Origin of the sequence: Bacillus solitudinis (assembly GCF_002797395.1) — a bacterium.
In the GTDB taxonomy this organism is placed as follows: domain Bacteria; phylum Bacillota; class Bacilli; order Bacillales; family Bacillaceae_D; genus Halalkalibacter_A; species Halalkalibacter_A solitudinis.
The window spans coordinates 3,701,693-3,759,363 of the sequence record NZ_KZ454943.1 but is presented as its reverse complement, the minus strand read 5'-3'; the positions used below and the strand labels follow the sequence as shown (position 1 = coordinate 3,759,363).

The following is a 57,671-nucleotide window of genomic DNA, read 5'->3' as shown; positions in this document are numbered from 1 at the left end:
GGGTTTCGAATCATCACAGAATCTACCATTCTTTGAGACCAGTTTAGTGTAGTTGTTTCCATCTTCTTTCAACCTTCTTTCTAGTTTTATTATATCTAACTTAGTAAAGTCCCTCATCTTAGTTGGTGAACAACCTAATTAAAGCGCATTCAAGGGTATCCACTGTCTACAAAACCTATTGTATCATCAACGGGAAGTCAGTTCAGCTGTGAAGCTGTCGTTCTTCAATGCTTCTAAGAGGCCACTAAGCAATGAGCGAAACCGTTGCCTTGTCTTAAGCTTGCTATGAGTGGGTTTCTCGTAGCAAGCGCAACGTGTCGAACCATTGCTTCTTCCTCGTATCTGCAAAAAGGGACTTTTTTCAGTGGCCTCCTTGATTACGCGTCGTTTTTTTCTTTTCTTATGCGACGCTGAAAGATAAGGTAGATAGGGAGTGGGATAATTACCCAACCTAAGCTCTTAACAAAGCTATTTAACGCTCGATTTCTGGTATTTTCTTTTCGTTGTTGAACCATATTATCGTATTGCTCGCGAAGTTCTTCATCAGTTTTCACTTCTATTTGTACCTCTTGAGATTCTTCATGTTTTGGTGGATAGATATACATATTTTTGTATTCTTCAAATGTTTCGACGTATGTGTTCGGTGAGACATAGTCTGCAATAGCCATAAATGCGAAAATACCACCGCCAATAACCATAATTAACGTAATAAATGCAACAGCGTAATGATAACCTAGTTTAAGCATATCCGCCCGTCCTCCTTCATTTGTTTTATTCGATACACCTTTAACAGCTAATACTCCTATGATAGCAAACACTACCGCTAATACAATTCCAAGTAAAATAATACTCACTTCTCTCCCCCCCTCCTCATTAAACGTACGTAGAAATCATTAAGTTACTAGTTCTCCAAGAGATTAACAAAAATATTCTATTTTATGATAAATGTTGTCTGACTATGACCTTCCTTCGTCTTCCTTACGTCAAGTATCGCAGGAATCGCCTGCTTTAGTTCATGGACATGTGAAATGACGCCGACTAGTCTACCGGACTTCTGAAGATCGATAAGAGTGTCAATTGCTTTATTTAACGTTTCTTCATCAAGGGAACCGAATCCTTCGTCAATGAACATCGTTTCAATTGAGATTCCACCTTGGTGAGATTGAATAACATCTACCATTCCAAGAGCGAGACTTAACGAAGCGTTAAACTTTTCCCCTCCTGATAACGATTTGACGTCACGGTTTTGTCCAGTGTAATTGTCGTACACATCAAGACTTAAACCACTTTGCTTTCCGCGTTTTTCAAGTCGTTCGCTACGAATTAGATGAAATTGTCCATTTGAGAGACGATGCAATCGTTGGTTTGCTTCTTGGACGATTTGCTCAAGGAATTCAATTTGCAGGTAGCGTTCAAATGAGACTTTTCTCTGATTGTCTCCTCTTACAACATCGTAAAGGTCTTTGTGGAGCAGGAATTTCGTTTCAGCATCACCTACTTTTTCACTTGCTATAAGAATATCTGAATGTGCACGCTTGGTGGTTGTCAGAAGATTTTCTGTTTGCATTAATTCTTTCCTTCGTTCTCCCAGCTGATTTTCTAATTCTACTAATTCTGATTGGAGAGTCAGTAAGTTCTCACGTTGTTTTTCTTTTAACTCCATTTCTAGTTCAGTTATTTGTTTACGAAGTGATGCTAGATTGGTTTTAAACGTGTCAATTTCTGTTTTTAATGCTTCACGGGTTACATCTGGTATTTTCGCTAACTTATACGCTTCTTTCGTTTCAAAATGGGCCTCTGTTAGTGCTGCATTAAATATATTCAGTGCTTTCTCTTGTTTTTTGGATGTCTTTTCAATTTGCTGGTTTAGATGTTCAATTGTTGTTTTGATCGTGAGATGGCGTTCTTTTACTACGTTAAGTTGCTCTTGAGCCGTCTTCCATTGGTGTTCTAATGTTTTTGTTAACTGTTCTGCAATTGTGATCTCATTGTTTAGCGTCTCAACGGTTTGGAGATGTTCAGGAATGATTTTAACCTTTTCTTCATAAAGCGCTTGTTCAGTTTTGTAATTTGAACGTATTTCGTTCCATTGCTTTTCATTTCGCTCCTTCTGGCTATCTACTTGTTCGATTATCAATTCAACATTCTCATATTTCCCTTTTAATTGTTCAAGGGCTTCTTGGTCTTGTTTCAACTGTTCGATTTCAACTTGAAGCTGTTGTTGAACTTCGATTTCTTTCTCACGATAGATACTAATTTCGTTCGATTCAATTGCGAATGTTTCTAGATCCTGTTCTTTCTCAGTCGCTTGTGAGATCACACTACTCAGGTCTGCTTGTAGTTTACGGAAAGCCTCTTCAACTTTAGCTAAATCGCTCCGTTTTTGGTCGAGCTGGTCTTTGGTTGGAATCTCTAGCTCAAGTTCTGCTTTACTAGGATGATCGTGGCTTCCACACACTGGACAAGCTTCACCGTCATGAAGATGCACAGCTAATAAACTTGCTTGTCCTTCAATCCAACGAGTTTCGATTAGATTGTACTCTGCTTTTGCATCACCAAAAGCCTGCTCTTTGGAAAATAATTGACTAGATAACTTTGACTTCTTATCAGTTAGTTCAACACACTCGTTTAGAAGTCTTAGTTTTGATTTCGTTTCTTGCCATGCTTCTGATTTCTCAGGTAACAATTTTACCTTTTGTTCAAGATCCCTCATTTGATTTTGAAGATTTATTTTTTCTAGTTTTGTCGCTTTCAGTTTAGTAACGTACTGCTCCGCATTCTTTTTCAATTCTGCTCCTTCTTTTGAAAGCCGGTCTATGATTTTCTTCTTCTCATCAAGGCCTTCGACATCAGCGATATAATCGTGAAGCTTCTTGACTTGAAAAGCTGCTTGTTCTCGCTCTTTCTCTTTTGCTTCTTCCGCTTCGTACACCTTTTGGGAAGATGCAAACTCTATCTTCGCATTTTCTCCTTCAGTGTTCGCTTTTTCAAGGGAATCGTTTAAAACTGTGAGTTCAGAAGAAATATCCAGATAATGACCTTCATATACACTAATTCGACTCGCTTTTTCAGCCTGTTGATACTTTTGTTCAAGTTCATTCATTCGAGGCTGCTGCTCATCCATTTCTAATTTCTGTTGTCTCTTTTCATCAAGCACATCAAAACGGTCATTTGCTGATTTGGCTAAATGATAATGAGTATTCTTTTCTTGGAAGGCTTGGAAATGGCCATCAATTAACTTTTTTTGTTTAATTTCTACTTCTATATAGTGTGTCATCTCTTCCGAAAGTGCTTCTAAAACTTGATGAGTATTGAAGTTTTCTTGTTCAAAAACATGAGTTAGTAAAGAATCCTCTCGTTTAGGCAACATGTTTTCAATGTTATTAATGATGATATCTCGTTCCTTTTTGATGTCCTCATATTTTTTCTGTGCTTCAATTCTTTTATCGTTTAGTCGTTCAGTCATTGATTTAAATAAACCGGTTTTAAATATTTTTCGTAAAATTTCCTCCTTGTTTTCTGTTTCAGAGGTTAATAGCTTACGAAACTCTCCTTGAGGTAGCATGACGATTTGGCTAAATTGTGCTTTTGTTAAACCAATAATGTCATGGATTTTTTGGTTTACGGTCGTTACATTCAGCCGGTCAACCAAAAGTACTTCTTTATTATCGATTATTTCATATAATTCATACTTATCTCCAGAAGGCGTTTTATTCTTTCCCTTAATATGGGCCATCTGTCTAAACACTCGGTATGTTCGACTACGAATTTCAAATATATAGTCTACCGATGTGTGGTCGTCTTCGGATGCAAATTGACTTCGAAGCATTCGAGGCTCGTTTCGATCTTCCCCACTAGCCTCACCATATAACGCAAAGCAAATCGCATCAAAAATTGATGTCTTACCAGCTCCTGTATTTCCAGAAATCACAAAAAGACGATGTTCTTTTAATTCATCAAAATCAATCATTTCTTTCTTTTTATATGGGCCAAACGCAGTGATGGTAATTTTCTTAGGTTTCATAAGCGTTCACCCTCCTTTTTTATCGTTTCCTGTAAAACTTCTATAAATAAGTCTTCTGTGTCATCTGAAATAGCATTGCCCTTTACTTCCTTATAAAAGGCTTTAAATAAGGTTAATTCATCCATCTTTGAGCGTGATATTGAACTTGCCCCTTCCTCATCTGACCAAGTGATTAGTTTTCTCTCAATATGCATCGCATTAGGATAAACAGAACGAACACGTTCCATTGGTGAAAGAACTGGAACTTCATCAAGCAGTCTGATAAATACATAATCTTCGTTTCGCTCATGCTTTTCAATTTCGTCAATTTTTCCTACTACTGTACGGATGTCGCGCAACGGTTCGAGGAATCGTTTTTCAATGGTGGTGTTCCCTTCTTTATCTAATTCAACAATATAGAAGCCCTTTTTGTGATGCTCCTCCGAAACAGAGTACTTTAATGGAGAACCTGCATAACGTATCTTTTCCTTAGAAACATAATGAGCTTGATGAAGATGACCAAGAGCCGTGTAGTGAAATGGTTCAAATACCTTCGCATTTACATGCTCAACTCCCCCTATTGATAAGGGACGCTCTGAATCACTCGTATTCTCTTTTGCCTCACCAGTAGGCGTGACAAACGCATGTCCAACAAAAACATGACGAGCATTCATATCCATTGACTTTGTAATTTGTTCAACGATCGAACTCATTGCTTCATTATGGCTTCGAATGCCTTCAAGCTGTAATTCATAGCGAACTTTACTCGGTTCAACAAAAGGAATTAAATGAAAATGTACATCACCATACTCATCACTTAAAACAACCGGTTCAAATACATTCGTAAATTGACCAACAATATGAAAGCCATTTGACCTCATCATTCTTCGACCAAAGTCTAAACGCTCTGGTCCATCATGGTTACCGCCAATTGCAAGTACAGGGGTTTTTAACTTTAATACAATGGTTTCTAACATCTCATCAAGTAAATCAACTGCATCTGTTGGTGGAATGGCACGGTCGTATAAATCGCCTGCAATAATGACCGCGTCTGGCTTTTCCTCTTCTATGGCTTCAATAAATTGAGTCAGTACATGTCTTTGGTCTTTAGTCATATAGACACCTTGAACGAGTTTGCCAAGATGCCAATCTGCTGTGTGAAAAAGTTTCAAAAGTAACACCGTCCCCATTTTAGCTATTTAATAATATAATATCACATAAAACGAACGTACGATCTTATTCTCCTTATTTTTAAACTGATTCCTTTTATTTATAAAAATTGTTAAGTTTTACCTTAATAATATTCGGTCTTTTCGAGAAAAATAGGGAAGAAATTTTAAAAAGGAGGAAAGAAAATGGGAAAAAAGATAAAAATGTTCATATTCCTAAGTCTATCGTTAACTCTTGTCGCCTGTAATTTTAACGACAATGCTTCTGACCGTAATAATGAGGGCAACAACACTGAAGGGCAACAATTTACACAAGGACAAATATCGAGTGACAGCACCGAAATATCAAGTGAACAATTTCCGCATACAAAGGCAGTTCAAGTAGGACATGCTAAATATATTGCTGATGTTGGCTCTGGAATGACTTCACAAACAACAAGAGAAGAAATAACACAATTATTACCCAAAGATGTTCAACAGTTAACACCAGAACTGATTTCACGGTTCATACCTGAAGGAACAGTACAACTTTCCCCAGAAGAAATAGCGAGAGTCATTCAAGAAGGTGCTCCGCCGGAACAAACGAACAGACGGGGCAACCAACAACCTAATACACCGCCTGCTCAACCAGAAGCACCAACCGCAGAGCCTAATACACCACCTGCTCAACCAGAAGCACCAACTGCAGAGCCTAATACACCACCTGCTCAACCAGAAGCACCAACTGCAGAGCCTAATACACCACCTGCTCAACCAGAAGCACCTCAAGACCAGCGTGAACGTGAACAGCAAAAAAGTCCTGAAAAAAAGAATAATCAGCCTGAACGTGCTGAAGGCCTTAGTGAAGTAGTGATGCAAGTGATTGAATTAACGAATGCTGAAAGAAGAAATAATGGCTTGTCAGACTTGCAAGCTGATACACAATTAAGCAATGTAGCTAAGGAAAAATCAAACGATATGCAAGCAAATAATTATTTTTCACATACAAGCCCCACATATGGATCTCCGTTCGATATGATGCGAGACTTTGACATATCTTATCAAGCTGCTGGTGAAAATATCGCCCAGGGACAGCAAACACCAGAGCAAGTCGTTCAAGCTTGGATGAATAGCGAAGGCCATCGAGCAAATATATTAAATAATAACTACACCCATATTGGTGTTGGATACAACCAAAATGGTCATTATTGGACACAAATGTTTATAAGAAAATAAAATATATAATTTCAAGGTAGTCTCCAAATATTTGGTTGCTACCTTTTTCATTTTTCCTTTTCTCACTCCAATTTTCCAAGTCCTTTATACCATGTCTGCTAACCTATAAAATGTTTAAAATTCTCTAAAAAGAGGAAGGTGCTAAATAGACGATAGGATTAAAGGAGGGGAACAGATGAGAAAAAGAACGTTGATATTTATACCTGTTTTCGCCGTAGGACTAGCTGTCTGGGGAAATGATTTATCACCGAAAGCAGAATCAGTGCTTGAAGGAGACGATAACTTATGGAGCATCGCCCAAAAGTATACGAACGTGACTGTTGAAGATATTATCGGGATAAATGATCAGTTAAATAATTTACAAATTGGAACTGAGGTAACAATTAACCAGGTTACGCATACGATTGAGCCTGGAGATACAATTTGGAGTCTTGCTCAAGAGTACGAGAGTACCACAGTTGAAGAGATTTTAAAATTGAATGACTTATTAAATCCGTACAATTTGCAGGTAGGAAATGAGATTACAATAAGCCAGGTGACCCACACCGTTCAACCTGACGAGACACTTTGGAGTATTGCGCAAGAATACGATGGTATTAATATTGAAGATATCTTGAATTTAAATATCGTATCTAATGCAAACAACTTACAAATTGGCCAGGAGATTAGCCTTGGGAATATAACCCACACCATTCGACCAGGTGACACACTTTGGAGTCTGTCAGAAAAGTATGAGGGCGTAACGTTAAAAAATATAGTAAATTTAAATCCAGGTTTAAATCCATACAATTTACAAATTGGACATGTAATTGGCCTTGGGAAAGTAACTCATATCGTTCAACCTGGCGATACACTTTGGAGTATTGCTCAAGAGTACAACGGTCTAAGTGTTGAAGAAATTTTGAATTTAAATGCCGATTTAAATTCATTCAATTTACAAATTGAAAATGAAGTGGATAATGAAGATGAAAATATCGTTGACGGGGCATTAAATCACTCTACTGCTAGGAATGTTATGACTGAATTTAAAAAATCATTTATGGATCTTGCTGACAATTCAAAAAAAGATGGTGAAATTACAAACCTTGATTCTAAAGAAGAATTAGTTTCTTATTTCACTGCGATTATGTCTGAAGAATTGGCTACTTGGTTTGCAGATACCTATTTTAGAGAAGAAAATAATATATTATATATTAAAGCTATGGATGCACCTACTTGGTTGCAAACGGACCAACCCTTTACTCTAGAAAAAGTAAATGATACAGAATATAAAGTAATCCAAGAACGAAACAATGCACTAATTGGCCACGTAAATATGATTTACATTTTAAGCCTAAAAGATGGCGAATGGATTGTGAAAAATATTGAAAGAGAAGAAATTGATAACTCCTAAATGCGATGACTATGTATATATAGCATCATAAATAAGAAAACGCACTAAACAAAAAAGAACCTACATCTATAAAGATGTAGGTTCTTTGTGCTAAAACCAAATCAATACTAGTTAACTATTTCTGTCTCAATAACGTTCGATAAGCCATGTTTTGTACCTTTGTACTACAATCGGTTTTATCCTCGTACTCCGGTGGTAATCATCTATCTACAGATAACAAGTACCTGTCTATCTCTCCGTTTCTATTCCTTCAAGATAGTTCCCCTACCAAATTTGGGTTTCTCGCTCGTGGGGTTTACCGCGTTCCACCTCTTTCGTTTCCAAAAGAGCTTCGTCACTGTGGCACTTTTCAGGGGTACTCAGCCATAGCATGATAGCCGTAGGTGTTTTTCCCCGCCGGCAATCCAGTTACCACCAGATTGCCCTAGCTTATTTTTTCGCTAGGCACGAACACTACGATCGTTGCAGATCGTGCGAGCATGGACTTTCCTCTACATCAAAAGATGCAGCAATTACCTGAACGTTATATCAGAAGTTATAAACTTAGTATACGCCTTAATTTAATTCTACGCAAGTGATAATATCTTCCAACAACTATATACTTTGTCTTACCTTCTTCCTAATAGTGAGACTAGACCTGACGGCGAGATAGTAGAGGCGTTTAGAGTTCTTTATCTAGCTAATGAAAAAGTTACAGCTGTTGACGAAAATAAAGGCAGAGATAGTTGCCTCTGCCTTTTATCTCTTATTCAATTTTAAATAATTAAGCTTATGAGCTTTCATTTAGTAGCTCTGAAATAGACACCCATTTTTTAGAGCGAGAGGAGCGTTCAACAGCTTCTAAGACAGCCTGGTTTTTAACACCGTCCTCAAAGTTAGGTGCAGGGCTAATACCTTTATCGATCCCTTTCAATAATTCCACCATTAAATTAGTAAATGTATGTTCATAGCCAATAATATGAGCGTCTGGCCAATATGCCGTTCCATATGGATGGACATCTTCCGTGCAATTAATTGTACGGTAACCTTGTAAACCCGCTTCATCTTCATGGAAATACACATCTAGATTATTCATATTTTCCGCATCCCAGCGAATCGACCCTTTTTCTCCATTAATTTCAAACCGGTTGCCATTTCGGTTTCCACCAGCAAAGCGGGTCGCTTCAAAGGTCCCAATAGCGCCATTTTCGAAGCGAGCAATGAAAACACTTGCATCATCAACCTCTACAGGGCCCTTAATATCACTTGATGCTGTTCCACTTAGACCAGAACTATTTTCGACAATCGGTCGTTGTTTAATAAAGGTTTCTAGTAACCCGCTTACCTCCTCAAACTCTCCAACTAAAAACCTGGCTAAATCAATAATATGAGCTGCTAAATCCCCGTGAGAACCAGAACCAGAAATATCTTTGCTCAATCGCCAGACTAACGGGAAATTAGGGTCCATAATCCAATCTTGTAAATACGTTGCCCGAATATGATATATCTTCCCTAACCGTCCCTCCTCGATTAATTGTTTGGCAAATTGGACGGCCGGAGCGAAGCGATAATTATGATTTATCATATGAATAACGTTGTTTCTCTGAACTGCTTCAAGCATACGTTTCGATTGGTCTAGTGTCATCGCAAGTGGTTTTTCACAATAAATATGCTTCCCCGCTTCAGCAGCTGCGATGGCAATTTCAGCATGGCGATTATTAGGCGTAACAATATCAATGAGGTCAATATCTGAGCGATTGATGAGTGTTCTCCAATCCGTTTCGTAACTGTTCCACCCCATTTTCTCTGCAGCTAGCTTCACACCTTCTTTATCTCGACCACATATGGCTTGCATGATGGGCTCCACGTTATTATCAAAATAAAAGGAGACATCACGATACGCGTGTGAATGCGCTTTTCCCATGAATTTGTATCCAACCATCCCGATTCTAACTTGCTTTTTATTTAAGCCCACCATAGATTTTTTGCACCTTCCTTTATCAATTTATCTTGTAAAAACTCAACCGCTTTCGTAAACCCTTCTTCGATACTCATTAAGCCATCTTCATGCTCAATGCTAATCGCACCATCATAGCCAACCGTCTGAAGCGCAGAAATGATTTCTTTCCAGGTTTCTTCACCATGACCATAACCAACAGTTCTGAACACCCATGACCGATTTGCGATATCTTTATAGCTTTTTGTATCAAGAACCCCATTTAATCCACTATTTTGCGAATCGACTCGTGTATCTTTCGCATGGAAATGATATAGAGCCTTTTCTTTTGCTAAAGCTTTGATGCAGGCAACAGAATCCATTCCTTGCCAAAAGTAATGACTCGGATCAAAGTTTGCGCCGATTTGCTCTCCGCATTCTGCTCTGAGACGTAATAATGTTTCTGTATTATAAACTACAAAACCAGGGTGTGGTTCAACAGCGACTCTAACATTATGATTCTTTAAAAATTGATTTTGTTCTTTCCAATACGGAATAACCTTTTTCTTCCATTGCCAGTCAACAACCTCTGAAAAGTCAGTTGGCCACGGGCAAGTTATCCAAACAGGGTGCAAGGAATGCTCTGATTCACCAGGACATCCAGAAAATGTAACAACATTTTTAATACCAAGCTTTGAAGCCAGACGAACAGTGTCCTCAAATATTTGATGATGTTGACTTGCCATTTCATGATTCGGATGCAATGGGTTCCCATGACAGCTTAATGCACTGATTTGAATACCCCGTGACTCAAAGGCTTGTTTGAACGTGTTCAACTTCTCTTCATCCGCTAATAGCTCCGCAGGTTTACAATGGGCATCTCCAATAAATCCCCCAGAACCAATTTCAACCGTATCAAGTCCTGATTCCTTAATATAATCTAGCGCCTCTTCTAAACTCTTCTCTGAAAACAATACCGCAAAAACTCCTAATTTCATCGCAAATCTCTCCTTATTCTCTTCTGAATTTTTGAATTATTATTTCTCAGACCCCGCAGTAATACCGCTTACAATATACTTTTGTAATAAAATAAATACGATAATAATTGGAGCTGCTGCTATAGTGGAAACTGCCATCAAGCCGTCCCACTGCGTTCCGTATTGCCCAATAAATTTCGTCAATCCCATCGTTAACGGACGAACCGTCTCATCTGTGGCAAGTGTTAATGCAAAGATTAAATCTCCCCATGCAAACAAGAAACTAAAGGTACCAACCGTTAACACTGTCGGCTTAGTTAGCGGAAGAACCACTCTTATAAAAGCGGAAAATCGATTACACCCATCAATGACCGCCGCATCTTCCAATCCTTTTGGAATGGAAAGAAAGAATGGGCGCATGATTAAAATGGCAAAAGGTAATGCTAGTGTTGTGTTACCAATAATTAATGCTGGAAAACTATTGAGTAGATTGAACTTACTAAACATAATAAACAGTGGCATGGCCATCATAATCCCAGGTAGCATCTGCGTTACTAACAAAATGAGTAAAAAGACTCCACTTCCTTTTAGCTTAAACCGTGCCATTGCATAGGCTGCGGGCAATCCTAAAAGGAGAGTAAAAATGGACGTGCCAATTGCTATAATAAATGAGTTTTTTAAATACACAAGGATGCTTTGATCTTCCACTAGATTTTTAATATACGCTTGAAATTGAATCGTTTCTGGAATTATCATTGGCGGTGATGAAAAGACATCCTGAAGTGGCTTGATTGATGTCGTTACCATCCAATAAATCGGAAATAAGAAAATCGTTGTAATCAATATTGCTATTAGAAACATGCCGTATTGCTTAAATGTGTAACGCTTCACATTGCATCCTCCTTCCTCGTGATAAACAAGTAAACGAGGGAAACACAAGTCAAAATCACTAAAATAATAGTCGCAACCGCTCCACTCAGCCCAAATTTGAAATTAACAAAGGCAAGTTCATACCCGAAAAACGGTAAAACCTGTGTTGCATTAATAGGTCCTCCACCAGTCATAATCAAGATAATGTCAAAAACTTTGAACGTATAAATGATTCCCAAAACTAACACGACCAAAATTGCCGGTCTCATCAATGGAATAGTAATTTTGTAGAATGATTGCAACCTTGAGGCCCCGTCGATCCGAGCTGCCTCATAGACATCATGAGGCAGAGCCTGCAATGCTGATAATAATAAAATCATATTAAAAGGTATCCCAATCCAAATATTGGTGATGATAATCGCTAGTAACGCTGTGCTTTCTTGCCCCAGCCAATTAATAGGTTCACTCAATACACCAATTTGAACGAGTAAATAGTTAATAACACCGTAATCAACATCATACAACCATTTAAATAACGTTCCTGTAATGACAAGAGGTGTCATCCACGCTAGAAGCATAATCGACCGAAAGAAGTTCCGGAATGGAAACTGTTGATTGAAAAATAACGCAAGCAAAAATCCTATCGACAACTGAAACACAATGCAGGAAATCGTATAAATAGTCGTATTTTTTAATGCGACATGAAAACGTTCATCCTGAAAAATCTGTGCGTAATTTTGAAATCCAACAAATGGTTTCTCACCATTCAAGTTCATAATCGTCACATCCTGGAAACTGACAAAAATGTTATAAAAAATTGGATATAACATAAAAATTACTACAAATAGGAACGCTGGAATCATAAATAAATATTTAGGCATATTTTTTTTGATTAATGCCGTTTTGGAGAAAGAAATTGCTTTAGGCTTTTTTGATACGTTGATATCCATTTCTATCGTTTCCTCCTTTTTCAGAAAGGGAAAGTCCCTTTCTAACCTTATGGCAATAAAGGATCGATTTTTGCAGCAGCATCCTTCATAACTGTTTCGACATCCTGTCCGGTCACGGCCCTTTGTATGGCTTCTTGGACAATTGTTGAGATCTCAGGATAGTTCGTTCCATAAGCACGTGGCTTTGCAGATTCTATCTGCTGCACAAACACTTGTAATTGTGGATCTTTATTCCACTCATACGCTTCATCACTTGCTACATCATCACGATTTGGTAATCTCCCCCCCATTTCGTGCATCGGCCCAAGGACATCTGGTTGCTGCGTCCACTTTAAGAATTCCCACGCTTCTTCCTTATGTTCGGATGTCGCTGTAATCGCCCAGTTCTCACCTCCAAGAATTGAAGCAGCTTGTTGCCCTTCTGGCATAAGCGCAACATCCCAATTAATATCTTGTGACGTTTCTCTGAGTGTTGGTAATTGCCAAGGACCATTAACCATCATCGCAGCCTTACCTGTTTGGAATTGAACAAGAACGTCCTGTTGATCCCAATTAACAATATTTTCAGACATCGAACCTTCTTTAATCATTTCCTGAATAAGCGACATCGCAGAGATGGCTTCCTCACTTCCAAAAGAATCTAAATCAGCACCAGATTGCCATAAATAAGGCAAAAATTGAAAGGTACCTTCCTCACTTTTTACTGCCGAAATCGCTAACCCTCTCCGTTCACTATTGGTTAATTTTAGAGCTGTTTCTCGTAACTCCTCCCATGTTGTTGGAACATTGGTAATCCCTGCTTCTTCAAACATATCTTTGTTATAAAAAAGCGCTAAGGCATTACTGTTGTTTGGAATACCATAGTGCTTTCCATCTAACACCGTTGAAGCGACTGGTCCATCATAATAGAGGTCAATTTCTCCCCATTCTTGAATTTCATCGGTTATATCTGCAAATACCCCTGCCTCTGCAAATGCTTGATGATCAGGATTATCCATAATAACAATGTCTGGAAGTTCGTTACCAGCAATACCTTGAAGAAGCTTTGTTTTCAATTCCGCAAAAGGAAAGTACGTCCGTTCAAACTTTACATTCGGATGGTCTTCAGAATATTGCTCTAATAAGGCGATTTGTTCTTGTTCTGGTGCCGAATCTGGATTCAAATAATCCCAAACTTCTATTGTTACAACTTCCTCACTCGAATTGTTTGTTTCACTTGATTGGTTCCCTTCACTTGCTCCCTCGCTATTACAACCAGCTAATACAACCAACGACCATACAAACAAACCATAAAAGGTTTTTTCGAAAGGTTTCATTTTCATACCTCCTGAATTTTGTTGTTCATTTTTCCTTCTAACTCTAACGCCACTTCTTTTCCTTGTTTAATAGATTCCAAGGCCGCACCGACCACAGCAAAGCTTTTTATATTGTCTTCAATATCCGTAACTGGCTTTCGATTTTCTTTCAACGCTTGAACCATTTCATAAAGAGAGTATTCACGATCGGTATAGTTCGTTGATGGTAGTTCTAGTGCCATTCTGTTAGCCTCATTTTTAGTTATAAAAGGTATATCATCGACTAATTCAACAATACCTTTACTTCCAACTAATCGAACTTCTCCATTCCAAGAAGTTTCCTTTCCGCGTGTTACCCAGCTTCCAAAATAGTTAATCAATACCTCATCAAATTTAATCATCGCGCTCGCAACAGCATTACCACCAAACCAACTCCATGAGGGTTTCATGCTTGTAGAATAAATAGAGGTTGCATCTCTACCTAATAGGTATCTAAGCAAATCAAAGTGATGAATACTCATATCCTCAATTAATATTTCATGATATTCGTCACGCCATCCACCAAACTTTGTTGCTCTTCTAAAGTTCCATTCTCCGTATTCAACTTCGCCAATTTCACCTTCTTGAATGCATTGTTTCATTGCTTTAATTTCAGGCCGCCACCGGTAATTTTGACTAATCATAATAAATTTGTCATATTTTTTTGATTGCTGATAAAGTTCTTTTGCTTCTTCAAAGTTTTGTGCAATTGGTTTTTCCATGAAGACATGCAACCCTGCTTCAAGCGCATCCAAAGCCAATCGCTTATGCGTTTGTGGTGGTGTAATTATAATAGCGACCTCTGCATCTACTTTCTCAAACGCTTCATGATGATCTTGAAACAATGGGATCGTGTCATCGTCCAAAAACCTTCTTGCTTCTTGAAGGTTATTTTCTTGCACATCGATAACAGCTACTAACTCAACATCTTCAAAATCTCTTAATATCTCAAGCCACGATTGGCCAAATCCACCAACACCTATTTGAATTACTTTTATCATTCTAAACCACTCCTGTTTGGTCAATTATTATCTCCTTATCAAACAATTAAAGCGCTGTCATTTCTATTCATTAAAATGATTAACGTACATCATTTTAGTGAATAATAGTTGAAATATCTTTTAATAGCGAAATGATTAACGTACATCATTTTTCTGTAAAATTTACTTGTATGACAAAGTTTATATTTATACATTGCATCCCCCCTTTTAAATTACATACACGATAGAACTTTAATGTTGAAAATAGTATTTTACATTTCCCTTTGTAACAATTTCAAGCTTAACAATATCTTCAATGGTATCAATAGCTTCCTCGAGCATAAGGTGGTTAAAAACTTTTCGAACCGTCAAAGAACCTTGATAAATCGGGTCCTGGCAAATCGAAGCTGTAATAACTTCTTTTTGAAGTAATTCATAAATAGATTCATTCATGTCATGTCCAATTACACGAGGTCTTTGATTTATATCAATCCTTTCTATTACATGACTGACTTCTGCAAGGTTTCCACTAGCGACATAAATTCCGTCCACTTGAATCATCTCTTTTTGTATTGTTTTTAACGATTGTTCTAAATTATTACTATCAATTTTTAAAGGTTCAATCATCTCTACGTCTTTTCTTTGTCCCATGTATTCTTTAAATCCTAATACCTTTTGTTGCATTTGAAATGTATTCATTATATCTGTTATTACAGCAAATCTTTTCTTTAAATGGGTAAAACTATATAATAGTTCGCCCGCCAATCGTCCTGAATCTAGATAGTCAGCACCAACGTAAAATAATCTTTTGCTAGATGGAGAATCATTATTAATCGTATAAATGGGAAATCCCTTTTCAATGCCTTCATTAATTATTTGAACAAATGGAGACGCATCATTAGCAGAAAAAACTAAGCCATCATATTTCTTAGATTGAATGATTTCCTTAACAATTTCGAGTTGCATAGATGTATCATATTTAAATGTTCGGATGATTTCAATCTCAAATCCATAGTGTCGAAGATCGGCAACGGTCCTTTGAATCCCCACCTCAATTTCTTCCCAAAAGTACTCCGGATAAATAGGAAATACAAATGCGACTAGAATTTGTTTCTTTCGCGATAGAAAACTCGCAGCCTGGTTTGGTTTATAATCTAATTCTTTTGCCTTTTCTAAAACTCTTCGTAACGTTTTTGGGCTCACTCCATTTCTTTTATTTAATGCTCGGTCAACAGTAGCTGGAGAAATGCCTAATTGTTCTGCAATCATTTTTGCTGTAATTTTCATTGTGAGTCACCATATTCTTAGTCAGTTTATATTTTGATGATTTGGAGTTCCTAGTTACTTTATATCTTATTCATTTGTTTCTGTCAAACATAATTTTTAAATATTTAGTTAATTGAGTATCGTACATCATAGTGCATTCAACTATTTTCTAGATTTATCTTTTTTATAATTTTTTTTAGCTCAAAAAAAACGACCGTCCCCATTTTAGGGAGGGTAGTTTTTTGAGCTTTCGAACTTCCAAACATTTTTAGAATTGTACAAGCTTCATTAATCGGTCGGGATAATTTGTCGTTACTCGTAAATTCGGATGATACCCTGTTAACCTTTCAATGATATAATCTTCATCCACCGTCCAGACCCCCATCTTAATTCCCTCGCACACCATCGTATCAACAAGTTCTTCTGTCACAAATGCGTAGTGCATAGAGATATTTGCTGCTCGAGTATAATGAATTTGCTCTAACAATAAGGTGGTGCGTCCGAGATATATCAAGCCCGTCTCAACGGACTCATCTAATTCCTTCACTTTTCGGACACTTTCATGATCAAAAGAAGAAACAGTTACTTGCGAATACATATTGTACTTCCTTATTAAATCAACTACCGATTGTTCAAGATTAGGATAATACTCTGCCATTTGTTTTAATTCAATAACCAACCTACATGTAGTACTTTTAAATAATTCGAGTACTTCTTCTAGCGATGGAATCGTCTCGAGTTCATACATCTCATCAAACCAGCTACCAGCGTTCAACTGTCGTAATTCTTTAAAAGTATAATCAGAAACAAAGCCTGTGCCGTTGGTCGTTCGTTCAAGTGTGTGATCATGGATGACAACAGGGATCCCATCTTTAGTAAGATGCACATCTAATTCAACTTCTTGAATCATTGGTTCCTCTATCGCTAATTTAAACGCTGCATAAGTGTTTTCAGGTGCTTTTCCGGACCATCCTCGATGTGCGATAATAATCATTTTAGAACATCTCCTCTATCCATTTTATTTTACACCCGTATAGACAAACGCACGGATGATTTGACGTTGCGAAAAGAAAAAGACAATTAGAATAGGGAGAACTAGAATCATATTCCCGGCCATCAAGATATGCCACGCTACGCCACCCTCTACTTGAAGTAATTTGGTCACCCCAATGGGCAAAGTCCTTGACGCATCCGAGGTGGTCATGACAAGCGGCCAAAAGTAATCATTCCAATGTGTAATATAGCTAAAAAGAGCAAAGGTAATCAATACTGGTTTTGCAATAGGAATCATAATTTTTAAGATAATCTTCCATTCAGTCGCATCATCAAGACGTGCTGCTTCAAGTAACTCCTCAGGGACTTGCTTAAACGATTGCCGTAACAGGAAAATCCCGAATGCACTAGATGCAAAAGGAAGAATTAGCGCCCAAAGCGAATCAAGTAATCCCCATGAACTCATTTGCAAATACACGGGTAAGAATATCAATTGGGCGGGAATCATCAGGGTGATCATCGTGAGGCCAAAGAAAAATTTATCACCTTTAAATTTAAAACGGGCAAACGCATAGGCGGCAGGAATAATCGTACACATCTGCAAAACGAGAATACCAACAGATACGATTAAACTATTAATAAAGTATTTTAAAAAAGGTCCTGAGTTCCAAGCTTGTGAAAAGTTGCTCCAATTCAAATGATCAGGAATCCACTTCGGTGGGAAAATAATCGTTTCCCCTAAGGTTTTAAGTGAAGTTGATGCCATCCAAACAAAGGGCATGGCGAATATACACACAATGGCAATTAATCCTATGGCGTGAATGAACTTTAACGGAACTTTATGTAATTTCATCGATTTCCCCTTTCTTAACGATAATGAACTCGCCTTGCAAGCAACCGAAAGTAAACAATCGTTAATATACTAATAACAACAAGTAATACTACACCAGCAGCCGATGCATAACCGATTTTAAAGAATCGAAAGCCGTATTCATAGATGTAATAAACAAAGGTATTTGTAGAATTAATAGGACCACCTTGTGTCATTATTGAAATCGTATCAAATATTTGAAATGACCCGATCATACTGATAACAGCCAAAAAGAATAAAGTTGGTGACAACATAGGTAAAGTGATTTTATAAAGAATACGCAAAGGACTTGCTTCATCTAGCTCAGCTGCTTCATACATATCCTGAGGAATGCTTTGTAAACCAGCAATAAAGACTAACGTATTAAAACCAATTCCTTTCCAAACTGCAACAATAACTAACGAAAAGAGTGCTGTATCAGGATGAGTTAACCATTGTACCTTAGCAATTCCAATTAAACCTAATAACCAGTTTAATAGACCGTAGTCCGAGTCCATTAACCACATCCACAGCATCGAAATCGATACAAGGGAGATAATATGTGGGCTGAAAATAGCTCCTTGTACAAAACTATAAACAATTCCTTGTTTATTCAACCATAAAGCTAAAAACAAGGAAATTAGCAAAGTAAAAAATACAGTTAAAAATGTGTAGACTGCAGAGTTGCGAACAACCTCGATAAATTCCCTCTCACCAAATAACGTACTAAAATTATCAAAACCAACAAAATCTTTTGTCGGACTCACAAAATTCCAATCAAATGCACTTAAATACATCATGTAGAAAATCGGGTAAATAAAAAACAAGCTAAAAATAATCACAGCTGGTGCGATCATCGCGTAGGGCCTTAATTTTGTCCATTCCACGTTGGTTAGACCCCCTCTAGAACCAATGGCTTATGACCAATTGAAATATTTCTCATGCGAATGCCTTTATGGTTAAAGAAATAAAGGTCTTCAAAGGAAACAGAGAGATACACACGATCCGAAAATTCGACTTTAGACATAAAGCTTTTAACTCGGCAGGTACCTGCTCCCGTTTTTACTTGGTATATAATTTCCGCTCCGAGGGTTTCCCTAGTCAGAATTTCACCTGGGAGTACAAGATGATTATCTTGATGAACGGTTTGACTAAGAGTAACGTACTCTGGTCGGAAGCCAATAGAGCCTACTTGAAGATTTACATTCGGTAGAAAGGTACGCACTTTCTCGTAATCCAACACGTTCATAGCAGGCGTTCCAATAAATTCAGCCGTAAACGTATTATTAGGGTCCTGATAAATTGTCATAGGACTATCTACTTGTTGGATTTCTCCTTTATTAAGAAGGACAATTTCATCACCCATCGACATTGCCTCTACCTGATCATGAGTTACATAAACAAAAGTTGTACCTAGTCTCTTATGAAGCTCGATTAGTTCTGTTCTCATTTGATTACGTAATTTAGCATCGAGATTCGATAAAGGCTCATCAAGTATAAACACTTGTGGCTTTTTAACCATAGCTCGCGCCAAAGCGACACGTTGACGTTGGCCCCCTGAGAGATACTGAGGTTTTTTATTTAAGTATTCTGTGAGACCAACAATCTCTGAGATTTCGCTTATTAGTGTTTTTCTTTCTGACTTCGGAACCTTTTTATTGATTAATCCAAACTCAATATTCTCTCTCACTGTCATAGTTGGATATAATGCGTAATTTTGAAAGACCATGGCAATATTTCGTTTTCCCGGAGACACTTCATTCACGCAAGTATCACCTATCCAAATTTCCCCACTTGTTTGTTTCTCGAGACCTGCTATCATTCTTAACGTTGTTGATTTTCCACACCCTGATGGTCCAACTAATACAGTAAACGATCCATCTTTAATCGTTAAATCTAGACCCTTTACGACTTGCTCCTCGTTAAATGACTTCGTTACATTTTTCAAGATAATTTGAGCCATATCAACTTACACTCCTTTCAATTGTTCCTTTAGTTTTGAAAAGGTTATGTAGAACTACTTATTTCACTAACACTTTCTTTTAATAGATTCGCTAATTGTTCAACAGTTTCCACACATAAATCAGCCTCCATAAACCCGAGATGTTTATATTTAGTAATCAAGCAAGTTTTTCCACCTATTTGTTTAACAGGATATAAATCATTCCAAGGGTTATCTCCAACTGACAGTATCTGACTTGGTAAATAACCTTCCTCTAAAAGCTTAACGAGGTATTCCTGCGTTCCTATAGGCTTTCTTGCTTCGAAAACAAAATCCTCAAAAAGATCGCCAATTCCTAAATAATCAACAAATTCACGACCTGATATCTCAGGCGTGTTTGTCATTAAGACTCTTCTTTCCACAGGCATTCGCTTAATGGCTTCGACTAAAGGTTGAAACATTGTTATTGCGTATGGTGAGAGCAACATCTCTTTACGTACTTTATAAAAGGCGTCGATGCATTTCTTTTTCTCAATTTGGAATTTTTCAATATAGAAACCAGCTATACACCATGGATCACCGATATAAAAAATTTGGTCATTTTTTATATCAATCGATGTTTGTTCATAGAAAGTTTCTTGCTTATTATCTGCCCATGAACATATGTTTGACATTCTATCGTTGTCATATTTAAAGGTAATTTGCTTTTCTTTATCAACAAAATGACCAAACTGAATGGTATGTGTTCCGTCTAAAATCAAATACGCTTCTTCAATAATTGTTTGTAGTTTTAGATGTGATAACGTGTCCTCAAATAAGTAAGTAAGATATCGTTCTAAAAAGGAATAATCTTGATAAAGTGTTCCATCCATATCAAATATAGCAATTTTAATATCTTGAAATATATTCATCTGTTACCTCCTAAATAATTTCGAGAGAAAGCCAATCACATGATAGCTTTCTCTCCGTACGTCAATTTATAGAATTAGTTTAGTAACTTATTTGCTTTATCCGCAGCAAGATCCAGTGCCTCCTGTGGATTGACTCCAGTAATAATTGAACGTGTAATTTCATCTGTGAGAACTTTGGAAATTTCCGGATATTCATCTTTCATAGGACGCGGTCTTGCATACTCTAATTGTTCAACGGCCACTTCGTACTGTGGGAACTCTTGATAGAGATTTTGCATCTCATCACTGTTCACAGCTGTTGTACGACTTGGAAGATATCCTGTGTATTCACTGGCATAGACTGTTTGTTCCGTAGCTGTCATCCATTTAATAAATTCCCATGCTGCTTCTTGAGTTGCTTCGTCTAATCCTGCAGTCATAACTAGGTTACAACCACCTGTAGGAACTCCAAAGGTTTTATTAGCAGGCATAAAAGTAGTATTCAATTCGAAGCCTTGTTCTTCAGACATTGTTAACCAATAAGAGAGATCTGCTGTTGAACTGAAAGCCATTCCGGAACGTCCATTTGCAAAATCTTGTTTTGCCGTCGCACCAGCTTCATCGCCTGTTGGAATTTTAATAATTCCTTCATCTGCCATCTTTTTCCAAAATTCTACTGGAGCAACACCAGCTTCATTATTAAACGCTACAGAATTACCATCTTCTGCAAGCATTTGGCCTCCACTTTGGGCAACAAACGCTTCATAAAACCAAATATTAATCGGTAAAGTCATCCCAACTCGCTCATCTTTAATTGTTAACGCTCGCGCATACTCCTCGAACTCTTCCCATGATTTCGGACCGGCCGGATCAAGACCTGCTTCCTCTAGAATGGTTGTATTCAAATATAGAATTGGTGTACTACGTAAGTAAGGCAGAGCATATAATTGGTCATTAACATAAGAATTCCCCATTAGGCCAGGGATAAAGTCGTCAATATTAATATCATCCTTCTCAACAAACGGTGTTAATTCTTCCGTCATACCTGAATTGGCAAAGATAGCAACAGATGCTATTTCATTTTGAGTGACTTCAGGTGCATTGCCAGCAGCAAAAGCAGCTTGTGTCTTTGCATGCAAATCATCATAAGATCCTTGATATTCTGCAGTTACGTGAATTTTATCTTGAGATTCATTGAACATCTTGACTAAATTTTCGTTATTTTCTCCAATTTTATCTCCCCATGCATACCAATAAGTAATTTCGATCTTTTCATTATTTTCACTCGGTTCTGCTGATGCAGTATCCATACTCTCCGTTTGACTTGAACCACCCGTTGTCTCATTCGATGAATTACACCCAACTAAAGTAAACATTGTCATGACTACAAAAATCATAAATAATAATCCTTTTTTCATTTTCATTCTCCTCATTTTCTAATTAGTATTTATCACGGTCATACTCATATTCGCTTACAAAATTAAACAATCACCCCTCCTTAATCAAAATAAAGAGACCTCAATGAATAGCATGAAAAAAATTCATTTCTATTCGGCGAGGTCTCTCTTCATTCACACCAAAATGTTCTATTTACTTTTCACTTTTATCATAATCTATAATTGTTAAGACTATATTAATCTAACATAAATCTATTATTAACCTTCTATCTATGTATTAATCCAGCTTGAAGTTCAGATTTCCAAACTTCTAGATTTGAAGTTGATACTGCTACCGCGCCATGTTTTAACGCTTCGATTGCATGTTGTTCTTTCGTTAATAATCCACCGGTGATAATTGGGATCTCCTTAATAAACTTTTTTAATTCGGTGATAATTTCTGGAATTCGGGCCGGCATTATTTCAATAATATCAGGCTTGTTTTTCTCTAGTAACATTGGAAGGTTCTCGATAATTTCTGTATCAATCATAAAAATCCGTTGTACCGTCAATAATTTTCGTTTTCTTGCAGAGACTATTAAACTAGGTTTTGTCGTTACGATACCTGTAGGTTTGACGTAATTGGCAATAAAATCTAGACCATCACTATCGTTACTTAAACCTTTTATTTTCTCTATATGGACAAAGGTTGGCAAACCTTCATTTTTTAACAAATCAACATACTCTTTAATCACATTTACATTACCTGTTAGAAGAAAAACACCACCAATTCTATCTTTAAACTTTATCACCGTTTCAATTTGTTTAGGTGTTTTAATAGCAGCAATTTTCTTATGTGTGTCCAAGCTACTAAGGAATTCTTTTAGTTCTTGTCCCATTTTATTTCGTCTCCTTTAAGAAAAAATAGGTCAGCATTATGGCGCTGACCCTTCTCTTTTTCTGAAGCTAAAGAACCTCAACTACCGGTTTTAAAGACACGCAACATTCACGGTCTATATCCTCACCTCTAATATCTGTTTGATGTCTATAGTGGGAAATATTGTTATAAATCATTGGGGCATTTTTCATCACTTCTTCATCTAAAATATCGATAGCAGAAACACTAATTTCTTCGTTACTAATTTCGATTACTCGCAGTGCATGTTGGTCTAGACAAGCCGACATCTGAACGAATGTCCAATTTTTTTGCTTTTCTATAGAGTCAATATGTGTGTGTCCATTGAAGTACATTCCAATACCTTTCTTAGTCTCAAGAATCTTCCACATATCAATATCTGGATGAATGGAACCTTTTTCTCTATCAGACCTTTTTGTCGTATTATAAACAGGATGGTGCGCAAAGACGAGTAATGGTTTAGTTCCAGAATCCCTTACGACTTCCTCAAACCATAAGAGCTGTTCCTCGTCAATCCACCCACCCCAATCTTCATAATCCATCTCTTTAGCTGTATCCAAAAAGGCAAAGACTGCTTCTTCTGTCGTAATAGAGTGGTATCGACATTGACCTGTTTGTTTAAGAACCTCTTGCCTAGGTTGAGCATATAAATCATGGTTTCCTAAAACGTGAATAAAATTGCGCTCTTTCTTACGTAATAATGTATAAATTCCTTCAAGCTCAAGTGAAAGACCGTAGTTTGTTAAATCTCCTAGCGACACATGGGCATCAGCATCAATCTCTAAAAATCGTTCAATAAATTTTCCGTAGAAGGTAGCACGAGCTTCAAATAGTCCTTGAACATTTTCATCAATTGCTGAGTAATGTAAATCTCCCATTACAACTAGTTTCATAGTCATTCCCCTCTCCTACTTTCTTTTTTGATAACAATTCAATTATAGTAATGGGATATTAACCTCGTATTTTCTTAACATCAAAGTTTTGTTAATGTTTAGTAAATTTAATACCTTTCTAAAAGAAATTTTCAAGCTAGGTATCCACCTATACAGAAAAATAGTAAGCAAATTTATGTTTTATATTAGGACACCATAGTTATGCAGCTTATAGACGGCTAAAAAAGCACAACCAATGGGCTGTACTTTCTGCCTAACGACGTACTACTCTTCCAGGAAAAAGCCCCAAAGGCCAATATTTTCTCCACAATTTAAATTTAATAGTTCGTTAACCCTTTACTGCACCCGCGGTCAATCCTTTTATAAAGCTCTTTGAACCAATAATAAATAAGAGTATTAATGGTACAATGGCAATAAGAAGACCCATCATTCTAGCCCCATAGTCGGTTCGGTAATAATTCCCTAGAGATTGGATACTAAGTGGAATGGTAAAAAATGATTCTTTGTTAATCATTACAAGCGGGAGTAAATAGTTGTTCCATGACCAAAGAAAAATAACTAAAGATAACGTAGCAATCCCTGGCTTTACAATAGGAATAATAATTTGTAGAAATATCCTAAATTCATTACAACCATCAATACGTGCACTTTCAATAATTTCATTGGGAACAGAGGTTTTCATGAATTGGACCATCCAAAATACACCAAATGGATTCGTTAACCAAACCAAAATTAACGGTATTAATGTATCATTAAGATTTAAGAATCTCATCTCCATGATATAGCCGATTAAACCAATTTGAGTCGGAACCATCATCGTCCCAATAACTAAGAAATAGATAATTTTCTTATATTTGAAATCATATTTAGAGAGAGCGTAACCTGTCATTGTGCAAATAAACACACAAACTATTGTTGAAATGACCGAAACGATAATACTGTTCCAAAAACTATGAAAGAAACTACTTTCAAGAACTGTTTTAAGATTTTCAAAAAAGTAAGTTCCTGGAATAAACATTTTCCCCTTAAAAATATCCTCAGACACATTAGTTGTCATTATAATCAAAACATAAAATGGTAGAAGACTTATCAATGAAACAAAGGCTAACAACAAACCTAAAAGAATTTTTTTCATGATTAAATCCTCTCCTTACTCATAAATTTATAACTCACGATAGAAAACACAATAATAATTAAAAATAAAGAGAAAGAAACTGCTGCCCCGTAACCAAATCTAGACGTGGTAAACGTCACGTCATAAAAATGCCAAATAACTGTTAATACAGAGCGTTCAGGACCTCCAACTGCTGAAGTTCCCCCAGAACCTGAAAAAAGAAGCTTAGGTTCATCAAACATTTGTAATCCCCCAATAATATCTGTTAATACTAGAAAAAGAGTAATTGGAGCTAATAATGGAACTGTGATCTTAAAAAACGTATTTACTGGTGATGAACCATCTACCTTTGCCGCATCATAAAGCTCTTGAGGAATCGTACTTAACCCCGTTAAATAAATTGCCATATGATAACCTGTATACTTCCAAACAATCATTAAAGCAACGACAATTCTTGCATATAACGGCTCACCAAGCCAGTTAATACCTTGGTCAACCACTCCTAAATTTAGCAAAATTGTATTTACTGTACCAGATGACCAATCAAACAAAAAGGCAAAGATTAACCCTATTGCAACAGGGGTTGTAATATAAGGGATGAAATTCACTGTCTGAAAGAAAGATTTCCCCTTACTTATATTAAAAAGAAATACAGCTAATAAAAGCCCGAAAATGATAACAAATGGTGTTGACATCATCATTATTAAGAGTGTGTTCCATACCGATTTCCAAAAGTAAGGATCTTGTGTAAACACGCGAATGTAGTTATCAAATCCAACATAGAGTTTTTCGCTAAAACCATCCCATCTTGTAAAACTAATGACAAACGAATAGAAAATAGGAAAAATATTAAAGGCTAAATAGCAAATAATAAATGGTGATAAAAAGATATAAGGCCATACTTTCATACTAATTCTGAATGTATTCGTTTTAGGTGGTTTTGATTTTTTTATGTTTGGTAACGATGGGTGAACCGTTTCATGCTTCATCAATGATCAGACCTCCATTCTTTAAATGAAGAGGATCTAGAACTGAAAGCGTCTAGATCCTCTTAGATATTACTTAACTTCTACATCCGGGAGTTTACCTTCCACTTCACTAATAAGTCTAACAAGCGCTTCGTCAGCATCAACATTCCTATCTGAATTGATGAGATTTAATATAAGTATTGTTGAATCTTTTACAGCTGCATCATGTCCTGAAATAACTGGTAAATCAAGTTCAGGGACGACTTCTTCCATCCAAAAACGCCCTACATCCTGACCATCAAAAAACGGGTCAACAGATGAAGCAAATTCTGGGTCTTCATAAACTGATTTAATAGGAACAAAGAAGTTCACTAACTTGCTAGCTTCAGCACCTTCTTCTGTCAATAAGAGCCACTCAATAAACGTCCACGCAAGTTCTTTATTTTCACTCGTTTTTGAAATACCTAAAACTGTACCACCCCAGTTATATGACTTATCAGGTGCTTTCATTAACCCCCATCTTCCTTCTCCTTCACTATCATTTGGTTTTATAACATATTGAGGAGCCCAGTTAGCTGAAGGATAAAATATGTGATTTCCATTCGCAAAGCTAGCATTCCATTGCGGAGACCATTGCTCTAATTTATCGACAATTCCTGCATCTCTGATTTTAACTAGCGTTTCAAGAGCCCCACCCATTTTCCTGGTAACATCTACTACTTCTCCATTCATTAAGGGTACCTGGCTTTGACCTGATACCATCTCATTGAGTTCACCAAGACTAGCAAACATATACACTTGACCATCACTTTTTTCTCGTACTTCTTTTCCCTTTTCAATCATTGCATCAATGGTTGGAAACATTTTTTCAAGTTCTTCCCTATCATCTGTACCGAAATACTCTAACGCTAAGTCTTTTCGATAAGCTAACCCAGCTGGACTTACAGACTGTTCAATTCCAACGATATCTCCTTGTGGATTACTTGTTAACGCAGGTAAGTAATCAAACATCTCACTTCTGTCAACATTATATGGGGCCTCCTCTAGGTTTTCCCAAATATCAAATTCGAACATTTTTCCACGAAAATTTAGCTCTCCCCATAAAACATCTGGAAGTTCTCCTCCGGAGGCTAAAGTTGTTTGGATTTTTTGGAGATAGTCATTTGCATCAACCGTCGTCAATTCAATTTCAATTTCTGGATAGACCTTATTAAACTCTTTTCTAACGACATCAATGTAGTTTGTATCCCACCCCCACATTGTAATCGTACCTTTCTCTGCTTCCTCAGTTTCCCCCACATCATTTCCTGTATTCGACTCATCAGTAATTACTTCTTCATTACGATTGTTACAAGCGACTAAGAACATGACCAAACTTAAGACTGCAATAAGAATACCTAACTTATAATTCCGTAGATTAACCATACGAATGTTCCTCCCTTTGTTACGATTTTTAGTACATCTTAAATTTAGCACCGTGAATACGCTTTCAAAACAGGAGTATCTGGTTATATTGTATAAAATCCGGTTTCTTTTATTGGCAACCTGATTATAATATTCATACCACCTTCTACCGAGTTTTCAATTTCTATGGATGCTTCTTTATCATACAATCGTAAAATTCGATCCCTTACATTTGTTAAACCTATCGGTCTTAAATGTGCTCCAGATTCAGATATCGGCAATCCTTTATTGAATTTTCTCTTTATCTCTTCATTAATACCAACCCCATTGTCTTTCACCTTGATAACAAGTTGCTCTCTTTCTATATTACTAATTATTCTTATAGTACCAACTTCCATATTTGGAACAATGCCATGGAAGAGTGCATTTTCAACTAAAGGTTGGAGAATCGTACGTGGGATATATATTTCTTTAGAGGTCGGTTCAATGTCCCATAAAACTTCAAATCGATTGGGGTAACGAAATTCTTGAATGACGATATAATGTTCAACTATCTCCATTTCTTCTTTTAAAGTGACAAAGTAACCTTTCGTTCCTTCCTTGATGGCATCTTGTAATAGTCCAATAAATGACTCCATCATTTTAACAATATCTTGATTTCCTTGTTTTTGGGCCATATAAATAACCGTATTTAACGTGTTATAAATAAAATGTGGATTAATTTGAGAACGAAGTAAATCCATTTGCAGTTTTTGTTTGATTTGTTCATCTTTAATAGACTGGGAAATGTAAGTGCGTAATTCATCTACCATCTGGTTGAATCCATTACCTAACGTTTCAATTTCATCCTTACTTGAAATGGTTACCTTTGTATTTAGGTCCCCCATTGAAACTCTTTTCATAGCCTGTGTAAGTTTTATGATAGGTTTTGTAATATTTAATAAAATTGGCGTTAATATGACTAGAATTAAAAAAATACTTACAACTGTAGTGGCTAAAATAAAGGAAAAAATAAAATCAATTTGTTCGAGCACCGTTCTTTTTGATTTAATCGTGACCAACTTCCAACCATCATTCATAGATTGGTTTACATTAATAATTTGTGTGGTATTTTCTTCTTGGTAGCTTAATTCTTGATTTACACGAGAAAGTACGATTTCTACATCACGTGTTAATCGCTGATTAGATGTATACAAGGAGGAATTCTTACTATCTATTAACGAAATTGTTTCATATTCTGTTTTTCCATTGTTAATCATTTTAATGAAATGTGTTAAATCAATATTTACGATAAGATAGTGAAGTTTACTTTCAGGATTTAGTATTGAATTAAATGGAACAATATAACTTATCGCCCCAATCGATTTTTGATGACTTTGCAGGGGATGAATCGTTGAAAAACCTGAATAAACATCTCTCTGTATGAATTCCTTATACCAACTTTCATTTAGAGTGGTTTTATAATATTCATTAGTTCGATTATCTGATGAAATGACCGTTTTATCTTTACTCACTAAAACAACGCTATCAATATAATCTTTTAATAATAGGTAGCTTTTTAGTTTTTTAGATAACCAATCTTTATTTATCAGATTTTGATAATAATCGTTTGAGGAGTATATCTTATTAATACGTGATTGGATTTCATCATCTACTAGAATATATTGAGTAAATTGTTGAATATCATCTTGTATATATCTAATTTGTTCAGCCGTTTGATTTAGCTTTGTTGATTCATCCTTCATAACTTGGTCAATTAAAATATCACTAAAAAAAGAGTACGTATACGCCCCACTAAATAATAGGGCAACCGTAATAATCAACACTACGCTTAAAGTCATTTTTGTTTTTATTTTCATTGTCATCGTTTTCCTACATTGTCTTTAAATTCGTAGGGGGTCATTCCTGTCATTTTCTTAAACACCTTACTAAAATATTGACTCGTTTTATAACCGACTGCTTCAGATATCTCATACACTTTAAGAGAATCTACTAGCAAAAGTTCCTTAGCTTTTTCTACTCGATACCACGTCACATACTCTAAAATTGTTTTCCCTGTTTCTTTCTTAAAAATATGGCGTACATAATCTCCACTAAGTGAAAGGGCTTCACCAATTGTTTCGACACTTAGTTCATTCTGATAATGTTCGTAAATATACTTAATGGTTAACTCAACTTTTTTTGAGTACTTTGATGACAAATTTGAAGTGTTTATAATCATATTATGCTCTTTAAGAAACCATTGTTTAATCGTTTTTAGGTCGTACCATTCGTCTATATTAAGCTTTTGTCGTGAGTGTAATTCGAAATATGAAGACATTCCTTGTTCTTTTCTTAATTGTTCTAACTGATGAACCAATTGCTGGCAAACAGCTTTTAAAAGAGTTGGATGGAACTGTCCGGATGTCATCCAATCAAACGCAAAATCAATTTTGTCTTTAAATCCGAGATCTGATTGCATACTCATTTTCTGAACAAGCTTATTCCAACACGTGTTATTAATAGACGGTTTACAAATATCTTGTATACGCAGGATATTCCCTCTTCCATAGACTAGAAGAAACGAAGACTTACTTTCAGTTTGTTTGAATATGTTTGGTAATTCTCTTATTTTTTTGAATAGAGGTGAAAGAAGGATGGTTGCTGTAATCCCTTCTTCTATTATTACCTTTTGAATAATGGAAGCTGGCTGATAGAGCGAAACTCGAAGTTGCTCGTCGCTTAGTTTACTAGGTGATTCGAAAAGAACGAGTAGAGATTCTTTTGATATTAAAATAGAATCGACAATATTTACATTCGCAGTTGCCAAGTTATCAGTATAATTTTTGACAATTTTCTGTAGATTAATAGACCTGAGATCCCCTTCATTTATCTCAATCACTGGAAAGCATGAATCTATTTTCACATACATTAATGCATATCCTGCCACATCGCCAAGCACCTCTTCTAATTGCTCGATAGCTTCTTGGCTATTCGGACTCTCCGCCACTACTTGTCTAAGATTATGACTGATGACATTAGCTTCCTTCTCTCTTTCGAAAAGTAAATCCTCTCTTAACCTTTTTAATTCCTTACTTAACTGGGTACCATTCATTTCATGTTTTAACAAGTAGTTCGTTATTCCAAGTTTCATTGCCTCCTTGGCATAATCAAAGTCTCGATGAGATGTGAGGAGAACAATTTTGACATTCTTCCTTTTTTCTAAAATATATTTACTCGTTGTTAAACCATCCATTGCAGGCATTCGAATATCCATAAAAATAACATCTGGTCGTGTCTTTTCAGCTAATACGATAGCTTGCTTAGCAGTAACCGCTTCAGCAACAAGATCAAAGCCGTATGTTTTCCAGTCCAAAAGGCTTTTTATATGCTCTATTGCAAGAATTTCATCATCCACTATCATTACTTTAAAAGATTTCACAGCTTCCCCGCCTTTCTAAAATGAGGATGGTTCAAAGATACCATTTATCTTTGAACCATCCTCTATTTAAATCTCTTATGTGACGGAATCTCCATTCACCTTAAATACTCGCAATAACTCACCTACTGATAAATGAGACAAAGGTTGAAAATCTTCACTTAACAGATACTTAGTTATGCTTAAGAACAAATAACTAGATTCAGGCCTTTTCAAATCCCGAACGTCGTAGGTTTTAAAAGATGAAACAAATAATTTCCCTCTACCTACTGTTGCTTCAAATGCATAAGAAAGCTTCTTCATCCGATTAAAGTTATCGACAATTTCTACAATAGGTTTTACTTGAGGGATAAGGTCCATTCCAATTCCTGCTGCACCGTTTACTAGATGAAACCACTGCCAATTAGAGTATCCATCATGAGGAAATTTTTTCATGAGAGGATGGTTGTGTATCAGCATCCCCATCGTTGTACTTTCTTGAGTTGGAAACCAAAGGAAATTCCAAAAAATCGGTAAGTATTGGGTCATAACTTCATCGTATTGTTTTTCAGGTTTCGTCATTAACCATACATTTCCTCCATCCATGAGATATTGCAATACATCTCGAGAAAGTTGGTCCGTAATCGCTAACTGAAGCTGCTTTTCTTCCACATAACTCCTTTCTTCAATCCCAATCATCGGTTTCATTTTCGCTCCATATAAGAAGGAGCCCATCGATGGAATATTTGTCCATATATTCTGAACCTCTTTTGGCAATGATTTTCGAGGAAAGGACCAAAATTCCCATTGATTGTTAATACACTGCCCTTCGACCTCAAATGAGACCTCTAGTAAATAACGGGACGCACTCTCACGTTCTGTTTGAAAGTTAATGGTCGCAATTCGTGATACATCGCCAGCTTTTACATTCTCTAAAGACAGCTCACCTTTTTGAACCCCACCTTCGGAAATTGCTGTCCATATTAATCTTCCAGTGGAAATGGTAGTTCCGTAATTAGAGACATCTATCTCAACTTCTATTGTTTCTCCGCCAAAAAAAGTTCGCCGGTCCGATCTCATTAAAAGAACACGATCATTGTTAAAGCAACGATATTCATTTGCTTTGATTAAACCTTTGCTATCTCCAAAAACATCAAGAACACCTGTTGTTGCATGCCCTTGTCCTGGGAAATCTCTTATATCTAATAATTGCATTCCTGAGAGACCTTTTGTTCTTCGTGCCCTTTCTATTATTTCTTTATAGGCTCGTACTGTGTGAATACCTGACGCCTTCTTAAACTCGGGCACTCTGTTACTCCAGCCTTTTGCTTCGATTGATTCATTGAATGTCTCGAGCCATGATGGTTTTAATACACCTGAATACTTTTCTACTCCTGTCGGGTCAATATACGTTGTAAATTGTCCATGTTCATGACCAATAAGCGGTTTCGAATCTAACTTGGGTAATTCTCGGTAATCCTCTCTAGTATCCGGGGACCCTGCATAATCAAGTGTGTACGGTTGGTGCCAGTTTAATGACTGGATATAATAATCTCCTTCGCGATCATGAGCTGGTAGCTGTCCAAAACCAGTATTATCTGTATAAACTCTTGATGAATCAATCTCTCTTGCAATTTGAACTAGTTGATTTAACTCTTCATGCCCACTTGCATCGATAAGTTCATTCCCTGGTGCAAGCATCACAAATGAAGGATGTTCATTTAATTCTTGAAGAATTCTTCTCCATTCACGATGTAAGAACTCATTCACCTCTTTTGGAGGAGGCGTATTTCTATCAGTATAATGGAAAGACCAATGTGGTAACTCAGTTTGGACGAGCATCCCCTCTTCATCTGCAGCTTCCCAAAATGGTTTGGGAGCAGTCCATCCATGCAATCTAATATGATTAAACCCATATTCCTTAACCAATCGAAACTGTTTGAGATAATATTGTTTATCCCACACCGGGTAGCCGGTTAAAGGAAAAATACAGCAATCTACATATCCCCTTAAAAATACCGGCTTTTTATTTAACAAAAAGTGTTTGCCTTCAATTTGAAACTGACGTAAACCGATTTTTTTCGTTAAAAAATCAATAGATTGATTTTCATGCTTCAAAATCATACTTGCTTGATATAAAAAAGGCTTCTCGTCTGACCAAAGCTGTGCATCAACCCCAAAATCAATACATGCGTGAATGGTACAAGTTTGATTTTGAAAGTGAATATTTCTTTTTAGAGGAGATGTTACTTTATCAGCATGAATCTCTAGCGACCATTCTCCGTTAGGCTTTATGATAGTGCTTGAAATATGGACTGTTAAATTTAGGAGATGTGGGTCTTCCCCTGGTGTCATGACCACCTCTTCAATAAAGGTTTCTGGTAAAACTTCAACTGTGACCCCCCCCGTAATTCCTCCCCAATTCGTTGCTGTATGATAGGAATGAATATGACTTTCCATTAACGGGATGTGGAGGCAATTATCTACATGTATAACGACCTTCTGTTGTTGGCCAGGTCGTATATATTCAGATACATTAAAGATATGATCACTGACGAGACTTTCTCCTTCCCCAACAAACTTTTCATCAATCCACAGCTTCGTAAACCAATGTGCCCCTGCAATCTTTAGCACAGTTTTTGAGCCTTTTTCATTTACAGGAAAGACGCATTCTGTGCAATACCATGCTCCTCCCACATATTCCTTTAGCTTTTTCCATGTTCCAATCGGGTAGTGTTTGGACGATTCTCCGTAGCCCTGTTCCTCCCAAGATCCTGGAATGACAATCGTTTCTTGAGTGTTAGTCTCACTTAATATATCCTTCACATTAAGTTCATTCGCTGGATCGAGCTTAAACGTCCATGTTCCATTTAATGACTGAGTTTTTCTTATTTCAAACATGCATAGGCCCCCCTTCTACATTATGGATCATAACGCCTTGATGATTAAGGTCCAGTTCTTTTACAGCATAGAAATGGTTTAAAGCTTTTTTCCTATCATTTAAACCCAAGGCCCCGAGTCCCATCATAAAATGACAATGAATTCTATTCTTTTTATTTAAATCTTCTTCAAAGACAAGAAAATCTGGCAATGACACCGCAAAGTAATCAATTTTCACATTATCATATAAGTGCTTTTCTCCGTACTCGACTAACTTATTAAATCTAGCGTTTGCTTCTTTCTTCTGCCCTAGCTTTAGATGCGCAAGTCCTTGATAATAAATCATTTCTGGTGGCTGATCATTATAGAACATAGCACTCGTTGGTTCTTCAAGACCCATAGCAGCTTTTTCAAAACAAAGACGGGCTCTTTCTGCATTATTGGTCGCTTCAAACACACAACCCAAATAATAATAAATATTATTTTCCTGGGCACCCGCTAACTTTCCTTCGCCCAGATTCTCAGGAAATACAAGTGCTTCCTCCAACTCTTTCATTGCTCGCTCATAGGCTGTTTCCTTTAAATATGTTTTGGCGACTTCTACTTTTGCCAATATATATTGTGATGTAACTTTTCCTTCTCCACCTTCCCAAGGATGAAAGAAACGATATTGTAATAGTTCTAGTGCCTTCTCAAAATGCTGCAACGTGTTTTTGAGAGTCACATATTCTACAAATAAATCATCTCGTTTATAAACTAAGGTTAAAAAATTATCAAGGAAATCCAATCTTTTTTGTGGTGCCAAATTCATTTTTTTATATAGTTGATCTAGTTCATATAAGACTCGTGCATCATTGTTATTCAACTCAAACGCTTTCTCAAGTGAAGACTTTGCTTTATTCAAGTCTTTGCTATGATTGTAATATGCTAATGCTAAATTTCTATGAACCGTGGCAAAGGATGAATCAAGTTGTACTGATTTTTCCCAATAATCTGTTGCTTCTTTAACTCTTTTCTTGTCATACAACAAGTTTCCAAGATAATAATAAGCTTTTGCGTCTTGTCGATTTATTGAAACTACCTTTGTTAAAACAATGTAATCGTTCAGTGAATTAGGGAAACAATAATCAGAAGACGTTTGGCTCGCTTTTTCAAATGATTTAAGAGCTTCCTCTGTCTTGCCACATTTCGCGTAAAGATACCCCGTATAATAAGGGACCATCGGATATTGTGTATCTGGATTTGCAGCTATTCTTTCCAAAACATTTAGACTCTCTTGAAACAAACCACAATCTGCATAATCCTGAGCTAAGGCTATAAAATTATGAACGTCGTTACGCATAAATGTAGTTAAATCTTCTAGTATGACAGTTGCTTGCTCATGGTTATTTGCTTTTTTTGCAAGCAAGTATAATTCGTATCTCGCGCCAAAATCGCTGATGTCTTCAGTCAATGTCTCTTTTGCCATTTTTTCGGCAAGAGTCTCTTTTTCGAGGTGCCTTAGTAGCGCTACTTTTAAATTCCTAGCTTTGTAATTTCGGGTGTTTCGAGTAAGTGCTCGGTCCACTAGTTCAAGAGCCTCTGGAAATTTTCCGGATTCTGTCGCAATTTGCGCAAGTGCGAAATAGCCATTATCTTGCCAAGTTGCACTCCATACTGACTTATAAAATGCTGCAAATGCTTCTTCTAATCGCCCCTGATACTTTAAACACCTTCCTAAATAGTAAAAGGGTTCCGTGTCCTCGGGATTTGGATTATGTCTTGTAATGGATTCGATAGCTCTGCGAAAATACCCTTCACTTTCACTGAAAAGCCCCCTTTTCATTAACAATAAGCCATAGCCGGAATTCAATCTGCTATCCTCCGGGTCTCTTTGTAGTCCTTCGCGATAATAATCATCTGGGTTATAGGTTGCATGACGATATTGTTCTAAATGTTTGGCAGCTAAAAGTAACGCTTCTGTATTTTTTAAGTCTTTTGGTTGACCAATTTCTTTAGCTGGTTCTGGCATTTCTTCTTTCCTTGGTTTGTTGGGTTGATAATCAACGAGTAAATCTCCCTTACTAGAAATAACCTTTACGATTAAATGATGCGCTAGCTCTCCTGTCTTAATAGGAACCTCAACCGAGAATGAGATTGTTGGAGACAGGTCAACACTTTCCACAAAATAAACTCCGTCTCTTCCTGTTAATTGAATCGTTACATTGTTAAAGCGGGCTGTTACATAAGCTTGAATGCGTACACAATTCTCGCGACTGATTTCAAGATTTATTGCAGCATCGATCGTAGCATTTTTGACCACACCAATATCTTTATATGGCATAAAATATTGTTTAAATGTTTTTTCTTCGTGGGGATGTAACCATGTGAAATCAGGTTGATTATCTGTATAAACTCCTGTCATTAACTCGATATAAGGTCCATCTTCATCTGTTAAATTACGGTCCCACGCTTTACCAAAATCCCCACATCCCCATGTCCACTGCTTTTTACCAGGTGATATATGATGATTGGCAACATGCAATATTCCTGCTTTTTTGCCGTGGTCATACCCTCCCACAAAATTGTAATCAGAATGATAGGCCATATAAGAAGTTGGAACAGGTATATTCTTATATTTAGATATATCAACACCTAATGAATAATCCATTTTATAGTAAGTTCCTGTGGCAATCGGAAAGTTCGAGACGTCACGCTTCCCATGATCAAAGACAGCGTTTACATCAGGTGGGAAAACTGATTGGGTATTAACGTTAACTGATACAGCTGGATTAGCCCACCATAGAAATGTTTGGGGCTCAGATGTACGATTATATAATTGACCTTCAATTTCTAAATATGCTTTGCCTGGGTATAAAGTGAAGCCAGCCATTCCTTTTGTACCATACATTCTATCTATCTCATTGACCCATACCGTTTGACTGCCATCGGAGTTTTCTACAATACGATAATCCACTGGACCATAAGTATTTGGACGATGATGTTGCGGCCAGTTAAATTCAATTCCTCCTGAAATCCATGGCCCTGTAAGTCCAACTAATGCCGGTTTAATGACTTGATTATAGTAGACAAAGTCATATTGATTCGTTTTATCGAGTGCCCGATAAATCCTCCCTCCAAGCTCCGGCATAATCACAATTTGCACAAATTCATTTTCTAAATAAACTAATCGATACGATTTTAATTCCTTTTTGTCTTCAATTTTGTCGATGACGGGATGCGGATATACTTTCCCTGAACTCCCCTGATAAATTCGCTTATCTAAAAACATTGGGTTTTTGTTCGGTTCACCAACACCGTATGTTGGAATATTTACAGTTTCTTCCCAAGCTTTCACTGTCACTTTCATCACCCTTCCACTTGTTTCTTTAAATTCTAATGTAAACTTACCCCAACAACAATTCACAATATCCTTTAAAAGATGGATAATATTCTGGTTTTAATTGACTTTTTTATTTTCTGAAAATAAGATAAACATATGTTAATAAAAAAGAAAGCTCAAGGATTTTCTGAACAAAAACTTATTGTTTTACCCGAAAATGTTATCAACCAGGTCTCAACTCACCCTTTGATTCGTTCCCTCTACTTAACAGACTTAGGTTTTTTTCCAAATGCCGAATATCATTACAGAGAAAGGGAGGCTGGAAGCTCGACGCACATCGTAATTTATTGCGTAAAAGGAGAAGGATGGTATCAGCTAAACAACCAAAGAAAAGTTTATGTACAGCCAAACACATTATTTGTTCTCCCGCCAAATATTGCTCATACTTACGGAACAACAGAAAAAAAACCATGGAGTATCTACTGGTTTCATTTAAAAGGGGATCGCGTGCCAGACTACTTAGAAAATTTACAGTCATTCGAGCAACCTCTTGCCATTTCTATCAACAAATCTCATAAACTTATTGATTTATTTCACGAATGTTTTCATCTTTTACAGCGTGGCTATATGTTGAACAATATGATTTATGTATCTCAGGCTCTTGCTCATTTTCTCGGTATCGTTTTTTACGGAAACTCTCAGTTGCAAACTCATTTATCGAAGAGTAATTCCATTGAAATGTCCATTCAATTCATGACGGATCATTTGCAGCAATCTTTTTCACTTGATGAACTAGCCTCACACGTAAACTTATCAAAATCTCACTATGTTCATTTATTTACGAAAACAACAGGTTACACACCAATTGATTATTTTAATCGATTAAAAATTCAACTCGCTTCAAAATACCTAGATTTAACTGATTTATCAATTAAAGAGATTAGTACTAACATAGGAATTCACGATTCCTATTATTTTAGTAGATTATTCTCAAAGATTATGGGACAATCTCCTTCAAAATATCGAAAAAATAAAAAGGGTTAGAGGCATAATTTCTAACTATCAAATACTAAAATTTCCATAATATGAATGAAGCCAACTCAAATATTAAATTGGCTTTTTTCTTTTTTAGTACAACTTTTTTAATAATTTACTATTTTCATGTTATTTTTGACCTGCTAATTGAAATAGTTGGAGCCAATCAACTTATTTTTAAAGACGTATCATTGGGAGACTCTACACTGCTTCTCCGGAACTAAAAATCAAAAAAGACGCCAATTTCACACTGCGGAAATTGACGTCTTTGTTACCATACTGATTATTAAATTTACACTTAAATATTACTCAGAGAGAACCCGACCGACTTGCAGCACTCACCTTAGTTAAATGCAGGCAAAATGTAATAAGCTATGAAACCAAGAATAATTAGTGTAATTACGGTAATGAAGAAATATTTAATAAATGTTGACCCTACTAAGCTTGGATTTTCTTGTTTATGACGCTCTACTTTTTCCTCTTTTTTAAAATCACTCATTTAAATCACCTTCCTTTTTTAAAGTTTAGAGCGGCCTGCGTCCCTGAATGATTCTAATAAGCACAACCACAACCGCAACGATTAGCAGAATGTGCAAATAGCCACCCAGTACATTACCTGATATGAATCCAAATAACCACATTATCAGGAGAATAAAGAATATTAACCACAACACTCTAAAACACTCCTTAATTCTGTTTTAGTAATTTTCATATTACATTGCTTGGAAACCTGCACTTTAAATTATATAAATGAAGCGTATAGTAAATAATTACCCTCGTTTAAAATAGCCCAAACATTTTGCTTATTTAAAAATATTTTAAAAGATGTAGGATGAAGAAATTGGGAGAGAAATAAATAAAAATTCTGCAATCCAACTAATTATCGGACTGCAGAATTTTATTTAAGGTGAACTATATGGAAAGAGGTGATACTATTATTTCAAAGTCAATTTCCCTTAATCCACCATCCTTACCCACTGTATAAGTTTCAATGCTCCAGCTGCCTAACAGGTTAATTCGATAACTCCCTCATTACACTTTCTGAAACAAATTGATAAAGGATAGCCCCCAGTTCTTGCTTCACGTCTTCTCGTATAGACTGCCCAAGGTAAACACTCTCTAGTTTCTTAAAGGTGACCATTTTATTCTCAATTAAGGCTGCATATTCCTCTCTAGTGAATTCTCCATGCTTCACGCTTAACATAAATTCTCTGCCCTTGTCATCGTATTGCATAGCAGTATAAAAATCAGTAAATTCATTCTTCGCAAACCTTTCGATAAAGTCCAAAATTCGGTAAGCATGCATCGCAGATTTTGAGTCATAGCCAAACTGTTCAACAAGAGAATAGGTACCTTTATTTCCTTTGGCGATATACTTTGATTTGCTTTCATACATTCCTCTACACGCTTTATATAGATAAGGGAGGTTCATGGTTGAGATGTCTTTTTTCATCGCCAATATTCTTTTTACATAGAGACTCATCCAAGCGTCTCTATTAATCGAAATATCTGTCGAAAAAAGGACTTCTACAAAATTTACATTCGATTTCCAAAACAAATTAACAAGCTTGCGAATGTCATGATATTCTTCATCGATGGTTTCCCCCACTTTGCTCTCTGTGTAGATATTACTGTTGTAAAGGTCATAAAAGGATGGCCAAACGAATAGTTTATAGTCTTTATCTGATTCAGAGGTAGAGAGGTTATAATTTTCAGATCCCACTAAAGCATTGAAAGCAATGTGTCGATTCATTCTATCTCTCCTTGGCGATTCCGTACTACATTTATTGAAAAAGCCTCCCGAAGTCATTCGGGAGGTGTCGCAGTTATATATTTACGGCCTGCGGATGTTCATCATTCTCTAAAATTAAATTGGCTGCTCGAGCATTTGATTCAACTTGTTCAATGTTTTTGCAGCCTGGAATAACCGTTGTTACTGCTGGATGTTGCAAACACCAAGCAAGCGCCCATTGTGCCATATTAACACCGTCTGGCACTTCATTCTGACTAATGGATTCAACTAGCTGTAATTGTTCTGCTTGCTTCTTTACATCATGATTATTTCGGACATCATTTTCTGTAAAGCTTGCTCCTGGCTTATATTTCCCACTTAAATATCCGCTTGCTAGCGGTACACGTGCAAGGACACCAAGATTTTGCTGCTGACAGGATGGAAAGACTCGTTCTTCTGGAACTTTGTCTAGACGATTGTAAACAACCTGAATGGCACTAGCTTTAACCTCTGTCGCTAATTCAGTTTGATGGAGATTGTCGTTACTTCCAATTGAAATACCTAAATGGCGGATTTTCCCCGCTTGAACCTGTTTATCGAGCATCGTCCACAATTCATCATTATCAAACGCTTCATCGCTACCAGAATGGAACTGGTAAAGATCGATATAATCAGTTTGAAGCGTTCTTAGAGAATCTTCTAATTGCGTTAACACTTCTTCTGGTGACCAATGATTCGTCCTTTCAAAATTGTTATGAAAATGATGACCAAATTTAGTGGCTAAAACCCAATCTTCTCGACGATCCTGTTTGAGAAAGTGACCAATTAGTGATTCAGATAAGTGATCCCCGTAGCATTCCGCGGTATCGATCAGATTAATTCCCAATTTCTTTGCTCTATATAACATTTGATTCACTTCTACTTGATTAAAATCCTTTCCCCATTCTCCACCAAATTGCCATGTTCCTATACCCACAACTGAAACATTTACGTCTGTTTTGCCGAGTTTACGATATTTCATTTCGATGACCTCCTCAATTGTTTTAACTGTTTCTACCGTACAAATGTTTTAGTACTCAGACTATATTGTAAGAACAGATTCATTTCTAGAATTTGAATTTGACGAAGCTGTTCTCCTTCTCCTGTTTCTTCCAATCCATTTGCTACAACATGTTCAACCGCATCAATAAATTGATAAGGATCCCACTTCTCCCACGGTCGAACAACCTCTGATAGTTGCCAAGCTTTTTCATACAACGAGTCATATACTGGGTGGTCACCTACTTTGGAATACCAATACTTTGCATTACTAAAATCACCTTCACGTCGATGCATCAGTCCATGCCAGAAACTTCCTATTTCATTAGATAAATCTTGAGATATGTTATGAGATTTCACTAAATCATCATTCCACAATAAAAGTCCGGATGTCGCAGCTTGCGGTAACACGAATGGGGTTTTCTCATTAGTTTCTAACTGTTGTTCTGATAAATCTTCAATTTCTTTTGTTAGTTCTAAATCCCAAATTCCATTGGGGCAAAGTAATGGAATTGGGTTTCGCTTTTGTAAACGTTCAATAATTCTGTCTAGTTTGTTCATTATCAGTACTCCTAACTTACCATTAATTTATTCTCTATATCAAATTCATCATTTATTAAGATACTCCTGCATTTATTGACCAAAGTCTTATTGATGTTTTTTACATACTTCCGATTAGAAATCGCATTCTAAAGAAAAGGGAGGTGTGTGGTATGAAGGATACAAAGAAACAGGATAAATTAATACCCGATTTTGATAAGCTTTCAGATCGAGTCATTGCGGATCCTCCAAAAAGCTCAATGTTTGTGATGAAAACAAATCTTGACTCAGATAATGTTGAAGAAGATAATCCTTATTTTGAAGGTAAAGAAAAGGATATTAAAGCATTACGTAAGTTTTTTGAGCAAGGTTAAAAACAATAAAATATATAGAAATAGCGCTTGATTACTCAAGCGCTATCATCTTACCCCATTTAATTCTCAAACTGATACTAATTAGTAAACAACGTACTTACCGATTCATTATTTTGTACTCGATTCATTACATCTGCAATAAGAGGAGCAATCGATAAGGTTGTAATTTTATCAATGTTTTTTTCATCTGGTAATTCAATTGAATTCGTCACAAAGACTTCTTTTATGGGAGATTGTTGGATACGTTGGATTGCTGGTCCTGAGAGTATTGGATGCGTACAACACGCATACACTGCCTTAGCTCCTTTTTCTATTAGGGCATTGGTTGCTGTTGTCACAGTTGTGCCCGTTGTGATCATATCGTCAATGATGATCGCTGTTTGGCCTTTTACCTCTCCAATAATGTCTATTTTTACTGCATCACTTGAGTCTCTCTTTTTATCCATAAAGACAATCGGCACTTTGAGAATATTCGACATTTGTCTTGCTCTTCTGACTCCTGCATTTTCAGGTGCAACCACGACCATGTCCTTTAAATTCATCCTTTTAATGTGAGAGGAAAATAACGAGACCGTATGGATTTGGTCCACCGGTATATTGAAGAAACCTTCTACCTGAGGTGCATGCAAATCAACAGTTATTAAACTCGATGCGCCTGCAGTTTCCAGTAAGTTAGCAATTAATTTCGCGGTAATTGGTTCTCTCGGACGCGCTTTACGGTCTTGCCGTGAATACCCGTAATATGGCATGACGACATTAATTGTATTTGCTGATGCCCGTTTCATAGCATCAATCATGATTAGAAGCTCCATGATATACTCGTTACCAGGTTGTGATGTGGATTGGATTAAATATACGTCGCATCCTCTGATACTTTCTTCAATATTTAATTGTACTTCTCCATCACTAAATCTAGTAATCGAGCTTTTCCCCATTTCTATTCCAATCTGTTGAACAATCTGATTCGAGAGTTCAATATTTGAATTTAGCGTAAAAACCTTCATCTTTGACGTTTTATTTATTCCCAAAATTTTTCCCCTCTTTCATACATAAAACCTTAGCATCTTCGTTCTCATTATACCCCTAACGTGATGTTTTCAATAGAAGCAAAAAGAATTTGTCTTGAAATCGACATCTGCATCGTCATCCAATTTCGATAACAAATTTTGCTAATCTTTTCTTTTAGGTTCTTACCCATTTTCTGTAGGTTATCACAAAAATGCTATGTAGTCACTTCACGAAAGGCTAATGAATCCAATTTCAAAAAGGGAGTGTTGTCATAAGGTCCGACCTTATAACACACTCCCATTGTTTAATGCTTTACATATTTCCCGTGATCAGGAATCGCAATACGATCAAATTCATTAGCAAGTTTTTTTAAACTAGTTGTTAAAAGTTCACCTGTCATAGGCAATCCATGCCCAGTAACGGCAAGAGATGGTCTTAGTGCTTCTAGCTTTTTAACTGATTCCCATGAGGCATCCCAATCGGGAGTGAGATATCTGGGAGGGCCACTAATTTCCTGTTCTTGTGTTAACACCTTATAAAGTGATTCTTGTTTCACTGTAACAAACGCATCCCCTACGATTAATGCTCCATCCCCGTCTCTAAATAAAGAGACGTGACCTGGAGTATGACCGGGTGTATGAATCCAACGGAAACCTGGCATATGAGGAACACTACCATTAGAAGGGAGGGTTTCTACATGATTCCCTAAGTTAATGGGTTCATTTGGAAACATCGAAGACAGTTTTGCGACCATCCCGCCTTCTACGGTTGGATCAGGCTCCGGATAACTCATTTTCCCAGTTAAAAAAGGTAATTCTAATTCATGGGCATAAACCGGAATCTCCCAGTGCTTAACTAACTCAAGAATAGACCCTACATGATCAAAATGTCCATGTGTCAGAATAATCGCTTTGGGACGACCATTCGAGCCAAACCGTTCTTCCGTTGCTGAGATAATCTCATTTGCCGAATTTGGCATTCCGGCGTCAACTAACACAAAGTCGTTTGCTTCTGGTTTACCAACTAACGATATATTAACAATTTGAACCGTTTGGCAATATAAATCTGGGAGAACCTCTAGGCCCATCCCATCTGCTGCAGATGTCGTCGGAATTGCTTTGTAATCATCACCATATGACATTGGTTCTTGTTCCATGTATAACTCCTCTTTTCCTTTTAGATTCTAAGGTAACAACCATAATATCTGACTTCGGTTAATAATTTATGTGAACAACGGCCGTGATTTATGTGGAAATGATTTAATCCCCACATAAAGTGGACACCAATTCAGGATAATGAGAATACAAAAAAAGCTATTTTTGAACTTTTTGGGCATACTGTAAACTGTCAATGTTAAGTCTAATAAACGAGGTGAGGTAAAATGGAAAATGAACATCACATCAAGAATATTGAAAATCAAACAGTCGAGATTTTCAAGGAAACCTGCGGAACCTGGCAAAGCTGTGATTCCGAAAATGTCGTTACTTTTCTAAATGAATGTCGGGAGCATAGTATTGACCCACAATTTTGCTTAAACTGGCTTGAAGAGCATAAAGAACAAATTCCTGGTTGGCTCGGGTTTTCAAAGATGGCTCAAGACTGGGTGAGTGAACACACTTCTACAGGCTCTCCAATCAGCATGAAAGATTTATAAATTTATTCGGTTCGCCAATGGATTTCCTCAAAATTCCGACTTTTGAGAAATCCTATTTTCATTAAAGTAAGGGCATTGATAACTTCTCAATGCCCTGATTCGCTTTACTATCCTTTTATACCCGCTAACCAATCTTTGTAACAATCGTGACAGAGCGATTTATCTACATGTTCGTTTTGATGTATAAATAATCCATGGTATACATCATCAATTGAGTCGTCACAATAAAAACACTGTTCTTCCACGTTTAAGCCCCCCTATTGATAACGTCAATTATAGGATGTACCAAGGTTTGAGAAAATACATAGGGATTTATAGGGTTCTTTGCAAATATTTCTTTGAAGACTCCTCAAAAAAAACTAAGCACTATACTTGAAAGTCAAAGAAGGTCAAAGTATAATAAAGGTCAAAGAAAGTCAAAGTCAAACCTTTCTTATTTAATTCAAGGAGGTCTATATAAATGAATTGTCAAAATTGTCAACAACGTGAAGCCAAAGTAAATGTATATTTGCAGTTTAATCAGAAAAAGCAAAAATTGCATTTATGTCAACCTTGTTATCAATCGTTAAAATCTAATTCAAAAATGCCTGCTAATTTTAAGGGTGATTTTTCAAATTTAGATGATTTCTTTCATTCATTATCAAATGGTCATCCGACACCTTCACAACAAGCAATGTCCCCTAATCATCAAGAAAATAGCCTGTTAGAGCAATTGGGCCGTAATGTGACGAACGCTGCGAAAATCGGATTAATTGACCCTGTCATTGGTCGTGATGATGAGGTGGATCGCGTCATTGAAATCTTAAATCGTCGTAATAAAAATAATCCTGTGTTAATCGGAGAACCTGGAGTCGGGAAAACTGCAATTGTTGAAGGATTGGCACTTAAAATTGCTGAGGGAACCGTTCCTTCTAAGCTTTTAAATAAAGAAGTTTATTTGTTAGATTTTGCTTCCCTCGTTGCCAACACAGGGATTCGAGGGCAATTTGAAGAACGCATGAAACAACTTATTACCGAGCTTCAAACACGTAAAAATATTATTCTATTTATAGATGAAATTCATTTACTCGTTGGCGCTGGAGCTGCAGAGGGCTCGATGGATGCAGGCAATATACTGAAGCCGGCTCTGGCTCGAGGCGAACTTCAAGTCGTTGGAGCCACAACATTAAAAGAATACCGTTCCATTGAAAAAGACGCGGCTTTAGAACGGCGTTTCCAACCAGTTACTGTGAGGGAGCCATCTGTTGAAGAAGCGATTAAAATTTTACAAGGCATTCAAACAAAATACGAAGAATATCATGGTGTCCAATTTACAGATGAAGCAATAAAAGCTTGTGTGATTCTGTCTCATCGCTACATTCAAGATCGCTTCTTACCAGATAAAGCAATTGATTTATTAGATGAAGCAGGATCAAAAATGAACCTTTTAGCTGGTATAACAAGGGAAGATACCATTGAAGAACGTCTGATTGAAATTTCAGCAGAAAAGGAAAAGGCGTTAAACGAAGAGCGTTATGAACTAGCCGCAAAATTACGTGACGAAGAAGAATCATTAAAAAAATACCGCAACAAAACTAACGAGGAAAAATCAGTTTTCGTTGAAGTCGAGAATATTCAAGCAATTATTGAAAAGAAAACTGGCATCCCAGTTGGAAAGCTTCAAGAAAATGATGCGACAAAAATGAAACATTTAGCCAAAAATCTAGCAAGTAAAGTAATTGGTCAAAAAGAAGCTGTCGAAAAGGTATCTAAAGCTATCCGTCGTTCTCGAGCAGGATTAAAAGCGAAACAACGTCCAATTGGCTCCTTTTTGTTTGTAGGACCCACTGGTGTAGGGAAAACCGAATTGACAAAAACGCTAGCAGAAGAGCTGTTCGGATCTAAGGATGCCATGGTTCGTCTAGATATGAGCGAATACATGGAGAAGCATGCAGTCTCAAAACTAATTGGTTCACCTCCTGGCTACGTTGGTCATGAGGAAGCCGGTCAAATAACTGAAAAAGTTCGTCGTAATCCTTACTCGATTATTCTATTAGATGAAATCGAAAAAGCTCATCCTGATGTTCAGCATCTTTTCCTACAAATACTAGAGGATGGTCGCCTAACTGACAGTCAAGGGCGTACTGTAAGCTTTAAAGATACAGTCATTATTATGACCAGTAACGCAGGAGTTGGAACAAAGAATATCACTGTTGGATTTGGCGAAAGCGATGTAATTAGACACTCATCGATACTTGATTCTCTTTCTACCTATTTTAAGCCAGAGTTTTTGAATCGTTTTGATGCAATCATTGAATTTAACCATTTAGAAAAACAAGACCTTCTTCATATTGTGGAACTTATGTTGAAGGACTTAAACGAAACATTAGAGGAACATCCCCTTTCATTATCAGTTACAAAAGAGGCAAAAGAAAAGTTAGCCGAGTTGGGTTATCACCCAGCATTTGGTGCGCGCCCTCTTCGTCGTGTGATTCAAGAACAACTTGAGGATCGCATCACAGATTTAATATTAGATAATCCAGATATTATGTCTGTCTATGTTACATTAGAAAATAATGAAATCATCGTTTATGAAGAATCAAATTTAGAAGAATCTACAAGCTAGTTAGTTTCAAAGAAAAGTAAACAATTTACTATGGAAAACACTAGGATTGATTTAACCTAGTGTTTTTTATAGACCTTTTTCAGCATCAAATTGATGTACTCTTTAATAGAGACAATTTCGAAACAACCCTATTGCTCAAATTCTTTATAAATAAGAATGAGTAACCGGTTCAGAAGGTACCACCCAAAATAGGCACCACTAATTAAAAAGGACGGATTCAAAAATACACCGTGAATACTGGTCATAAATACTTCTTGATTTATCAAAATTTTATAAATGCCATCCGTGAGGATCCATCCAAATATCAAGACCGATATGGTTGCCCCGAGGTTAAATAAAAGCCTAACGCGGTTGTAGTGATGACCCCAAAACATTAATGGAGGAATCCCGATAATTGCCAACAAAATAATCAAGTTCAATCTATCACCTACTTCGTGAAATCAAAAAAGGTAATACCCTTATGTGTACATAGCATTTATCCTCATGTATAATGACGACAGAGAAAAGGTGTTGATTTAAATGCTCAAAGCTTACATTTTACTTACGTTAACAATGGTATTTTTTTCAGGAAACATTTTAATTGGGAAAACCATTGAAGATCTCCCACCCGCAACAATTACTTTTTTTCGTTGTCTTATCGCTTTCCTAATTCTATTTCCAATCAGCTTAAAAGAATTGACCAAAAACCAAACATTATGGGTTAAAGAATGGAAACCTATATTATTTCTATCTTTAACAGGAATTGTATTATTTAATCTTTTTTTATATTCTGGTTTACAATATACAACGGCCACAAATGTTGCTGTCCTTGAAACCACAACACCTATTTTTTCGATTTTGTTAGGGGCACTGGTTTTAAAGGAAAGACTTAAACTCGTTCAGTATCTTGGCATATTTCTATCCATCATTGGTGCATTGTGGGTCATCACAAAAGGTACTTGGTCCTCTTTTAGTTTTACACAGTTTAATTTAGGCGATTTTCTCGTTATGATTGCTATCATCGCTTGGGCTGTTTATTCTTTATTAATTAAACAACACAGTCATAAATTCCCATTATACGGAAGCTTAACAATTATGCTATTCGTAGCATTAGTTGTTTTATTCCCATTTGTGGCTTTGGAGTGGAATGATGGTATATTCAATAATCTAAATATGAAGTTGATAGGTGGCCTTTTATACTTGGGTATTTTCCCTTCTGTAGTTGCTTTAGTTTTTTGGAATAAAGGAGTTGCTGCAATCGGTCCCTCCCGCGCCTCAATTTTTCTAAATTTCATCCCTGTGTTTACGATTTTTGGAGCGGTTCTTTTTTTGAACGAAACGGTTTCGTTCATCCAATTACTTGGGGGAGTTCTGGTCATATTTGGGGTTTATTTATCAACAAAAGAAGGTTTAATTGTCCCAAGATTATTTCCTCGTAAAAAAGAAAATAAATCCTTTGAAAGCTAAGGAAAACAAATGGATAAAAAAGGTGTAAAAGTTTTAAGAAAGCACATAAAAAAGCTTAGACGGGAGAATTTACACTTTCTCGTCTAAGCTTTTTCCTTGTCTTCACAATAAAATAGTTAATTCAGTGGTTTTCGGCCTGAAAATCCTTCGTTCTCACCATGGTAATGAGTAATTTCAGATTCACCAATCTTCCAGCACAAAAGAATGTCTTGTTCATTTAAACGTGCAGGGAAATCAAGTAGCCCCATATCAATACTCTTGAACTGAGCACCTGTAGATTCAATGTTGCGAAGATGAAGCTCAGCTTGTAGCTCCATAAAGTCTAATTCACTTTCTCTAGTGAATACTTCTTCGACTTCTGTTGTAATCTGGTATTTTGTTGCTTCTTTTAATCTATTTAATTGCACTAATTTTTCTTTAAAGGTTTTTCGAAGCTGTTGCAACTCGCGTACTTCTATTTCCAATTCTGGCAACAGTTCATTCGCTTCTTTTAGGGTAAAATATTTTTTCACCATCTCTACACCTCCACTTTCTATTATATCAAATAACAAGTGGCATTGAACGATTTAAGTCATTTTTCAAATTAGTAATAGGTACCATTCAAACTCTCTTGGTCCACCTTCTTACACATCAGCTCAAACTGTCGCAACCTTAAGTTAAATAATGTTAGTGGGTCAAGATACAGTTCAGGATTCGTTTGTAATTGTACTAAAGTTTGGTTAGTTTCTTCAATCATTGTATGTCCTTCTTCAATTGCTTCATTTAAAATCCGAAATGGATGCTTAAAGAACATAATTATATCTCGTGTAAGACCCCGTTCAAATAAATCAAAAGGAACCATAAATTGTTCTGTAACGTTTTCTGCTACTTGTTGGTAATCCTCATGCTCTAACCCTTTTTTGTATAATTTATAAATCATCGATTGATTCATTGGCAGTGAACTAAACAATTTACCAGATGTTTTTAACAGGAGTTGAGTCGGACTATAACGGAGTAGAATATTCATTTCGTCTATATGTACCCCATTAGCCATTCGTTCCATATCTCGAGCCCAATCCTCGAAAATACGAAAATCACAATCTAAATTAAATCGTTCATGCCCATAAATTAAATTAAAGCCATCACGAATTTCATCTAAATAGGTTTGACTCTCTGCAAACTCTTCTTGAACAAGAGTAAGCCATGTTTGAATTGATTTTGAGAATTTGGTCAACACAGTATGTTGAATATGTTGTTGAATTCGATGATTCATTTCTTTATTTAATTCAATATGAATTGTGCGAAAATCACTATCTTCCTTCATTAGTTTTGAACAATCGTGTAACAACTTCGGAATCGTTAACAGTAAATCCTTTTTCATGTCATCCTTTATTGTTTGATATACTGCTTTAATCTTCTCTACTTTTTCTTTTTCCATATCACGCAGCTGATGAACAGCACCATTTAATTTATCCACTGTTTCTTCAAGCCAGGAAATTGATTCTTTTTGCTCTATTTCGACGTCTACCCTTTTCTTAAGCAGTTGTGTAATCAATTGGCGAAGGACAACTAAAAGCCGTTCATGTCGCACTTCTCTCTTGTCCCTGTTAACACATCTTGCTTGGATGAATGATTCTAATTTGCGAGACAGCTCACTGTCAAAAGACGAAGAATATACCAACACGGAGGCTCTTGGGCAATAAGCATGGATTCTTTCTTTAATGTTTTCAATCAATTTGTCTTCTTCAAGTTCCGTGTAGACTGCATCCATCTTATCAAACAAAAAATGGACTGGAGTGTTTGGCGCCTGTTCTTTAAACTTCAAAAGTAAATCTCGCTCATCTCCATTAAATGGGTTATGAGTGTTTAAAACGAAGATAAGACTATCTGCCAAAAGGGTGAAGCTCATTCCCTCTTCTTGATCTACCCCTAGTTTGTTTGATGTATTAATAAGGCACATATTATGCACATTTAAAAAGTTGCACGGTCTGCTTACCTCAAAAAGATGGTCCTGAGGAACTGCCTTAAATTCCTCTATTTCTAAAATACTAATATCTTCTCTTATGTCAGTATCCCTAATTTCCCGAATGTATGTGTTGTCAGCATTTTGATATAATGTTGTTGCCATCATCTCACTGTCAACGGAATCACCTATTAATGATTTTAAGACTTGTGATTTTCCTTCATCAAAATGACCAGCTATAAGTATGTGGTTCATCTTTAGATCATTTATTTTATCAACCATCCATTTTTGTTTACAGCTAATGCTAATGCCTCGGCTTTCTGCCCATGCTATAATCACTTCGAACAGGTTAATGACCTCATCAAAGTTAGTATGGAGTATAGGTGTTTCACTGGCCTTGTTTTTGGCTGCCTCAACAATATCCTGATTAACAGCATGTGTGGGCAAGATTTCGTTCCATGAGAGAATAGCCGTAACAGTGGCTAAGGGTGCATTTGATATCTTGAACCAATTCGATAAAAGCGTAGGAACAATATTAGCAATCTCATGAATGAGGTATGTACCGTTAATTAAATAAGCATACGTATCCTTATATAGGTTAGACAAATCACTCCATGATGCGGAATAATCGATCTCAAATGTTAAGAAAAGGTCATTAAAATGATTAATCCACGAGAAATAGTTCTGACTGTCCTTATATGTTGTCCACAAAGCAACAACAAGTTCTTCAAAGGTGACTTGGTCAACTCTATTAAGTACTTGCAATGTTTTCGAGAAATGACTTGGATCAATCGTGACCGTATAACCTTCCTCAACATAGCCTTTCAATACGTTAAACCACAAAAGATCTTCCGTGCGAATCGATTCATTCACTGCTAATTCAATCGCACTATCCCAATCTCGATATTCCTCGAAAAAAGAACGCGCTACTGAGGTAACCATCGGATAATCGGGGTTTTCCAGTACTGCCCGTTTGATAATTTTTGCTGCAGCATCTAATTGAGATTGCTCTGAATAGAGCGTAAAAAGCTTTATAGCGACTTCAGAGTTGAGACTAGATTGTTTGGACTGAATTGATAAATAAAGCTTCTCGGCTTTTTCTAACTGTCGAAGGTTATAGTACGCATCCCCCATATTTTTCTTCGCCCATGGCTCTAGATCACTGTCAACTTTCTCCCATTTAAAAATCGCTGTTTCATAATCATAAAAGTGGTAATAAATTTCGCCTTGTGCAAAACGGAAAAAAGCAAGTTCCGTCTTATCATTATTGCTATTACTGTTTAATTGATTCGCAAGCACATGTATCGATGACAACTCTTCTTCCTCTGACACAAATTGTGTATGAACCGATTTTTGAATTAAGTCTCTTTCATTTATCATTTTGCAACACTTCCTTAAGTGAATGTATCAATTAAAATTATAGATTTCTACTTACTAGTGTAACAAAATAAACCCCCTTAAACGTTTCACTATGTTTTCAATTTCACTACATAACTATTTAAAATTATGTTTTTTCTAGATAAATAATGTAAATGATCTCTCTATTAACTAGGATTTCTCCCGTACGCTACTCGCCTTACGATGAAAAAACCACTCATCGTCGTGTAGCGACTTCACACATTACTTAAGGGTACGTTCATAAGATTAAAAACCAACCTTCTACTATGCACATTCTGCAAATACACTATTCTAAAATTTATCAAATTACAATATAATATGATTCTAAGGTTATTTTAGTATATAATGGTAGCATCAATCAAAAGGAGTGATATGAATGCGTGTTAAAGTATTAAAGCCTGTATTCGCCGAAACAGCTAGCAATTTAGTAAATGTTACAAGTAAGTATCCAGAAACAATTCTAATTAAGAAACAACATTGGGTTATCGATGCAAAAAGCTTGTTAGGCTTACTCGCACTTTCTCTTCAACCAGATCAAGAGGTTGACATTGAAGTGCAAGATAGTGACAGCACTGAACCATTAGAGGATATTTTAAACACAGGACTTTTTGAAAAAATCTAGCATAATGTAAGCCCTTACTTATTTATAGAAAGTGAGACCTCATAACTTTAATAATCTATGAGGTCTCTTTTTGTGTCATGATCCACATATTCTATACAGCCTGCCACGTTATAATCTTCAAGATTCAATTCAATTTTTAAGCCAAGGGCAAGTTTTGCCAGTTGTAAGCCTAAATATGGCCCTACGGTTAGACCTGATGAGCCCAATCCGTTTGCGACTAACACCTCTTTAAAATTCGGAATAGGTCCAATCACTGGTAGAAAACCTGGTGCTACCGGTCTAAAACCGACTTTCGTCTCTACTACAGTTCCGTTTCCTAAACTAGGCGCAATCGTAAATGCCTTTTCAAAAATTTCGTGAAGTCCTCCAGCCGTCACTCTTGCATCATACCCCATCCCATTTTCATGGGTGGCTCCGACGACAATTCTTCCACCTTCAAATGCGAGTAAATAATGACTAGTTGGTGACATGACAACAGGCCATCTACTAGTATCCGTGTTCGGTAACTCTAAATGTACGATTTGTGCTTTCTGGGGTTCGATTTGAAAATTAATACCAAGCGGTTTTAATAACTCCTTTACCCATGCCCCAGCTGTAACGATAACTTTGTCCGCTAATAAACGTTCACTTCCTTCTTCTAATTCAACCCCTATCACACGGTCTTTTTCGAACAAAAGCTCCGCACTAGCCTTACGTAAAGTCGCTCCGTGCCTTAAAGCCGCACGAATTAACGCCTCACAAAGTTCTTTTCCGTCCACACGTGCTGCTCCCTTTACATGAACAGAGCGATACTCATCCGAAAGAGCTGGAAACAAAGCTTTCGTTTCTTCCTCTGATAACTTTATGATTTCTCCTATTTCTGGTGCATCGATACGACGCTTTTTAGCCCGTTCAATCATGTTATCAAGTTTTTTTTCTTCTCTATGTAAACTTAGGACGCCAATTTTTTCATAACCAGTATTCATTTCCCCTTCTAGTTGTAACTCTTTTATCAGGGTTGGGTAATATTTTGCACCATTCTTTGCAAGAAGGTACCATGCTTGGTTTCTACGTTGTGAAAGCCATGGACAGACAATGCCTGCTGCAGCTTCTGTTGCTTTACCTTTGTCATTTCGGTCAATAATCATTACTTTCGCACCTGATTTTGCAAGGTGGTATGCAGTAGATGCCCCAAGAATGCCTGCACCTACAATAATATATGAACTCACAGTAAACACCTTTCTTTTCTATAAAGATTTTATTAATATTACATACTTTTTGACCGTTTTGTCATCTCTGTAATTATATTGTTAACTGTTTGTTCTTTGTCCTAAAATAATTCATGTTACGATGGGTAAGAATTTGAAACAAGAATTGGAGGTTCATATGAAGAAAAGTATTATCTCAATGGTAAGTGTCGCTGCACTTACAGGTTCTTTATTTTTAGGAACCCAAGCTCAAGCGAAAGAGGTTACGGTTCAAAAAGGGGATACATTGTGGTCCATTGCTCAAGAACACCAAATCTCAGTTAACGACTTACAAGAGTGGAACGATCTTACAGGGTCACTCATTGTACCTCACCAAAACTTAAGAGTATCATTAATAGAACTCTATCGTGTCCAAGCTGGGGACACTTTATATTCAATAGCTCAAGAGTTGGAAAATGCTTCAGTTTCCGATATTCAGGAGTGGAACAATATTGAAAATCCCAACCTTATCCGAATAGATGAGGAATTAATCATCCATACAATGGGACAAGCTAGCTCTTCTCTATCGACACAACCTCCTCTAGAAAGCAATCCATCTGTCGAGGAGGTTCCTACTAGAACAGAGGAAGAGGTAGCAGTTTCTACGAAGGAAGCAGGAGCAGTACATACTTCTCCACAGGAAGTAGCAGAAGCTGGAGAGGTTGCCATGGAAATGACGATGTCTGCATCAGCCTATACAGCTTCTTGTCACGGATGTTCGGGAATTACTGCTACAGGGCTTAACTTAATTGACAATCCTGATAGCAAAGTTATTGCTGTTGATCCGAATGTTATCCCACTTGGTTCTAAAGTCTATGTTGAAGGGTACGGTGAAGCCATTGCCAGCGATACAGGTGGAGCAATTAAGGGTAATAAAATTGATCTATTTGTACCTGAGAGACAAGATGCCCTTAACTGGGGTGTTCGCGACGTTAAGGTAACCGTATATAAGAAGTAATGATTGAAGAGTGTGTCGCCATGACACACTCTTTTTCCTTATTTGCTCACAGCAATTAAGTGAGGTCACCATCCAATACCCATTTTCTAATCGCTTTTGCCACGCCATCCTCAACATTCGAATCTGTTATCCAATCAGCACATTCTTTTACATACGGTTGTGCATTCCCCATTGCTACCCCTATACCTGCAGCTTTTATCATAGCAAGATCATTTAGGCTATCCCCCATCGCCATAACATTTTTCATGGTTATTCCTAAGCGTTTGCATACTTTTTCTAAAGCCGTGGCCTTATTTACCCCCACCGCATTAATTTCTAAATTTGTTGGACTCGAATTTGTTACTTCAAGTGCAGTGTTTTCTTTCAGGACATCCATAACCTGCTTGCGTACGGCATCTTCCTTTATATCGAACCCAAATTTCATCCACTGATGTAGTGAAAAATCAGTAGGAAACTCATCTCTCCAAACATTATCAACTGATGCTGCCCAACAATATGTACGATGTTTTTCTTTTAATTCCCATAATGATTGAATATGCTCGGTATCTAGAAGCATTCGTTCCACTAGTTCTCCGTTTTCATCCCAAATTTCACTACCATTAACTGTTATTAAATAAGAACTTAGCATGAGTGATTTCACCAATTCGTTACAAGTGATTGTCGTTCTTCCAGTACTAATAACTACATGAATCCCCTGTTCTTGTGCCTCTAACAAGGCTTTCCTATTCCCCTCGGAAATTTCGTGGTCATTATTTAAGAGTGTTCCATCCATGTCGATCGCAATCAATTTAATCGGATGTTTTTTTATTGTTTCCAACTTTTATCAACTCCGCTTATCTTCAATAGAAGATGTATCATTTTTTACTTTCTGAGCTCATTATAACATTAGCCCGCTTTAAACTCTTGCATGATAAGAGCCCAGCCAAATTAACTTAGGGACACATACACATGTGAGGTAAAGATTAAAAGGAGGAATTCGTCATGACTTACGCAACCGGAAGCAGCTTTACACTTATCGTTATTCTATTCATTTTACTAGTGATTGTCGGTTCAGCATATACATTTTAATGATAAAAAGGTACCAAAAGGTTCTTATCAAACCCTTTGGCACACCTCTGAAGTTGAAATTAATCAGTCTTCAAATTGCAATTGAAAAGAATCTGGAATATAAGAAGGCTCCTTGCGACCAAGAAGATGTAGCACCATTTTCGAGACTAATACTCCCGGTCCTAGAGCTTGTCCCACACTTATAGTAGGAATGGTTCGTTCTTCTAACCAACTTGAAATTTTCTCTTCGGTTATATAGCTTGGTAATTGCTTGGCATACCCTGAAGCCGGAAACGTTATATTGCTCATTTGTTCCATTGACAAGTCAAATGGCATTCCTACATATTCCTCAAGCGTCATACCGTTAGGGTCAAATGCCAAAACAGTTGTTCCGAACCCAAGAGCTGCTGCTGTGATAATGTATAACCCTTTTGAACGAGCAGCCCGATGAAGCATCACTGCATATGGAAATGCAAAGTAATCAATGGCGTCGATTACATAATCAGCTTCTTCAAGAAATTGGTTTACATTCTCCTCATTAACTCCATCCGTAAAGGTTTGAATATTTAATTCTGGGTTAATCGTGAGCAAATGCTCTTTTAACGCTGTCGCCTTATTCATTCCAATCGTTTGAAATGTGGCGGCACATTGACGATTGATGTTTGACTCATCAAACACATCAGGATCCGCCAAAGTTAAACTACCAATTCCCATACGAGTAAGCAATTCTGCGGAAAATCCGCCAATGCATCCACAACCTGCAATCACAATATGAGATCCTTGCAGCTTGTCTATATCTTTTTCCGACATGATCCCTAGATTACGTGTAAATTGTTCTTTTATCATGATTCAACGACTCCTGCCATTATTGATGTTTGTGGTGTGATTAGGTATTCGTATAATGGATATCTCTTATCTTTTAACGTTAATAAACTTTCATTAATATCGAGTAAGCAAGGGACGCTTGTTGACCCTAAATAAACCTTGGGTTCGCCAATTACTCGGAAAGGAAACTTAAACATTCTTTTAAAATAATTATAAACCCGTTGGTCAATGCAACAAATCCAATATTTCACATTCGAATCTTGTGAATAATGAATGATAGTACGGATCATTCCCAGTCCAACATCATGTTGTGGCATTTTTGTAAACGCACTTACCTCAGCTATTTGATTTTTATCTAGCTTGAGTATCTTGCTCATCTCAATATCAAAAATTGAAAAGTTTGCTATTGTTGGTAGTTTATCAACTTCCGTCATAATTAGTCTAGTAACACCAACTACTTTATCTAACTCGGGCGTTTCAGCAATGAAATATGTCGAATCTTGTACATATGGATCAACCTCATTATTTTTAAAAAATCCAACTTCCTCATATCTCTTATAATGTAGTGTAATTGCTTCATTCCTAACCTCCCCCTCGGCTTTACTATAAAAATACTGTTCAACTTTTTGCAATTGTAACCTCTCCTTTTAATATAGTAGTGTTTCACTTTTACTATAATGAAGAAAGGAAAATTTTACTAGTAACTTAAAATAAAATGTTGAATACTGTCAAACGTTGATAGAATATGATATTATTTTGTTAAATATAATTAAAATATTTAATTAATAGAGAAGGCGACTTGAATGAATGAAAAGAAAAAACTTTTATCAGCTTATGTCATAAAACATCAGAATAAATTAGCCCAAAATATTTTTAATATTATCATTTTATATTTGTCAATTAGTTTGATTTGGAATGTTATTTTTCTCCATTTCCAATTACCCTTTTCAAGAGCAGACATCCCTTATTTGGCAGGTTGTTTACTTGTCATTTTAACTTTGAGAAATTATTTCAAGTATATTCCCTCACGCCTACAACCACATGTGTTAATCAGTTATTCAATTTTATTAATTACCTGCTTATATTTCACTTCTGGGTATGGAGAATCGTGGAGTTACTTCCTCTTAGTGCCATTAATTGTCTCTTTATTTTGTAATCGTAAACTTCTAATTAGCTATTCTTTAATTGGGTTAATTGTCTTTTT

The 57,671-nt window shown here is 36.6% G+C and carries 52 protein-coding genes and 1 other RNA gene (2 of these 53 running past the window's edge); 11 read left to right on the top strand and 42 right to left on the bottom strand.

Translation table 11 applies throughout. The annotated features are described in order from the left end of the window. The 4 genes from CEF19_RS18435 to CEF19_RS18420 all read right to left on the bottom strand — a co-directional run. On the bottom strand, window positions 1-62 hold the beginning of the coding sequence (locus CEF19_RS18435; protein WP_100407420.1) for a glycoside hydrolase family 88/105 protein. 1,060 nt of this gene lie to the left of the window's left edge; 62 of the gene's 1,122 nt are visible here — the first part of the coding sequence; its start codon is at window positions 60-62; its stop codon lies off the left edge, out of view. Window positions 63-377: 315 nt separating this feature from the next. Next, window positions 378-854 (bottom strand): hypothetical protein, encoded by a 477-nt coding sequence (locus tag CEF19_RS18430; protein WP_100407419.1) that lies wholly within the window; start codon window positions 852-854, stop codon window positions 378-380. Between the two features lie 77 nt (window positions 855-931). Next, window positions 932-4,024: an AAA family ATPase gene (locus CEF19_RS18425; RefSeq protein ID WP_100407418.1), complete on the bottom strand. Its 3,093-nt coding sequence runs from the start codon at window positions 4,022-4,024 to the stop codon at window positions 932-934. Further along, window positions 4,021-5,175: an exonuclease SbcCD subunit D gene (locus tag CEF19_RS18420; protein WP_100407417.1), complete on the bottom strand. Its 1,155-nt coding sequence runs from the start codon at window positions 5,173-5,175 to the stop codon at window positions 4,021-4,023. Before CEF19_RS18420 ends, CEF19_RS18425 begins: the two co-directional genes overlap by 4 nt. A 183-nt stretch (window positions 5,176-5,358) precedes the next feature. Here CEF19_RS18420 and CEF19_RS18415 point away from each other — a divergent pair, with 183 nt between their 5' ends. Both CEF19_RS18415 and CEF19_RS18410 read left to right on the top strand, forming a co-directional pair. After that, the gene (locus CEF19_RS18415) at window positions 5,359-6,387 is read left to right on the top strand and encodes a CAP domain-containing protein (protein WP_227522028.1); all 1,029 of its coding nucleotides are present in this window, start codon (window positions 5,359-5,361) and stop codon (window positions 6,385-6,387) included. 175 nt (window positions 6,388-6,562) lie between these two features. Continuing rightward, on the top strand, window positions 6,563-7,780 hold the full coding sequence (locus CEF19_RS18410; protein ID WP_100407416.1) for a LysM peptidoglycan-binding domain-containing protein: 1,218 nt from the start codon (window positions 6,563-6,565) through the stop codon (window positions 7,778-7,780). Window positions 7,781-7,915: 135 nt separating this feature from the next. On the opposite strand, the gene rnpB is transcribed toward CEF19_RS18410, so the two are convergent. The 23 genes from rnpB to CEF19_RS18295 form a co-directional block, all read right to left on the bottom strand. Beyond that, window positions 7,916-8,304: RNase P RNA component class B (gene rnpB / locus CEF19_RS18405), an RNA gene on the bottom strand. 245 nt (window positions 8,305-8,549) lie between these two features. Beyond that, window positions 8,550-9,737, bottom strand: a complete 1,188-nt coding sequence (locus CEF19_RS18400) for a Gfo/Idh/MocA family protein (RefSeq protein WP_227522027.1) — start codon at window positions 9,735-9,737, stop codon at window positions 8,550-8,552. Next, the gene (locus CEF19_RS18395; protein ID WP_100407415.1) at window positions 9,725-10,693 is read right to left on the bottom strand and encodes a sugar phosphate isomerase/epimerase family protein; all 969 of its coding nucleotides are present in this window, start codon (window positions 10,691-10,693) and stop codon (window positions 9,725-9,727) included. Before CEF19_RS18395 ends, CEF19_RS18400 begins: the two co-directional genes overlap by 13 nt. Before the next feature lie 39 nt (window positions 10,694-10,732). Then, window positions 10,733-11,563 (bottom strand): carbohydrate ABC transporter permease, encoded by an 831-nt coding sequence (locus tag CEF19_RS18390; protein ID WP_100407414.1) that lies wholly within the window; start codon window positions 11,561-11,563, stop codon window positions 10,733-10,735. Beyond that, entirely contained in the window at window positions 11,560-12,492 is a 933-nt protein-coding gene (locus tag CEF19_RS18385; RefSeq protein ID WP_227522026.1) for a carbohydrate ABC transporter permease, read from the bottom strand. The genes CEF19_RS18390 and CEF19_RS18385 overlap by 4 nt, the downstream gene beginning before the upstream one ends. 47 nt (window positions 12,493-12,539) lie before the next feature. Beyond that, complete coding sequence (locus tag CEF19_RS18380) at window positions 12,540-13,808, bottom strand: ABC transporter substrate-binding protein (RefSeq protein ID WP_157801004.1); 1,269 nt, start codon at window positions 13,806-13,808, stop codon at window positions 12,540-12,542. Between the two features lie 2 nt (window positions 13,809-13,810). Beyond that, window positions 13,811-14,827 (bottom strand): Gfo/Idh/MocA family protein, encoded by a 1,017-nt coding sequence (locus CEF19_RS18375; protein WP_100407412.1) that lies wholly within the window; start codon window positions 14,825-14,827, stop codon window positions 13,811-13,813. Window positions 14,828-15,058: 231 nt separating this feature from the next. Then, entirely contained in the window at window positions 15,059-16,093 is a 1,035-nt protein-coding gene (locus tag CEF19_RS18370) for a LacI family DNA-binding transcriptional regulator (protein ID WP_100407411.1), read from the bottom strand. A gap of 247 nt (window positions 16,094-16,340) precedes the next feature. Continuing rightward, entirely contained in the window at window positions 16,341-17,066 is a 726-nt protein-coding gene (locus CEF19_RS18365; RefSeq protein ID WP_100407410.1) for a glycerophosphodiester phosphodiesterase, read from the bottom strand. A 24-nt stretch (window positions 17,067-17,090) separates the two neighbouring features. After that, complete coding sequence (locus tag CEF19_RS18360) at window positions 17,091-17,918, bottom strand: carbohydrate ABC transporter permease (RefSeq protein ID WP_100407409.1); 828 nt, start codon at window positions 17,916-17,918, stop codon at window positions 17,091-17,093. Between the two features lie 14 nt (window positions 17,919-17,932). Further along, complete coding sequence (locus tag CEF19_RS18355) at window positions 17,933-18,802, bottom strand: carbohydrate ABC transporter permease (protein WP_227522025.1); 870 nt, start codon at window positions 18,800-18,802, stop codon at window positions 17,933-17,935. 5 nt (window positions 18,803-18,807) lie between these two features. Next, window positions 18,808-19,878, bottom strand: coding sequence for an ABC transporter ATP-binding protein (locus tag CEF19_RS18350; RefSeq protein WP_100407408.1), 1,071 nt, complete (start codon window positions 19,876-19,878; stop codon window positions 18,808-18,810). A 44-nt stretch (window positions 19,879-19,922) separates the two neighbouring features. Then, a complete protein-coding gene (locus CEF19_RS18345; RefSeq protein WP_100407407.1) occupies window positions 19,923-20,768 on the bottom strand; it encodes an HAD family hydrolase in 846 nt (281 codons plus the stop codon). A 74-nt stretch (window positions 20,769-20,842) separates the two neighbouring features. Continuing rightward, the gene (locus CEF19_RS18340; protein WP_227522024.1) at window positions 20,843-22,165 is read right to left on the bottom strand and encodes an ABC transporter substrate-binding protein; all 1,323 of its coding nucleotides are present in this window, start codon (window positions 22,163-22,165) and stop codon (window positions 20,843-20,845) included. Window positions 22,166-22,410: 245 nt separating this feature from the next. Continuing rightward, a complete protein-coding gene (locus CEF19_RS18335) occupies window positions 22,411-23,022 on the bottom strand; it encodes a glycerol-3-phosphate responsive antiterminator (RefSeq protein ID WP_100407405.1) in 612 nt (203 codons plus the stop codon). Window positions 23,023-23,089: 67 nt separating this feature from the next. Continuing rightward, the gene (locus CEF19_RS18330) at window positions 23,090-23,938 is read right to left on the bottom strand and encodes a metallophosphoesterase family protein (protein ID WP_227522023.1); all 849 of its coding nucleotides are present in this window, start codon (window positions 23,936-23,938) and stop codon (window positions 23,090-23,092) included. A gap of 322 nt (window positions 23,939-24,260) precedes the next feature. Beyond that, window positions 24,261-25,067, bottom strand: coding sequence for a carbohydrate ABC transporter permease (locus CEF19_RS18325; RefSeq protein WP_100407403.1), 807 nt, complete (start codon window positions 25,065-25,067; stop codon window positions 24,261-24,263). 2 nt (window positions 25,068-25,069) lie between these two features. After that, window positions 25,070-26,035: a carbohydrate ABC transporter permease gene (locus CEF19_RS18320; protein ID WP_227522110.1), complete on the bottom strand. Its 966-nt coding sequence runs from the start codon at window positions 26,033-26,035 to the stop codon at window positions 25,070-25,072. A 69-nt stretch (window positions 26,036-26,104) separates the two neighbouring features. Beyond that, on the bottom strand, window positions 26,105-27,439 hold the full coding sequence (locus CEF19_RS18315) for an ABC transporter substrate-binding protein (protein ID WP_100407402.1): 1,335 nt from the start codon (window positions 27,437-27,439) through the stop codon (window positions 26,105-26,107). 83 nt (window positions 27,440-27,522) lie between these two features. Then, a complete protein-coding gene (locus CEF19_RS18310) occupies window positions 27,523-29,277 on the bottom strand; it encodes a sensor histidine kinase (protein WP_198510318.1) in 1,755 nt (584 codons plus the stop codon). Between the two features lie 2 nt (window positions 29,278-29,279). Continuing rightward, window positions 29,280-30,839: a response regulator transcription factor gene (locus CEF19_RS18305; RefSeq protein ID WP_100407400.1), complete on the bottom strand. Its 1,560-nt coding sequence runs from the start codon at window positions 30,837-30,839 to the stop codon at window positions 29,280-29,282. A gap of 75 nt (window positions 30,840-30,914) precedes the next feature. Then, window positions 30,915-33,716: a sugar-binding domain-containing protein gene (locus tag CEF19_RS18300; RefSeq protein ID WP_100407399.1), complete on the bottom strand. Its 2,802-nt coding sequence runs from the start codon at window positions 33,714-33,716 to the stop codon at window positions 30,915-30,917. Continuing rightward, window positions 33,709-37,044, bottom strand: coding sequence for a DUF5107 domain-containing protein (locus CEF19_RS18295; protein ID WP_100407398.1), 3,336 nt, complete (start codon window positions 37,042-37,044; stop codon window positions 33,709-33,711). Before CEF19_RS18295 ends, CEF19_RS18300 begins: the two co-directional genes overlap by 8 nt. Before the next feature lie 129 nt (window positions 37,045-37,173). Here CEF19_RS18295 and CEF19_RS18290 point away from each other — a divergent pair, with 129 nt between their 5' ends. Beyond that, a complete protein-coding gene (locus CEF19_RS18290) occupies window positions 37,174-38,061 on the top strand; it encodes an AraC family transcriptional regulator (RefSeq protein WP_100407397.1) in 888 nt (295 codons plus the stop codon). A gap of 334 nt (window positions 38,062-38,395) precedes the next feature. On the opposite strand, the gene CEF19_RS23285 is transcribed toward CEF19_RS18290, so the two are convergent. From CEF19_RS23285 to CEF19_RS18275, 5 genes are all read right to left on the bottom strand, one after another. Continuing rightward, window positions 38,396-38,551, bottom strand: a complete 156-nt coding sequence (locus CEF19_RS23285) for a hypothetical protein (RefSeq protein WP_157801003.1) — start codon at window positions 38,549-38,551, stop codon at window positions 38,396-38,398. Window positions 38,552-38,576: 25 nt separating this feature from the next. After that, window positions 38,577-38,726, bottom strand: a complete 150-nt coding sequence (locus CEF19_RS23280; protein ID WP_157801002.1) for a lmo0937 family membrane protein — start codon at window positions 38,724-38,726, stop codon at window positions 38,577-38,579. Between the two features lie 338 nt (window positions 38,727-39,064). After that, window positions 39,065-39,805, bottom strand: a complete 741-nt coding sequence (locus CEF19_RS18285) for a DNA polymerase beta superfamily protein (RefSeq protein ID WP_157801001.1) — start codon at window positions 39,803-39,805, stop codon at window positions 39,065-39,067. A gap of 73 nt (window positions 39,806-39,878) precedes the next feature. After that, on the bottom strand, window positions 39,879-40,805 hold the full coding sequence (locus CEF19_RS18280; RefSeq protein WP_100407395.1) for an aldo/keto reductase: 927 nt from the start codon (window positions 40,803-40,805) through the stop codon (window positions 39,879-39,881). 32 nt (window positions 40,806-40,837) lie between these two features. Beyond that, window positions 40,838-41,383: a hypothetical protein gene (locus tag CEF19_RS18275; RefSeq protein ID WP_100407394.1), complete on the bottom strand. Its 546-nt coding sequence runs from the start codon at window positions 41,381-41,383 to the stop codon at window positions 40,838-40,840. Window positions 41,384-41,535: 152 nt separating this feature from the next. Between CEF19_RS18275 and CEF19_RS18270 the strand changes: the two genes are divergently transcribed. Further along, complete coding sequence (locus CEF19_RS18270; RefSeq protein WP_100407393.1) at window positions 41,536-41,736, top strand: hypothetical protein; 201 nt, start codon at window positions 41,536-41,538, stop codon at window positions 41,734-41,736. 77 nt (window positions 41,737-41,813) lie between these two features. Here CEF19_RS18270 and CEF19_RS18265 read toward each other — a convergent pair whose 3' ends face one another. Together CEF19_RS18265 and CEF19_RS18260 are read right to left on the bottom strand one after the other, a co-directional pair. Continuing rightward, on the bottom strand, window positions 41,814-42,740 hold the full coding sequence (locus tag CEF19_RS18265) for a ribose-phosphate diphosphokinase (protein ID WP_100408369.1): 927 nt from the start codon (window positions 42,738-42,740) through the stop codon (window positions 41,814-41,816). A gap of 308 nt (window positions 42,741-43,048) precedes the next feature. Then, window positions 43,049-43,900, bottom strand: coding sequence for an MBL fold metallo-hydrolase (locus CEF19_RS18260; protein WP_100407392.1), 852 nt, complete (start codon window positions 43,898-43,900; stop codon window positions 43,049-43,051). Window positions 43,901-44,125: 225 nt separating this feature from the next. On the opposite strand from CEF19_RS18260, the gene CEF19_RS18255 reads away from it, so the two are divergent. Next, the gene (locus tag CEF19_RS18255; protein ID WP_100407391.1) at window positions 44,126-44,398 is read left to right on the top strand and encodes a hypothetical protein; all 273 of its coding nucleotides are present in this window, start codon (window positions 44,126-44,128) and stop codon (window positions 44,396-44,398) included. A 107-nt stretch (window positions 44,399-44,505) separates the two neighbouring features. On the opposite strand, the gene CEF19_RS23580 is transcribed toward CEF19_RS18255, so the two are convergent. Continuing rightward, window positions 44,506-44,643, bottom strand: coding sequence for a hypothetical protein (locus CEF19_RS23580; protein ID WP_198510317.1), 138 nt, complete (start codon window positions 44,641-44,643; stop codon window positions 44,506-44,508). Window positions 44,644-44,858: 215 nt separating this feature from the next. Here CEF19_RS23580 and CEF19_RS18250 point away from each other — a divergent pair, with 215 nt between their 5' ends. After that, complete coding sequence (locus CEF19_RS18250) at window positions 44,859-47,003, top strand: ATP-dependent Clp protease ATP-binding subunit (protein ID WP_100407390.1); 2,145 nt, start codon at window positions 44,859-44,861, stop codon at window positions 47,001-47,003. A 128-nt stretch (window positions 47,004-47,131) separates the two neighbouring features. Here the strand turns inward: CEF19_RS18250 and CEF19_RS18245 are convergent, their stop codons facing one another. Beyond that, the gene (locus CEF19_RS18245; protein WP_157801000.1) at window positions 47,132-47,422 is read right to left on the bottom strand and encodes a transposase; all 291 of its coding nucleotides are present in this window, start codon (window positions 47,420-47,422) and stop codon (window positions 47,132-47,134) included. Between the two features lie 100 nt (window positions 47,423-47,522). Here CEF19_RS18245 and CEF19_RS18240 point away from each other — a divergent pair, with 100 nt between their 5' ends. Then, entirely contained in the window at window positions 47,523-48,449 is a 927-nt protein-coding gene (locus CEF19_RS18240; RefSeq protein WP_100407388.1) for a DMT family transporter, read from the top strand. Window positions 48,450-48,565: 116 nt separating this feature from the next. On the opposite strand, the gene CEF19_RS18235 is transcribed toward CEF19_RS18240, so the two are convergent. Both CEF19_RS18235 and CEF19_RS18230 read right to left on the bottom strand, forming a co-directional pair. Next, window positions 48,566-48,964 (bottom strand): DUF2203 domain-containing protein, encoded by a 399-nt coding sequence (locus tag CEF19_RS18235; RefSeq protein WP_100407387.1) that lies wholly within the window; start codon window positions 48,962-48,964, stop codon window positions 48,566-48,568. 68 nt (window positions 48,965-49,032) lie between these two features. Then, window positions 49,033-51,771: a tetratricopeptide repeat protein gene (locus tag CEF19_RS18230; protein WP_100407386.1), complete on the bottom strand. Its 2,739-nt coding sequence runs from the start codon at window positions 51,769-51,771 to the stop codon at window positions 49,033-49,035. Window positions 51,772-52,165: 394 nt separating this feature from the next. Between CEF19_RS18230 and CEF19_RS18225 the strand changes: the two genes are divergently transcribed. After that, the gene (locus CEF19_RS18225; RefSeq protein ID WP_100407385.1) at window positions 52,166-52,411 is read left to right on the top strand and encodes an HPr family phosphocarrier protein; all 246 of its coding nucleotides are present in this window, start codon (window positions 52,166-52,168) and stop codon (window positions 52,409-52,411) included. A 47-nt stretch (window positions 52,412-52,458) separates the two neighbouring features. Here CEF19_RS18225 and CEF19_RS18220 read toward each other — a convergent pair whose 3' ends face one another. Continuing rightward, window positions 52,459-53,619: an NAD(P)/FAD-dependent oxidoreductase gene (locus CEF19_RS18220; RefSeq protein ID WP_100407384.1), complete on the bottom strand. Its 1,161-nt coding sequence runs from the start codon at window positions 53,617-53,619 to the stop codon at window positions 52,459-52,461. Window positions 53,620-53,776: 157 nt separating this feature from the next. Here CEF19_RS18220 and CEF19_RS18215 point away from each other — a divergent pair, with 157 nt between their 5' ends. Continuing rightward, on the top strand, window positions 53,777-54,595 hold the full coding sequence (locus tag CEF19_RS18215) for a LysM peptidoglycan-binding and 3D domain-containing protein (protein WP_100407383.1): 819 nt from the start codon (window positions 53,777-53,779) through the stop codon (window positions 54,593-54,595). Window positions 54,596-54,650: 55 nt separating this feature from the next. On the opposite strand, the gene CEF19_RS18210 is transcribed toward CEF19_RS18215, so the two are convergent. Further along, a complete protein-coding gene (locus tag CEF19_RS18210) occupies window positions 54,651-55,412 on the bottom strand; it encodes a Cof-type HAD-IIB family hydrolase (RefSeq protein ID WP_100407382.1) in 762 nt (253 codons plus the stop codon). A 164-nt stretch (window positions 55,413-55,576) separates the two neighbouring features. On the opposite strand from CEF19_RS18210, the gene CEF19_RS18205 reads away from it, so the two are divergent. Beyond that, window positions 55,577-55,663: a YjcZ family sporulation protein gene (locus tag CEF19_RS18205; protein ID WP_100407381.1), complete on the top strand. Its 87-nt coding sequence runs from the start codon at window positions 55,577-55,579 to the stop codon at window positions 55,661-55,663. Between the two features lie 63 nt (window positions 55,664-55,726). On the opposite strand, the gene CEF19_RS18200 is transcribed toward CEF19_RS18205, so the two are convergent. Beyond that, entirely contained in the window at window positions 55,727-56,488 is a 762-nt protein-coding gene (locus tag CEF19_RS18200) for a ThiF family adenylyltransferase (protein WP_100407380.1), read from the bottom strand. Beyond that, window positions 56,485-57,099 carry an N-acyl amino acid synthase FeeM domain-containing protein gene (locus tag CEF19_RS18195; RefSeq protein WP_100407379.1) on the bottom strand — a complete coding sequence of 205 codons (615 nt, stop codon included), beginning with the start codon at window positions 57,097-57,099 and terminating at the stop codon, window positions 56,485-56,487. Before CEF19_RS18195 ends, CEF19_RS18200 begins: the two co-directional genes overlap by 4 nt. Before the next feature lie 171 nt (window positions 57,100-57,270). On the opposite strand from CEF19_RS18195, the gene CEF19_RS18190 reads away from it, so the two are divergent. After that, window positions 57,271-57,671: the beginning of an HD-GYP domain-containing protein gene (locus CEF19_RS18190; RefSeq protein ID WP_100407378.1), read on the top strand. 793 nt of this gene lie beyond the right edge of the window; 401 of the gene's 1,194 nt are visible here — the first part of the coding sequence; it begins with the start codon at window positions 57,271-57,273; the stop codon falls past the right edge of the window.

Bases quoted from the DNA above. Each gene is read 5' to 3' on its own strand.
- CEF19_RS18225 (WP_100407385.1), top strand. From the start codon at position 52,166: ATGCGTGTTAAAGTATTAAAGCCTGTATTCGCCGAAACAGCTAGCAAT.
- CEF19_RS18280 (WP_100407395.1), bottom strand. From the start codon at position 40,805: ATGAAATATCGTAAACTCGGCAAAACAGACGTAAATGTTTCAGTTGTG.
- CEF19_RS18205 (WP_100407381.1), top strand. From the start codon at position 55,577: ATGACTTACGCAACCGGAAGCAGCTTTACACTTATCGTTATTCTATTC.
- CEF19_RS18350 (WP_100407408.1), bottom strand. From the start codon at position 19,878: ATGGCTCAAATTATCTTGAAAAATGTAACGAAGTCATTTAACGAGGAG.
- CEF19_RS18320 (WP_227522110.1), bottom strand. From the start codon at position 26,035: ATGAAGCATGAAACGGTTCACCCATCGTTACCAAACATAAAAAAATCA.
- CEF19_RS18365 (WP_100407410.1), bottom strand. From the start codon at position 17,066: ATGATTATTATCGCACATCGAGGATGGTCCGGAAAAGCACCTGAAAAC.
- CEF19_RS18325 (WP_100407403.1), bottom strand. From the start codon at position 25,067: ATGAAAAAAATTCTTTTAGGTTTGTTGTTAGCCTTTGTTTCATTGATA.
- CEF19_RS18335 (WP_100407405.1), bottom strand. From the start codon at position 23,022: ATGGGACAAGAACTAAAAGAATTCCTTAGTAGCTTGGACACACATAAG.
- CEF19_RS18290 (WP_100407397.1), top strand. From the start codon at position 37,174: ATGTTAATAAAAAAGAAAGCTCAAGGATTTTCTGAACAAAAACTTATT.
- CEF19_RS23285 (WP_157801003.1), bottom strand. From the start codon at position 38,551: ATGAGTGATTTTAAAAAAGAGGAAAAAGTAGAGCGTCATAAACAAGAA.
- CEF19_RS18410 (WP_100407416.1), top strand. From the start codon at position 6,563: ATGAGAAAAAGAACGTTGATATTTATACCTGTTTTCGCCGTAGGACTA.
- CEF19_RS18260 (WP_100407392.1), bottom strand. From the start codon at position 43,900: ATGGAACAAGAACCAATGTCATATGGTGATGATTACAAAGCAATTCCG.
- CEF19_RS18310 (WP_198510318.1), bottom strand. From the start codon at position 29,277: ATGAAAATAAAAACAAAAATGACTTTAAGCGTAGTGTTGATTATTACG.
- CEF19_RS18345 (WP_100407407.1), bottom strand. From the start codon at position 20,768: ATGAATATATTTCAAGATATTAAAATTGCTATATTTGATATGGATGGA.
- CEF19_RS18385 (WP_227522026.1), bottom strand. From the start codon at position 12,492: ATGGATATCAACGTATCAAAAAAGCCTAAAGCAATTTCTTTCTCCAAA.
- CEF19_RS18400 (WP_227522027.1), bottom strand. From the start codon at position 9,737: ATGGTGGGCTTAAATAAAAAGCAAGTTAGAATCGGGATGGTTGGATAC.
- CEF19_RS18255 (WP_100407391.1), top strand. From the start codon at position 44,126: ATGGAAAATGAACATCACATCAAGAATATTGAAAATCAAACAGTCGAG.
- CEF19_RS18370 (WP_100407411.1), bottom strand. From the start codon at position 16,093: ATGAAAATTACAGCAAAAATGATTGCAGAACAATTAGGCATTTCTCCA.
- CEF19_RS18235 (WP_100407387.1), bottom strand. From the start codon at position 48,964: ATGGTGAAAAAATATTTTACCCTAAAAGAAGCGAATGAACTGTTGCCA.
- CEF19_RS18380 (WP_157801004.1), bottom strand. From the start codon at position 13,808: ATGAAACCTTTCGAAAAAACCTTTTATGGTTTGTTTGTATGGTCGTTG.
- CEF19_RS18425 (WP_100407418.1), bottom strand. From the start codon at position 4,024: ATGAAACCTAAGAAAATTACCATCACTGCGTTTGGCCCATATAAAAAG.
- CEF19_RS18265 (WP_100408369.1), bottom strand. From the start codon at position 42,740: ATGAAGGTTTTTACGCTAAATTCAAATATTGAACTCTCGAATCAGATT.
- CEF19_RS18240 (WP_100407388.1), top strand. From the start codon at position 47,523: ATGCTCAAAGCTTACATTTTACTTACGTTAACAATGGTATTTTTTTCA.
- CEF19_RS18200 (WP_100407380.1), bottom strand. From the start codon at position 56,488: ATGATAAAAGAACAATTTACACGTAATCTAGGGATCATGTCGGAAAAA.
- CEF19_RS18395 (WP_100407415.1), bottom strand. From the start codon at position 10,693: ATGAAATTAGGAGTTTTTGCGGTATTGTTTTCAGAGAAGAGTTTAGAA.
- CEF19_RS18275 (WP_100407394.1), bottom strand. From the start codon at position 41,383: ATGAACAAACTAGACAGAATTATTGAACGTTTACAAAAGCGAAACCCA.
- CEF19_RS18285 (WP_157801001.1), bottom strand. From the start codon at position 39,805: ATGAATCGACACATTGCTTTCAATGCTTTAGTGGGATCTGAAAATTAT.
- CEF19_RS18300 (WP_100407399.1), bottom strand. From the start codon at position 33,716: ATGTTTGAAATAAGAAAAACTCAGTCATTAAATGGAACATGGACGTTT.
- CEF19_RS18315 (WP_100407402.1), bottom strand. From the start codon at position 27,439: ATGGTTAATCTACGGAATTATAAGTTAGGTATTCTTATTGCAGTCTTA.
- CEF19_RS18375 (WP_100407412.1), bottom strand. From the start codon at position 14,827: ATGATAAAAGTAATTCAAATAGGTGTTGGTGGATTTGGCCAATCGTGG.
- CEF19_RS18215 (WP_100407383.1), top strand. From the start codon at position 53,777: ATGAAGAAAAGTATTATCTCAATGGTAAGTGTCGCTGCACTTACAGGT.
- CEF19_RS18360 (WP_100407409.1), bottom strand. From the start codon at position 17,918: ATGAAATTACATAAAGTTCCGTTAAAGTTCATTCACGCCATAGGATTA.
- CEF19_RS18330 (WP_227522023.1), bottom strand. From the start codon at position 23,938: ATGACTATGAAACTAGTTGTAATGGGAGATTTACATTACTCAGCAATT.
- CEF19_RS18340 (WP_227522024.1), bottom strand. From the start codon at position 22,165: ATGAAAAAAGGATTATTATTTATGATTTTTGTAGTCATGACAATGTTT.
- CEF19_RS18415 (WP_227522028.1), top strand. From the start codon at position 5,359: ATGGGAAAAAAGATAAAAATGTTCATATTCCTAAGTCTATCGTTAACT.
- CEF19_RS18230 (WP_100407386.1), bottom strand. From the start codon at position 51,771: ATGATAAATGAAAGAGACTTAATTCAAAAATCGGTTCATACACAATTT.
- CEF19_RS18270 (WP_100407393.1), top strand. From the start codon at position 41,536: ATGAAGGATACAAAGAAACAGGATAAATTAATACCCGATTTTGATAAG.
- CEF19_RS18295 (WP_100407398.1), bottom strand. From the start codon at position 37,044: ATGAAAGTGACAGTGAAAGCTTGGGAAGAAACTGTAAATATTCCAACA.
- CEF19_RS18250 (WP_100407390.1), top strand. From the start codon at position 44,859: ATGAATTGTCAAAATTGTCAACAACGTGAAGCCAAAGTAAATGTATAT.